This window comes from Pelomonas candidula (genome assembly GCF_043555985.1).
GTDB lineage: Bacteria > Pseudomonadota > Gammaproteobacteria > Burkholderiales > Burkholderiaceae_C > Pelomonas > Pelomonas candidula.
In genome coordinates this window covers 56,989-110,523 of sequence record NZ_JBIGIC010000002.1, presented here as the reverse complement: position 1 = coordinate 110,523, position 53,535 = coordinate 56,989, and the positions used below count along the sequence as shown (strand labels likewise).

58 protein-coding genes (2 of these 58 cut by a window edge) are annotated in these 53,535 nt (G+C 68.3%); 28 read left to right on the top strand and 30 right to left on the bottom strand.

The genetic code is table 11. The features are described 5' to 3' along the window. The 3 genes from ACG04R_RS04070 to ACG04R_RS04060 form a co-directional block, all read right to left on the bottom strand. Positions 1-548, bottom strand: partial view of a peptidyl-prolyl cis-trans isomerase gene (locus ACG04R_RS04070; protein ID WP_394406590.1) — the 5' portion only. 310 nt of this gene lie to the left of the window's left edge; only the first 548 of its 858 coding nucleotides appear in the window; its start codon is at positions 546-548; its stop codon lies beyond the left edge, outside the window. 290 nt (positions 549-838) lie between these two features. Further along, positions 839-3,103, bottom strand: coding sequence for a hypothetical protein (locus ACG04R_RS04065; protein ID WP_394407264.1), 2,265 nt, complete (start codon positions 3,101-3,103; stop codon positions 839-841). 100 nt (positions 3,104-3,203) lie between these two features. Continuing rightward, positions 3,204-3,653 (bottom strand): copper chaperone PCu(A)C domain-containing protein, encoded by a 450-nt coding sequence (locus ACG04R_RS04060; RefSeq protein ID WP_394406589.1) that lies wholly within the window; start codon positions 3,651-3,653, stop codon positions 3,204-3,206. Positions 3,654-3,839: 186 nt separating this feature from the next. Between ACG04R_RS04060 and ACG04R_RS04055 the strand changes: the two genes are divergently transcribed. Beyond that, positions 3,840-4,412, top strand: a complete 573-nt coding sequence (locus tag ACG04R_RS04055) for a PEP-CTERM sorting domain-containing protein (protein WP_394406588.1) — start codon at positions 3,840-3,842, stop codon at positions 4,410-4,412. A 67-nt stretch (positions 4,413-4,479) separates the two neighbouring features. Here the strand turns inward: ACG04R_RS04055 and argF are convergent, their stop codons facing one another. Together argF and ACG04R_RS04045 are read right to left on the bottom strand one after the other, a co-directional pair. Continuing rightward, positions 4,480-5,442: an ornithine carbamoyltransferase gene (argF, locus tag ACG04R_RS04050; protein WP_394406587.1), complete on the bottom strand. Its 963-nt coding sequence runs from the start codon at positions 5,440-5,442 to the stop codon at positions 4,480-4,482. Next, on the bottom strand, positions 5,439-6,644 hold the full coding sequence (locus ACG04R_RS04045) for an aspartate aminotransferase family protein (protein WP_394406586.1): 1,206 nt from the start codon (positions 6,642-6,644) through the stop codon (positions 5,439-5,441). Before ACG04R_RS04045 ends, argF begins: the two co-directional genes overlap by 4 nt. Before the next feature lie 152 nt (positions 6,645-6,796). Between ACG04R_RS04045 and ACG04R_RS04040 the strand changes: the two genes are divergently transcribed. Both ACG04R_RS04040 and ACG04R_RS04035 read left to right on the top strand, forming a co-directional pair. Continuing rightward, entirely contained in the window at positions 6,797-7,126 is a 330-nt protein-coding gene (locus tag ACG04R_RS04040) for a DUF3579 domain-containing protein (protein ID WP_394406585.1), read from the top strand. A gap of 88 nt (positions 7,127-7,214) precedes the next feature. After that, the gene (locus tag ACG04R_RS04035; RefSeq protein WP_394406584.1) at positions 7,215-8,078 is read left to right on the top strand and encodes an alpha/beta fold hydrolase; all 864 of its coding nucleotides are present in this window, start codon (positions 7,215-7,217) and stop codon (positions 8,076-8,078) included. 77 nt (positions 8,079-8,155) lie between these two features. Here the strand turns inward: ACG04R_RS04035 and rpsT are convergent, their stop codons facing one another. After that, positions 8,156-8,452: a 30S ribosomal protein S20 gene (gene rpsT, locus ACG04R_RS04030; protein ID WP_056877901.1), complete on the bottom strand. Its 297-nt coding sequence runs from the start codon at positions 8,450-8,452 to the stop codon at positions 8,156-8,158. Between the two features lie 120 nt (positions 8,453-8,572). Between rpsT and murJ the strand changes: the two genes are divergently transcribed. The 10 genes from murJ (at position 8,573) to ACG04R_RS03980 (ending at position 18,419) form a co-directional block, all read left to right on the top strand. Next, positions 8,573-10,135, top strand: coding sequence for a murein biosynthesis integral membrane protein MurJ (gene murJ / locus ACG04R_RS04025; RefSeq protein ID WP_394406583.1), 1,563 nt, complete (start codon positions 8,573-8,575; stop codon positions 10,133-10,135). Further along, entirely contained in the window at positions 10,135-10,992 is an 858-nt protein-coding gene (locus ACG04R_RS04020; protein WP_394406582.1) for a SirB1 family protein, read from the top strand. Before murJ ends, ACG04R_RS04020 begins: the two co-directional genes overlap by 1 nt. A 25-nt stretch (positions 10,993-11,017) precedes the next feature. Beyond that, a complete protein-coding gene (locus ACG04R_RS04015; RefSeq protein ID WP_394406581.1) occupies positions 11,018-12,082 on the top strand; it encodes an AI-2E family transporter in 1,065 nt (354 codons plus the stop codon). Beyond that, positions 12,082-12,780, top strand: a complete 699-nt coding sequence (hda, locus tag ACG04R_RS04010; protein ID WP_394406580.1) for a DnaA regulatory inactivator Hda — start codon at positions 12,082-12,084, stop codon at positions 12,778-12,780. Before ACG04R_RS04015 ends, hda begins: the two co-directional genes overlap by 1 nt. Then, the gene (locus ACG04R_RS04005; RefSeq protein ID WP_394406579.1) at positions 12,777-13,445 is read left to right on the top strand and encodes a histidinol-phosphatase; all 669 of its coding nucleotides are present in this window, start codon (positions 12,777-12,779) and stop codon (positions 13,443-13,445) included. Before hda ends, ACG04R_RS04005 begins: the two co-directional genes overlap by 4 nt. Beyond that, complete coding sequence (gene pcnB, locus ACG04R_RS04000) at positions 13,442-14,995, top strand: polynucleotide adenylyltransferase PcnB (protein ID WP_394406578.1); 1,554 nt, start codon at positions 13,442-13,444, stop codon at positions 14,993-14,995. The genes ACG04R_RS04005 and pcnB overlap by 4 nt, the downstream gene beginning before the upstream one ends. Then, positions 14,992-15,468, top strand: coding sequence for a 2-amino-4-hydroxy-6-hydroxymethyldihydropteridine diphosphokinase (folK, locus tag ACG04R_RS03995; RefSeq protein ID WP_394406577.1), 477 nt, complete (start codon positions 14,992-14,994; stop codon positions 15,466-15,468). Before pcnB ends, folK begins: the two co-directional genes overlap by 4 nt. Further along, a complete protein-coding gene (locus ACG04R_RS03990; RefSeq protein ID WP_394406576.1) occupies positions 15,440-16,651 on the top strand; it encodes an SLC13 family permease in 1,212 nt (403 codons plus the stop codon). The genes folK and ACG04R_RS03990 overlap by 29 nt, the downstream gene beginning before the upstream one ends. A gap of 97 nt (positions 16,652-16,748) precedes the next feature. Then, positions 16,749-17,396 (top strand): DUF47 domain-containing protein, encoded by a 648-nt coding sequence (locus ACG04R_RS03985; RefSeq protein WP_394406575.1) that lies wholly within the window; start codon positions 16,749-16,751, stop codon positions 17,394-17,396. 12 nt (positions 17,397-17,408) lie between these two features. Continuing rightward, positions 17,409-18,419: an inorganic phosphate transporter gene (locus ACG04R_RS03980; RefSeq protein WP_394406574.1), complete on the top strand. Its 1,011-nt coding sequence runs from the start codon at positions 17,409-17,411 to the stop codon at positions 18,417-18,419. A gap of 48 nt (positions 18,420-18,467) precedes the next feature. On the opposite strand, the gene ACG04R_RS03975 is transcribed toward ACG04R_RS03980, so the two are convergent. Further along, positions 18,468-18,899, bottom strand: coding sequence for a TM2 domain-containing protein (locus tag ACG04R_RS03975; protein ID WP_394406573.1), 432 nt, complete (start codon positions 18,897-18,899; stop codon positions 18,468-18,470). After that, a complete protein-coding gene (locus ACG04R_RS03970) occupies positions 18,896-19,441 on the bottom strand; it encodes a GNAT family N-acetyltransferase (RefSeq protein WP_394406572.1) in 546 nt (181 codons plus the stop codon). The genes ACG04R_RS03975 and ACG04R_RS03970 overlap by 4 nt, the downstream gene beginning before the upstream one ends. A gap of 178 nt (positions 19,442-19,619) precedes the next feature. Here ACG04R_RS03970 and rpsP point away from each other — a divergent pair, with 178 nt between their 5' ends. The 9 genes from rpsP to ACG04R_RS03925 all read left to right on the top strand — a co-directional run bounded on the left by rpsP (position 19,620) and on the right by ACG04R_RS03925 (position 25,827). Beyond that, positions 19,620-19,880, top strand: a complete 261-nt coding sequence (rpsP, locus tag ACG04R_RS03965; protein WP_394406571.1) for a 30S ribosomal protein S16 — start codon at positions 19,620-19,622, stop codon at positions 19,878-19,880. 106 nt (positions 19,881-19,986) lie between these two features. Continuing rightward, complete coding sequence (rimM, locus tag ACG04R_RS03960; RefSeq protein WP_394406570.1) at positions 19,987-20,508, top strand: ribosome maturation factor RimM; 522 nt, start codon at positions 19,987-19,989, stop codon at positions 20,506-20,508. Between the two features lie 11 nt (positions 20,509-20,519). Further along, complete coding sequence (gene trmD, locus ACG04R_RS03955; protein WP_394406569.1) at positions 20,520-21,260, top strand: tRNA (guanosine(37)-N1)-methyltransferase TrmD; 741 nt, start codon at positions 20,520-20,522, stop codon at positions 21,258-21,260. 132 nt (positions 21,261-21,392) lie between these two features. Then, entirely contained in the window at positions 21,393-21,746 is a 354-nt protein-coding gene (rplS, locus tag ACG04R_RS03950; protein ID WP_133604921.1) for a 50S ribosomal protein L19, read from the top strand. Between the two features lie 68 nt (positions 21,747-21,814). Beyond that, positions 21,815-22,498, top strand: coding sequence for a CoA pyrophosphatase (locus tag ACG04R_RS03945; RefSeq protein WP_394406568.1), 684 nt, complete (start codon positions 21,815-21,817; stop codon positions 22,496-22,498). 23 nt (positions 22,499-22,521) lie between these two features. Beyond that, positions 22,522-23,511: a CobD/CbiB family protein gene (locus tag ACG04R_RS03940; protein WP_394406567.1), complete on the top strand. Its 990-nt coding sequence runs from the start codon at positions 22,522-22,524 to the stop codon at positions 23,509-23,511. A 5-nt stretch (positions 23,512-23,516) separates the two neighbouring features. Next, entirely contained in the window at positions 23,517-24,542 is a 1,026-nt protein-coding gene (gene cobT, locus ACG04R_RS03935) for a nicotinate-nucleotide--dimethylbenzimidazole phosphoribosyltransferase (protein ID WP_394406566.1), read from the top strand. A gap of 2 nt (positions 24,543-24,544) precedes the next feature. Continuing rightward, positions 24,545-25,306, top strand: a complete 762-nt coding sequence (gene cobS, locus ACG04R_RS03930; protein WP_394406565.1) for an adenosylcobinamide-GDP ribazoletransferase — start codon at positions 24,545-24,547, stop codon at positions 25,304-25,306. After that, positions 25,306-25,827, top strand: coding sequence for a histidine phosphatase family protein (locus ACG04R_RS03925; RefSeq protein ID WP_394406564.1), 522 nt, complete (start codon positions 25,306-25,308; stop codon positions 25,825-25,827). The genes cobS and ACG04R_RS03925 overlap by 1 nt, the downstream gene beginning before the upstream one ends. On the opposite strand, the gene ACG04R_RS03920 is transcribed toward ACG04R_RS03925, so the two are convergent. The 6 genes from ACG04R_RS03920 to ACG04R_RS03895 form a co-directional block, all read right to left on the bottom strand. Beyond that, positions 25,802-26,002 carry an alpha/beta hydrolase family protein gene (locus ACG04R_RS03920; RefSeq protein ID WP_394406563.1) on the bottom strand — a complete coding sequence of 67 codons (201 nt, stop codon included), beginning with the start codon at positions 26,000-26,002 and terminating at the stop codon, positions 25,802-25,804. The genes ACG04R_RS03925 and ACG04R_RS03920 overlap by 26 nt on opposite strands. Before the next feature lie 794 nt (positions 26,003-26,796). After that, a complete protein-coding gene (locus ACG04R_RS03915; protein ID WP_394406562.1) occupies positions 26,797-26,982 on the bottom strand; it encodes a hypothetical protein in 186 nt (61 codons plus the stop codon). A 132-nt stretch (positions 26,983-27,114) separates the two neighbouring features. Further along, complete coding sequence (locus tag ACG04R_RS03910; protein ID WP_394407256.1) at positions 27,115-27,984, bottom strand: Tim44 domain-containing protein; 870 nt, start codon at positions 27,982-27,984, stop codon at positions 27,115-27,117. 52 nt (positions 27,985-28,036) lie between these two features. Beyond that, entirely contained in the window at positions 28,037-28,741 is a 705-nt protein-coding gene (locus ACG04R_RS03905) for an SDR family NAD(P)-dependent oxidoreductase (protein WP_394406561.1), read from the bottom strand. A 3-nt stretch (positions 28,742-28,744) separates the two neighbouring features. Beyond that, positions 28,745-29,335: an RluA family pseudouridine synthase gene (locus tag ACG04R_RS03900; RefSeq protein WP_394406560.1), complete on the bottom strand. Its 591-nt coding sequence runs from the start codon at positions 29,333-29,335 to the stop codon at positions 28,745-28,747. Beyond that, positions 29,335-30,237 carry a DMT family transporter gene (locus ACG04R_RS03895; protein ID WP_394406559.1) on the bottom strand — a complete coding sequence of 301 codons (903 nt, stop codon included), beginning with the start codon at positions 30,235-30,237 and terminating at the stop codon, positions 29,335-29,337. Before ACG04R_RS03895 ends, ACG04R_RS03900 begins: the two co-directional genes overlap by 1 nt. A 62-nt stretch (positions 30,238-30,299) precedes the next feature. Between ACG04R_RS03895 and ACG04R_RS03890 the strand changes: the two genes are divergently transcribed. After that, positions 30,300-31,289: a quinone oxidoreductase family protein gene (locus tag ACG04R_RS03890; protein ID WP_394406558.1), complete on the top strand. Its 990-nt coding sequence runs from the start codon at positions 30,300-30,302 to the stop codon at positions 31,287-31,289. A gap of 48 nt (positions 31,290-31,337) precedes the next feature. Here the strand turns inward: ACG04R_RS03890 and ACG04R_RS03885 are convergent, their stop codons facing one another. The 3 genes from ACG04R_RS03885 to lspA all read right to left on the bottom strand — a co-directional run bounded on the left by ACG04R_RS03885 (position 31,338) and on the right by lspA (position 34,027). Next, on the bottom strand, positions 31,338-31,856 hold the full coding sequence (locus ACG04R_RS03885; RefSeq protein WP_394406557.1) for an FxDxF family PEP-CTERM protein: 519 nt from the start codon (positions 31,854-31,856) through the stop codon (positions 31,338-31,340). An 89-nt stretch (positions 31,857-31,945) separates the two neighbouring features. After that, complete coding sequence (locus ACG04R_RS03880) at positions 31,946-33,454, bottom strand: hybrid sensor histidine kinase/response regulator (protein ID WP_394406556.1); 1,509 nt, start codon at positions 33,452-33,454, stop codon at positions 31,946-31,948. A 78-nt stretch (positions 33,455-33,532) separates the two neighbouring features. Then, the gene (lspA, locus tag ACG04R_RS03875; protein ID WP_394406555.1) at positions 33,533-34,027 is read right to left on the bottom strand and encodes a signal peptidase II; all 495 of its coding nucleotides are present in this window, start codon (positions 34,025-34,027) and stop codon (positions 33,533-33,535) included. A gap of 113 nt (positions 34,028-34,140) precedes the next feature. On the opposite strand from lspA, the gene ACG04R_RS03870 reads away from it, so the two are divergent. After that, a complete protein-coding gene (locus tag ACG04R_RS03870) occupies positions 34,141-34,647 on the top strand; it encodes a DUF1269 domain-containing protein (protein WP_394406554.1) in 507 nt (168 codons plus the stop codon). 148 nt (positions 34,648-34,795) lie between these two features. Here the strand turns inward: ACG04R_RS03870 and ileS are convergent, their stop codons facing one another. The 10 genes from ileS to ACG04R_RS03820 all read right to left on the bottom strand — a co-directional run bounded on the left by ileS (position 34,796) and on the right by ACG04R_RS03820 (position 47,636). Then, a complete protein-coding gene (gene ileS, locus ACG04R_RS03865) occupies positions 34,796-37,693 on the bottom strand; it encodes an isoleucine--tRNA ligase (protein WP_394406553.1) in 2,898 nt (965 codons plus the stop codon). 75 nt (positions 37,694-37,768) lie between these two features. Then, entirely contained in the window at positions 37,769-38,785 is a 1,017-nt protein-coding gene (locus tag ACG04R_RS03860; protein WP_394406552.1) for a bifunctional riboflavin kinase/FAD synthetase, read from the bottom strand. A gap of 22 nt (positions 38,786-38,807) precedes the next feature. Further along, the gene (locus ACG04R_RS03855; RefSeq protein WP_394406551.1) at positions 38,808-39,545 is read right to left on the bottom strand and encodes a pseudouridine synthase; all 738 of its coding nucleotides are present in this window, start codon (positions 39,543-39,545) and stop codon (positions 38,808-38,810) included. Further along, a complete protein-coding gene (locus ACG04R_RS03850) occupies positions 39,542-40,081 on the bottom strand; it encodes a DUF3617 domain-containing protein (protein ID WP_394406550.1) in 540 nt (179 codons plus the stop codon). Before ACG04R_RS03850 ends, ACG04R_RS03855 begins: the two co-directional genes overlap by 4 nt. A gap of 49 nt (positions 40,082-40,130) precedes the next feature. Beyond that, the gene (locus ACG04R_RS03845) at positions 40,131-41,258 is read right to left on the bottom strand and encodes an acyl-CoA dehydrogenase family protein (protein WP_394406549.1); all 1,128 of its coding nucleotides are present in this window, start codon (positions 41,256-41,258) and stop codon (positions 40,131-40,133) included. 15 nt (positions 41,259-41,273) lie between these two features. Further along, positions 41,274-42,473 (bottom strand): acyl-CoA dehydrogenase family protein, encoded by a 1,200-nt coding sequence (locus ACG04R_RS03840; protein WP_394406548.1) that lies wholly within the window; start codon positions 42,471-42,473, stop codon positions 41,274-41,276. A 154-nt stretch (positions 42,474-42,627) separates the two neighbouring features. Continuing rightward, complete coding sequence (xdp1, locus tag ACG04R_RS03835; RefSeq protein ID WP_394406547.1) at positions 42,628-43,476, bottom strand: exosortase-dependent surface protein XDP1; 849 nt, start codon at positions 43,474-43,476, stop codon at positions 42,628-42,630. A 152-nt stretch (positions 43,477-43,628) separates the two neighbouring features. Beyond that, entirely contained in the window at positions 43,629-46,433 is a 2,805-nt protein-coding gene (gene prsT / locus ACG04R_RS03830) for an XrtA/PEP-CTERM system TPR-repeat protein PrsT (protein WP_394406546.1), read from the bottom strand. A 64-nt stretch (positions 46,434-46,497) separates the two neighbouring features. After that, complete coding sequence (locus tag ACG04R_RS03825; protein ID WP_394406545.1) at positions 46,498-47,145, bottom strand: retropepsin-like aspartic protease family protein; 648 nt, start codon at positions 47,143-47,145, stop codon at positions 46,498-46,500. 2 nt (positions 47,146-47,147) lie between these two features. Then, positions 47,148-47,636, bottom strand: coding sequence for a YajQ family cyclic di-GMP-binding protein (locus tag ACG04R_RS03820; RefSeq protein ID WP_394406544.1), 489 nt, complete (start codon positions 47,634-47,636; stop codon positions 47,148-47,150). 83 nt (positions 47,637-47,719) lie between these two features. Here ACG04R_RS03820 and murB point away from each other — a divergent pair, with 83 nt between their 5' ends. Both murB and ACG04R_RS03810 read left to right on the top strand, forming a co-directional pair. Further along, on the top strand, positions 47,720-48,778 hold the full coding sequence (gene murB / locus ACG04R_RS03815) for a UDP-N-acetylmuramate dehydrogenase (RefSeq protein WP_394406543.1): 1,059 nt from the start codon (positions 47,720-47,722) through the stop codon (positions 48,776-48,778). A 69-nt stretch (positions 48,779-48,847) separates the two neighbouring features. Then, positions 48,848-49,678, top strand: a complete 831-nt coding sequence (locus ACG04R_RS03810) for a DNA ligase (RefSeq protein ID WP_394406542.1) — start codon at positions 48,848-48,850, stop codon at positions 49,676-49,678. 4 nt (positions 49,679-49,682) lie between these two features. On the opposite strand, the gene argG is transcribed toward ACG04R_RS03810, so the two are convergent. The 3 genes from argG to ACG04R_RS03795 are packed head-to-tail and all read right to left on the bottom strand — an operon-like array spanning position 49,683 to position 51,843. After that, on the bottom strand, positions 49,683-51,002 hold the full coding sequence (gene argG / locus ACG04R_RS03805) for an argininosuccinate synthase (RefSeq protein WP_394406541.1): 1,320 nt from the start codon (positions 51,000-51,002) through the stop codon (positions 49,683-49,685). A gap of 17 nt (positions 51,003-51,019) precedes the next feature. Further along, positions 51,020-51,286, bottom strand: a complete 267-nt coding sequence (locus ACG04R_RS03800; RefSeq protein ID WP_394406540.1) for a GNAT family N-acetyltransferase — start codon at positions 51,284-51,286, stop codon at positions 51,020-51,022. Further along, positions 51,283-51,843 (bottom strand): YaeQ family protein, encoded by a 561-nt coding sequence (locus ACG04R_RS03795; RefSeq protein WP_394406539.1) that lies wholly within the window; start codon positions 51,841-51,843, stop codon positions 51,283-51,285. Before ACG04R_RS03795 ends, ACG04R_RS03800 begins: the two co-directional genes overlap by 4 nt. Before the next feature lie 132 nt (positions 51,844-51,975). Here ACG04R_RS03795 and ACG04R_RS03790 point away from each other — a divergent pair, with 132 nt between their 5' ends. Together ACG04R_RS03790 and ACG04R_RS03785 are read left to right on the top strand one after the other, a co-directional pair. Then, on the top strand, positions 51,976-52,644 hold the full coding sequence (locus tag ACG04R_RS03790; RefSeq protein WP_394406538.1) for a hypothetical protein: 669 nt from the start codon (positions 51,976-51,978) through the stop codon (positions 52,642-52,644). An 83-nt stretch (positions 52,645-52,727) separates the two neighbouring features. Further along, positions 52,728-53,535, top strand: the 5' portion of a protein-coding gene (locus tag ACG04R_RS03785) for a M3 family metallopeptidase (RefSeq protein ID WP_394406537.1). It continues 1,238 nt past the right edge of the window; the window shows 808 of its 2,046 coding nt (coding positions 1-808); it begins with the start codon at positions 52,728-52,730; its stop codon lies beyond the right edge, outside the window.

Below are 53,535 nucleotides of genomic sequence, written 5' to 3'. Positions count from 1 at the left end.
CCGGGCGTGCCGTTGTTCAGCATGTCGACGAAGGCGCGCACGCTGGCTTCGGTGGGCTCGCCGCCGAGCACGGCTTCCTGGAAATCGAAGCGCGCCGGCTCGTCGTACTTGGCGCGGTGCGCCTCGAACCAGCCGCGCAGCACTTCGTCGGTGGCGGGGGGCAGCTTGGTGCTGCCATCGACGACGCTGAGAGCCTTGAAGATGACGCGCTCGCGGATGGCGGTATCGCCCTTGTCGAGTTGCAGGGCCAGGCCTTCGCGGTAGAGCACCTCGTTGTCCAGCCAGACCTTGCGCAGCGCGGTCATCTCCTCGGCGCTGGGCTCGCGGCCGCGCTGGGCCTTGAAGAGCTGGCGGGCGTCCTCGTCGACCTCGGCGCTGATGACGATTTCGTTGGCTTCCCTGGCGCCGCGGTTGACGAGGTGGTCGATGCCGAACAGCGCCGCGCCGATCAGCAGGAAATGCAACAGCGGTTCACGCGTCCAGCCCGGCAGGGGCTTGGGCGGTGGCAGGGCCTGGGTGGCGGAGGTCAGGGGGAGCTGGGCAGACATGGATCTTGGAGAACGGCGTGGCGGCGCGACAGGCGACGGATGCTAGTGACGCTGCAAGACAAAACGACGACAAGCCGGGGCTACGAGGCGAAGCACGAAAAAGGGCGCCACGTTGTCGCAGCGCCCTATGGGTGGAGGCATGGGATTCAAAGCTGTGGGCCGGCGCCGGGCCGCCCCAAGCCGGCCCACAGGCGATGTGCAAGCGGCTCAATGCCGCTTGCATCGCCGTCCCCTCGGGGGACCGACCAGGCGCGCCCGCGTTCAGCGCGGCGCGACTGGGCGAGGGGCCATCACTTGACGCCAGCGACCGTGTAGGAACCGTTGACCTCGACGTAGATCGGGTTGCTGTAGAACCAGAGGTCCGACCAGCCGGCCACGTCGTAGGACACGTACTTCTGGCCGTTGACGACCGACAGGTGGGCCGGGCAGCCGTCGATGGTGCCGTTGGCCTGCGTCCAGTTGACGCCGTTGGCCGGCACGTTGGTGCCCACGGTGTTGCACGGGATGCGCAGCATCGAGGTGTCGTTGGCGTTGGTGTAGATGTCCGACAACGGATTGCCGCTGGCGTCGGTCTCCCAGGGCGTGGCCGCCGGCAGGTTGCTGCCGCGCAGGCGCACGTACTGCGACGCCTGGACGGCCGGGATGCGGAAGCTCATCTTCAGGAAGACGGTGTTGTCCACGCCCGAATGCACCGGCGTCCATGCCGACGCGCCGTTGCCGCTGAAGGTCTTCAGGATGGCCGTGGTGGTGTTCTTGGCCGCGTCCGGCACCGAGCTCAGGCCGGTGGTCGTGCCGTCGAGCTTCAGCCAGTTGGTGTTGCGCGGCCATTCGCCCGAGTAGCCGGCGGTGCCCGGCGTGCGGTAGCCGGTGACCTTGCCGCCGATGACGTCGACGTGGTCCAGCACGGGCTTGTTCATCGGCTGGTTGATGCCGATCTGGGCCAGCGAGGGGTTCGGGAACGAGTACGGCGCGAAGTTGGCGCCGTCCGGGTCGCGCACGACGACGGCGACGACGATGTCGGCGCCCGGGCGTACGACGAGCTTCTCGCCCATGGTCGCGCAGCCGGTCGTGTCGATGTCGGTCGCCTTGGTCGCGGCGGCCACGGCCAGCGCTTCCACGGCGGCGTTGGTGCGCGCACCGATGCCGGCGTAGGACGTGCAGGCGACGAACGCCAGGCGGTCGATCAGCTGGCCGGTGGCGGACCAGGCGTTGCCGGTGCGCAGGCCGTCGACGATGGTCTGCGGACGCAGCTTGTCGGCACCGTTGCGGACCATCACGTGGGTGCGCTGGTATTCGCCGGGGTAGAAGTCCTGCGTCGAGCGGCGGTCATCCGGGCCGAAGCTGCCGCGGTTGTGCCAGTCGGAGCTGGCGAAGAACCACCAGTTGCGGCCTTCGCCCAGCAGCGCGTCCCACACGCCGCCGACCTGGCCGGCGTAGACGCCCGTGCCGCCGTAGGTCGTGCCGCCGACGGAGTCGGTCAGCACGCCGGCGAAGTTGTTGCGCTTGACCTGGTACTCGCCGCGGTTGTTGGCTGCGCCGTGGCCGGGCTGGGACTCGAAGCCGAAGGCCGTGTTGGGCGCCGCGTTGTTGAAGTCGCGCAGGTGTTCGATGTTGTAGCCGTTGTTGCCGTCCGGGTTGAACGGGCCGGCGCGCTCCAGGTGGGCCGGCACGTAGTAGCTTTGCTGGCCGTGGTAGTTGGCCATCCACTTCAGCGCTTCCAGCGTCTTCAGGTGGCCCTTGGTGCCGGTGCCGGTGCCGCTGGGTTGCACCAGCTTCTGGCCAGCGTCGGTCCATCCCAGCGCGGCTGACGTGGAGTCGGCGCTGGCAACGTTGGCGCAGTTCCAGTTGTTGCCGACGTTGGAGCCGGCAGCGTTGCCGCGGCTGGTGTCAGCGTTGCTGCCGCGGTCGAAGCAGTAGGCCCATTGGGACAGCGCGTTGGCATTGCCCAGTGCGGTGTAGCCGGGCGTGGTCGGCAGCGAGGCCGTGTCCACCGACGTGGGCATCTGGCCGGTGATGACGGACATGGAGCTGTGCTCGTGGCCGGCGACGACGGACTCCAGGCCCACGAACAGCGGCAGGTTCTTGTAGGCCGACAGGTACTCGACGACCGGGTACTGGAATTCCTGGATGGCTTGCCAGCGCCACATGTTCTGCGTGGCGCCGGAGCCGTTGGCGTTGCCCTTGATGGCGGCGTTGCCGATGGACTGCGCCCAGGTCGTCGTCGGGCCCTGGCCGGCGATGTAGGGGTAGGCGGGCGTGGCCAGCGTGGCGTCTTCCACCAGCGTGCAGTTGCGGTTGCCGGCGTCGCCGTGGCCAGCCTGGACGAACCAGTCCAGGCCCCAGGGGGTATCGAGCTTGTCGGTGACCTTCTTCACCAGTTTCTGCATCGAGATCGCGCCGTCGGAGCAGGTGGTGTGGTTATGGAAGTCGCCCGACACGTATTTGCCGGCCGTCTTGCCGGCGGCGGTCGCGAGGTTGGGGGCGATGACCGCGGCGCTGCCCAGCGCGGCGACCGCGGCCAGGGCGAGCTGGCTCTTGGTGAAGAAGTGAGTCATGGAAGCGGCTCCAGAAAAGGATGGGGAGGGCTAAAACGGGGCGCATGCTATGGACCGGCCATGACCTCGGCATGACGGCTTCACGACGGTTTCGCGCCCTTCAGCGAAGGCCTGCGTAGTCGACGTTGAGCGCCGCCTCGACCGTTCCCGCAGCCTCGAACACGAGCCGCAGCGGGAACGTGCAGCCGATCTGCAGCGGCTGCTGCAGGTCCAGCAGCTGGATGTGCAGGCCGTCCTCGGTCAGCGTCAGCTCCTGCCCCTCGCGGATCAGCAGTGACAGGTCTTGTGCGCCCTCGGGTGCCCCCGGACCAGCCAGGCGAGCCCCCCCAGCCACGGGGGTCTCGATGCCGATCAACCGGTCCGTTTGGCGGACTTCGTCGAAGCGCATGCACAGCTTGGCCGTGTCGGCGTCGATGCGTGTCGCGCGCGTCCACGGGTGCCAGATGCGCATGCTGCTGCTGAAGAAATCGCAGGCGCGCGCCCGGGGCGCGATCCCCACGGCGCCGAGGGCAATCAGCAGATGGCGGCGGGGCAGGTGAGCGAGGTTCATGGCGGTGTCCGGAGCTGGGGGCTCGGACCATGGCAGCGGGCGATGACAGCGGCGTGAAGTGCGCGCGGCGGCGAGCGCGATGTCGTCAATGCGTCACGTGGCTGTCGTCTTTGCCCACCACACTCCGCCCCCGTTTAGACGCTGCGGCCCCGGCCGCCCCAACACTTCCAAGCTCTGGAGTTCCCGATGAAGCTCGCCACCCTCGCCCTGGCCCTCGGCCTGGCCTCTCCCGCCTTCGCCGGCACCACGGTGTCCGTGGACTTTGAAAAGACCTGGTCCTATGGCGAAGAAGTCGGCAATACCTACGCTGCGCAGGGCGTGACCTTCACGAACGTGCTGGGCCTGTCCAACGACGCCGTCCAGACCTACTACAGCAACGCGCCGTCGCCGCTGGGCGTGGCTTCGGCCCAACTGGACGGCAGCGTCAACACGGCCGCCTACATGAACGTCGCCGACGGCGTGGACTACGGCCTGGGCTTCTACTACGCCGGCATCGATACCTTCACGGTCTCTGCCTACTCGGGCCTGAACGGTACGGGCGCGCTGCTGGGCACGCTCTCGCTGTCCGCGACCGGCGACTTCGACACCTGGCAGTACGCCGTGCTGAATTTCTCCGGTACCGCCCAGTCCTTCGACCTGAGCGGCACCAACGGCGTTGCCGCGCTGGACAACATCGCCTCCGTGCCGGAGCCGAGCAGCATCGCGCTGCTGCTGGCAGCTGGCGGCGGTTTCGTGCTGTCCCGCCGTCGCCGCGCCTGATCGGCAGACGCCCAAAAGAAAAGCCGGCTGGGATCAGCCGGCTTTCTGCTTTCAGGGATGGGCTCGATCAGCCGATGCGACCCAGCAGCAGGTACTCCATGAGTGCCTTCTGCACGTGCATCCGGTTCTCCGCTTCGTCCCAGACGACGGACTGCGGCCCGTCGATGACGTCCGCCGCCACCTCCTCGCCGCGGTGCGCGGGCAGGCAGTGCATGAAGAGGGCGTCAGGCTTGGCGCGGGCCATCATGTCGCGGTCCACGCACCAGTCGGCAAACGCGGCCTTGCGGGCCTCGTTCTCGGCCTCGTAGCCCATGCTGGTCCAGACGTCGGTCGTCACCAGGTCCGCGCCGATGCAGGCCTCGCGCGGGTCCTTGAAAACCTTGTAGCAGCTGGCGTCCTTGATGCCGGCCACCGCCGGGTCGATCTCGTAGCCGCTCGGCGTGCTGACGTGCACCGTGAAGCCCAGGATCTCCGCCGCCTGCAGCCAGGTGTTGGCCATGTTGTTGCCGTCACCCACCCAGGCCACGACACGGCCCTTCAGGCAGTCCATGTCGATGGCGCCGCGGCGGTCCATGCCGCGGTTCTCGATGAGCGTGAACAGGTCGGCCAGGATCTGGCAGGGGTGGTACTCGTTGGTCAGGCCGTTGATGACCGGCACGCGCGAGTGCGCCGCGAAGCGCTCGATCTTGCTCTGCTCGAAGGTGCGGATCATGACGATGTCGACCATGCGGCTGATGACGCGCGCCGAGTCTTCCACCGGCTCGGCACGGCCCAGCTGGCTGTCGCCGGTCGTCAGGTGCACGACCGAACCGCCCATCTGGTACATGCCCGCCTCGAAGCTGACGCGGGTGCGCGTGCTCGCCTTCTCGAAGATCATGGCCAGCGTGCGGTCCTGCAGCGGCTGGTATTTCTCGTAGTTCTTGAAGCGGCGCTTGATGATGGCTGCGCGGTCGAACAGATGGGCGTATTCCTCGGCCCGCAGGTCCTTGAACTGGAGATAGTGGCGCATCAGGCTGTCTCCCGGCTTCATGGCTTGGGCTCGGCCAGGAAGGCCTTGATCAGCGGCACCAGCAGCGCGGTGATCTGGCGCGCCTCGTCGTGCGTCAGGATCAGCGGCGGCAGCAGGCGGACGACGCGGTCGGCCGTCACGCTGATGAGCAGACCGGCGTCCAGCGCACGGTTCAGCAGCACGCCGCAGGGGCGGTCCAGCTCGATGCCCAGCATCAGGCCCTGTCCGCGGATCTCGACGACACCGGCCACGCCTGCCAGGCCTTCGGTCAGGCCGTTGCGCAGCGTGGCGCCGACGGCTTCGGCGTTGGCCAGCAAGCCGTCCTCCTGCATGATCGTCAGGGTCTCGACGCCGGCGCGCATGGCCAGCGGATTGCCGCCGAAGGTCGTGCCATGGTTGCCGGCCTTCAGCACATTCGCCGCGCGTGGGCCGCAGACGACGGCGCCGATGGGCACGCCCGAACCCAGGCCCTTGGCCAGCGGCATCACGTCCGGCTTGATGCCTGCCCACTGGTGGGCGAACCATTTGCCGGTGCGGCCGATGCCGCACTGCACCTCGTCCAGCATCAGCAGCAGGTCGTGCTTGTCGCAGATCCGGCGCAGCGACTGCAGGAACTCGATGCGGGCAGGCTGGATGCCGCCTTCGCCCTGGATGGTCTCCAGGAAGATGGCCGTGACGTTCGGGTGGGCCGCGATGGCGGCCTCGACGGCGGCGATGTCGTTCAGCTTCACGCGCACGAAGCCCGGCACCAGCGGGCCGAAGCCGGCCTGGATCTTGGGATTGGCCGTGGCCGACAGCGTCGCGATCGAGCGCCCGTGGAAGGCGCCTTCGAAGACGAGGATCTCCGGCGACTCGACGCCGCGGTCATGGCCGAACTTGCGCGCGATCTTCAGCGCTGCCTCATTGGCCTCAAGCCCGCTGTTGCAGAAGAAGACGTTGGCCAGTCCCGAGATCTCGACCAGTTTGTCAGCCAGCTGCTCCTGCAGCGGGATGCGGTAGTAGTTGCTGGTGTGGATCAGCTTGGCGACCTGATCCTGCAGGGCCGGTACCAGGCGGGGGTGGTTGTGGCCCAGCGTATTGACCGCGATGCCCGCGAGCCCATCCAGCAATCGTCGGCCGTTCGTGTCCCAGACCCAGACGCCCTGGCCGTGCGAGAGCGCAACAGGCAGGCGGCCGTAGGTCGGCATCACGTGGGCGTCGGACGGGAGGGAATCAGCGTTCATCGGGTCTCCGATTGGGTTGAGGAAAAGTGGACTTTTGATTCTAGAGTCGATGCGGCGACGTTTGCTGCGGCGCAACAGATCGTGTCGAGGCGAGGCACAATAGCGGCCTTTGGCGGCCGTGGTCCGCTGACCCGAAAAAGCCGACCTTTTCCATGACCGTTGCCCAGCCGCCGCGCGAAGTATTCATCCAGGGTGTGACATTGGATGGACGCACCTTCCGCCCCAGCGATTGGGCCGAGCGACTGGCCGGTGCGATGTCCTGCTTCAGGCCCGGCGGCGTGCGTGGCGGCATCGGTGCCCACATCGGCTACTCGCCGTATTGCGTCCCGACCGTCATCAACGGCGTGAAATGCGTCATCGTCAACGAAGAGCTCAAGCGCCTGGAGCCCATGGCCTGGGATTTCGTCATGAATTTCGCCCGCGACAACAACCTGCAGGTCGCCGATGCCTGTCTGTTGCCTGACGGAAAGCCGGGCGCTTGATCCCTAGTCTCGTGGCGTAAGCGACATTCCCGTGCCGCGCCGGCATGGCGCGCCGTTATCCTCGCCGGCAACGTTTAGCAACAAGCCGATGAACCTCAGCGCCACTGCCGCCTCGCTGCCTGCCGCGTCTGCCGCCTCCCCGGCTGACGGCCAGACGTCGGGCGTCTGGGTGTTGCTGCGGGGCATGTCGCGAGAGAGCGGCCACTGGGGCGTCTTCCCCGAGCATCTGCTGCGTGAACTGCGGGTGCTGCAGCCTTCGGCTCAGGTCATTTCGTTGGACCTGCCGGGCACCGGCACGCTGCGTGGACAGCCCAGCCCCACGCAGGTGTCGGCCATCGTCGATGCCTGCCGTGCGGAACTGCAGCGCCGCGGCATCGGCGGACGGGTGTCGGTCGTCGGCATGTCGCTGGGAGGGGCCGTGTTGAGCGACTGGGCCAACCGCTATCCGGCGGAAGTCCAGGCGGGCGTGCTGATCAACCCCAGCCTGCGGCCCTTCAGCGAACTCTTCCGCAAGCCGCGGCCGTTGAACTACCTGGGGCTGGCATTGCTGTCGCTGAGCCGTTTCAGCGCCCGCATGCGCGAGGAGCGCGTGCTGAGCCTGACGACGCGGCTGACGCCGCCGCAAGCCGTCATCGACCGCTGGCTGGAGTTGCAGCGCGAGCACCCGCTGGGTGTGCGCAATACGGCGCGGCAGTTGCTGGCCAGTGTGCGCTACCGTGCCAGCCGTACCCGCCCGGCTGCGCCCATGCTGCTGCTGTGCAGCAAAGGCGACAACCTTGTCGACTGGCGCTGTTCACAGGCCATCAGCCGTGCCTGGGGGGCGCCATTGCGTCTGCACACCAGGGCCGGCCATGACCTGCCGCTGGATGATCCGCAATGGGTCGCCCGATCCGTGGCGGAGTGGCTGCGCGACCGCAGCATCCAGGGCGTCAATCCAGGCGAGTGGCACTGATGCTGCTGCTCCTGGCTCGGAAATGCAAAAGGCCCGCTTGCGCGGGCCTTTTACTTGCACCAGAGCTGGATTGGTAATCAGGCGGCGAGCGCCTTGATCTTGGCGGACAGGCGGCTCTTGTGACGAGCAGCCTTGTTCTTGTGGAAGATGCCCTTGTCGGCGACGGAGTCGATGACGGCCTGGGCGGTCTTGAACAGGTCGGCAGCCTTGGACTTGTCGCCTGCGACCACGGCCTTTTGCACGTTCTTGATGACCGTGCGGAATTTGGAGCGCAGTGCCGTGTTGGCTGCGTTGAGCTTGACGTCCTGGCGGGCGCGCTTGCGGCCCGATGCCAGGCGAACCGTCTTCTTCTTGGCTTTGGAGCTGGTTGCCATGCTGTGTCTATACCCAGTTGGTGCAAAGACAGCGAGTATAGCCCGGAATCAGTGTTAAAGCCAAGTGTCAGGACAGAGTTTCAAAAGAGTTGTTATCGGCGACACAGATAATCCGCCGCCATGAATCTGCTGCGCGCTGCGTCGACCATATCCCTGCTGACCCTGACCTCGCGCATCACCGGCCTTGTCCGTGAACAGATGGTGGCCGGTCTTTTCGGTGCCTCGTTCCTCACCGACGCTTTCCTGGTTGCGTTCCGCATCCCCAACCTGCTGCGCCGCCTGCTGGCCGAGGGGGCCTTCTCGCAGGCCTTCGTGCCGCTGCTGGCGGCCACCCGGGCGACGGATGGCGATGAGGCGACGCATCGGCTCGTCGATGCCGTTGCCACCGTGCTGACCTGGGCGCTGGTGGCGACGTCCGTCGTCGGCATCGTGGCGGCGCCGGTGCTGGTGTGGCTGCTGGGCTCCGGCCTGCCGTCGCGCGAGTTCGATGCCTCGGTGGTCATGACGCGGATCATGTTCCCGTACATCGCCTGCATGTCGCTGGTGGCACTGTCGGCGGGCATCATGAACACGTGGCGGCGCTTCGTGGTGCCGGCGGCCACGCCGGTGTTGATGAACCTGAGCACCATCGCCGTCTGCTGGGCTCTTGCCGCACCCCTGCAGCGCGCCGGCTTTCCCGGTATCTACGCGATGGCTGTCGGCGTGATGCTGGGCGGCGTTTTGCAACTGGCTGTGCAATGGCCGGCGCTGCGCTCCATCGGCATGCTGCCGCGCCTGGGCTGGACGTGGCGGGCGCTGCGCGAGGCGCGCAAGCATCCGGGGGTCGGTCGGATGCTGATCAACATGGGGCCGGCACTGCTGGGCGTTGGCGTGTCCCAACTGTCGCTGATGATCAACACGCAGATTTCCAGCAACCTGGGCAGCGGGGCGACGTCCTGGCTGAACTATGCCGATCGGTTGATGGAGTTCCCCATTGGCTTGCTGGGCGTGGCGTTGGCGTCGGTACTGACGCCGCAGCTGTCGGCCGCGCAGGCATCGGGCCAGTCCGAGCGCTACAGCCGCCTGCTGGATTGGGGCCTTCGCATGGTGCTGCTGCTGGCCCTGCCTTGCGCCGTGGCGCTGCTGGTCTTCGCCGTGCCGCTGACCGCGGTGCTGTACCACCGCGGCGCCTTCACGCCGGCCGACGTGGGCCACACGGCGCAGTCGGTCATGGGCTGGGGTGTGGGCCTGCTCGGGTTGATTGCCGTCAAGGTGCTGGCGCCGGGCTTCTACGCGCGCCAGGACACCGGCACGCCGGCCAAGATTGCCATCGCCGTGCTGGTGTTGACACAGTGCTTCAACCTCGTCTTCGTGCCGTGGGTCGGTGTGGCCGGCCTGGCGTTGTCCATCGGCTTGGGTGCGTTGGTCAATGCCAGCTGGCTGCTGTGGGGGCTGAGAAAGCTCGGTAGTTACCGCCCGGAGCCGGGCTGGGTGCGCTTTGCCTTGCGCGTGGCGCTGGGCTGTGTGGCGATGGGCCTGCTGCAGTGGCAACTGGCGACGCGGCTGGACTGGATTGCCCTCGGTGCGCATGAGTTCCAGCGAGCGCTCTTCATGGCCGGCAGCCTGGCCGCCAGCGCCGCCGTCTATTTCGCGGTGCTGCTGCTGGCCGGCTTGCGGCCCAGGGCGCTGGGGCGTCCCAGCTGATGAAGTTCGCGGCGCCGACCCCGCTGGACTACTTCGCCACGCTGGTGGCGGACGACGACAGCCTCAACCTGCTCGAAGCCGCCGTCAGCCTGGCCCATGACGAACACCCGCAGCTGGACGTGCAAGCCGTGCTGGCCCAGGTGGATGGCCTGGCGCGCCGGCTGCGCGAGCGCCTCGTGCCCGAGACGCCGCCGCCTGAGCGGCTGCGGTCGCTGACGCGCTTCTTCCACGGCGAGCTGGGGTTTGCCGGCAACCTGAACAACTACTACGCGGCGGACAACAGCTTCGTCCACCGCGTGCTGGAGACGCGCCGCGGCATCCCGATCACGCTGGCCGTGCTGCTGCTGGAGCTGGGCGAGCAGGCCGGGCTGCGCATGGCGGGCGTGGCTTTTCCGGGGCATTTCCTCGTCAAATGCCGCGTGGGGCTGGGAGAGGCGGTCATCGACCCCTTCACCGGCGAGGCGCTGTCGCCCGCGCGGCTGGACGAGCTGCTGGCCGTCTACCGCCACGGCAGCGGCCTGCCGGACGACCTGGAGCTGCCGTTGGAGTTTTTCCTGCGCGCCGCGACCAAGCGCCAGATCCTGGCCCGCATGCTGCGCAATCTGAAGGAAGTGCACTTCGCCGCGCGCGACTGGGTGCGACTGCTGGCGGTGCAGCAGCGCCTGGTCGTGCTTCTGCCCGGAGACGCCGCCGAGCGGCGCGACCGCGGCTTGGTGCTGGAATCTCTGGGCGCGCATGCTGCCGCAGCCGAAGACCTGGCCTTCTACCTCGCCGAGTGCGGCGATGCGCCCGACGCCGCGGCGCTGCGTGAGCGCCTGGCCTCGCTGCTCGATCAGCGAACCCCGCCGCTTCAGTGACAATCCGCGCCCTCGCGCCCACCTCATGACGATGAAGCTCAGCAAGCACCAACGCACCGCACTGGCCTGGGGCGGCGTCGCCTTCGGGCTGGCGCTGCTGCTGTGGCTGTTGTCGCCCGTGCTGGCGCCGTTCATCGCGGCGCTGGTGCTGGCCTACGCGCTGGCCCCGGCCGTGCAGGTGCTGGTGGACCGGCGCGTGCCGCGGTCGCTGGCGGTGCTGGTGGTCGAGCTGCTGTTCGGCACCGCGCTGCTGGCGCTGCTGCTGCTGGTCCTGCCCATCCTCAGCAAGGAATTGCCGGCGTTGCGCGAGCAGATCCCGGTGCTGGCCAAGCAGGCCAACGACAAGCTCTCGCCCTGGCTGGCCGAGTACGGCGTCTACATGCAGTTGGACCCGGCCAGCATCAAGGCCTTCGTGCTGAAGTACCTGGACGCCAACCTCGAGGACTGGCTCGCCACGGCTCTCAGTTCGGCGCGCATCGGCGGCAGCTTCCTGCTCACCTTCATTGGAAACGCGGTGCTGCTGCCCGTCGTGCTGTTCTACCTGCTGGCCGACTGGCCCAGCCTCGTCGAGCGCATGCGCGCCCTCGTGCCGCTGGCGGCGCGCGACTCGGTCGGCAGCTTCCTCGACGAATGCCACCAGACGCTGGGGCAGTACCTGCGCGGCCAGTTGCTCGTTATGGGTGCGCTGGCCATCTACTACAGCGTGGGCCTGATGCTTGCCCGCTTCGACCTGGCGTTGCCCATCGGCGTCTTCACGGGGCTGGCCGTCTTCATCCCCTACCTGGGCTTCGGCGTGGGCCTGCTGCTGGCGTTGCTGGCCGGCTTGCTGCAATTCGCCAGCTTCTACGGTTTCATCGCGGTGGCCATCGTCTTCGGCATCGGCCAGTTGCTGGAGGGCTTCGTGCTGACGCCGCGCTTTGTCGGCGAGCGCATCGGCATGAGCCCGCTGATGGTCATCTTCGCGCTGCTGGCCTTCGGCCATCTGCTGGGCTTTGTCGGCGTGCTGATCGCGCTGCCGCTGTCCGCCGTGGCGGCCGTCGCAGTGCGTCGCCTGCATCGGGCCTATCTCGCAAGTTCTCTGTTCCGTTGATGAGGCAGATCCCGCTCGCATTGCTGGCGCCGCCCGCGCACAGCTTCGACAACTTCCTGCCCGGCGCCAATGCCGAGGCGCTGGCCTACCTGCTGGGCCTGATGCCGGCTGATCCGCCCGTGCTGCTGTGGGGGCCGACTGGCTCCGGCAAGACGCATCTGCTGCAGGCGCTGGCGGAACGCTGGCAGGCCGCCGGCCAGCGCGTTGCCTGGTACGACGCCGATACCGCCTTGCCGTGGGAGCTGCCCGCCCACGAGAGCCTGCTGCTGCTGGACGACTGCCAGCGCTTCGATGCCGGCCAGCAGCACGCGGCGTTCGCGCTGTTCGTGGCGTCGGCGGGGCAGGGCTACACCGTCGTCGCGACGGCCGATGCGCCCGCCGTCGACCTGAACGTCCGCGAAGACCTGCGCACCCGCCTCGGCTGGGGCCCAAGCTTCCAGCTCACGCCGCTGCGCGAAGCCGAAATGCGCGCCGTGCTACGCCGCGAGGCCGACCGCCGCGGCCTGTTGCTGGGTGACGAGGTGCTGTCCTACCTGCTGACCCGCTTCGAGCGCAACCTCAAGGGCTTGATGTCTCTGCTGGAGCGGCTGGATGAATTCGCCATGGCCAGCAAGCGATCGCTGACCCTGCCGTTGCTGAAGGCCATGCTGGCCGACGAGACCGGCGAAAAGAAAATAGACTCTGACCCCATTTTATGAATCTCACGCTGTTTGACCTGGACGGGACGTTGATCCCGGTGGATTCCGACCATTCCTTCGGCGCCTTCATGGTCGAGGTCGGTTGGGCGGATAGCGAGGCCTGGGGGCGTCGCAATGACGAGTTCTTTGCCCAGTACAACGCCGGCACACTGGACCTGCCGGCCTACGTCGAGTTCGCGACCTCCGCCTGGCGCGGCCGGCCGCTGGACGAGGCGCTGGCGATGCGCGAGCGGTTCATGGAGCAAATCGGCAAGCCGGCGCTGCATCCCGAAGCGATGGCGCTGGTCGAGAAACACCGCGCGGCCGGCGACCTGATCGCGCTGGTCACGGCCACCAACGAGTTCGTCACCGCGCCGTTTGCCGAAGCCTTCGGTATCGAGCATCTGATCGCCGTCCAGCTGGAGCGTGACGAGCAAGGGCGCTACACCGGTGCAATCCGCGGCGTGCCCAGCTTCCGCGAGGGCAAGATCGATCGCGTCGACGCCTGGCTGCAGAGCCTGGGGGCACAATCGGCCGGGTTCGATCGAGTCACCTTCTATAGCGACTCGACCAACGACCTCCCGCTGCTCGAGCGAGTCAGCCACCCGGTGGCGACCAATCCCAGCCCGTCCCTCGCCAAGATCGCCACGGAGCGCGGCTGGCCCCAGTTGCAACTCTTCGCATGATCAAGAAGTTCATCGACAAGCTGCTCGGCAAGCCCGCCGCAGCCACCGGCAAGAAGGCCAGCCCGCTGGGCAAACGCGTCGAGATTCCCGCCGACGTGCATGGCATCGACCCCGACCTGCTCGACGAGCGGGCCGTCAAGGTCGTCAAGACACTGACCGACGCCGGCTTCGAGGCTTACATCGTCGGTGGTGCCGTGCGCGATCTGCTGCTGGGCGTGCGGCCCAAGGACTTCGACGTTGCCACCAACGCGACGCCCCAGCAGGTCAAGGGCCTGTTCCGCCGCGCCTTCATCATCGGCCGGCGTTTCGAGATCGTGCACGTTGTCTACGGCCGTGGTCGCGAGCACGAAGTCATCGAGGTGTCGACCTTCCGCGCGCTGCCCACCGCCGCTACCGAGACCGTTGCCGGCAACGAGAAGACATCCAAGTCCGAGCTGCAGGGCAAGGCCCACGCCGTCGATGCCAGCGGCCGCGTGTTGCGCGACAACGTCTGGGGCCCGCAGGTCGAGGACGCGGCGCGCCGCGACTTCACCGTCAACGCGATGTACTACGACCCGCAGCGCCGACTCGTCGTGGACTACCACGGCGGCCTGGCTGACGCCAAGTCCAAGCTGCTGCGCATGATCGGCGACCCCGAGACCCGCTACCGCGAGGACCCGGTCCGCATCATCCGTGCCGTGCGCTTTGCGGCCAAGCTGGGCTTCACGCTGGAGCCCAGCACGTTGGCGCCGGTCAAGGCCTCGGCCGCGCTGCTGGCCAATGTGCCGGCCTCGCGCTTGTTCGACGAGATGATCAAGCTGCTGCAGACCGGCCACTCGCTGGCCAGCATCGCACAGCTGAAGAAGCTGGGCCTCGGCCGGGGCGTGTTTGCCGTGCTGGACGCCATGCTGACCGAGACCGGTGACCTGCCCGACGGCGTGCGCGGCAAGTTTGTCACCCAGGCGTTCGAGGACACGGACCGCCGTGTCAAGGAAGGCCGCGGCGTCAGCCCCAGCTTCATGCTGGCCTGCATGCTGTGGCACGAGGTGCTGGACCGCTGGACCAAGATCCGCAACGGCGGCGAGCCGCCCGTGCCGGCGCTGGCCCAGGCCATCGACGCCGTCTTCGATGCCCGCATCGGCGATATCTCCGGCCGCGGCAAGCTGGCGGCCGACATGCGCGAGATCTGGATGATGCAGACCCGCTTCGAGCGCCGCACCGGCTCGGGTGTCTTCAGCCTCATCGAACAGCCGCGCTACCGCGCCGGCTTCGACTTCCTGCGCCTGCGGGCCGACGCCGGTGAGATCGACCCGGCGCTGGCCGACTGGTGGGAAGACTTTGCCCTCGGCAGCGACGACGACCGCCAGGCCCTGCTGGCCGACGCCCGCGCATCGCAGCAGAAGCAGCCACGCGTGGTGCGCGCGCCGCGTCCGTCGGCCGAAGCCGAGGCGCCGGCCGACGACGAGGCCGACACGGTCGTCGATGCCCCTGCGAAGAAGCGCCGCCGCCGTCGCCGCAAGCCCGGTGGTGGCGGGGAGGGCGCTGGCGCACCGGCGCCCGCAGCCGAGTGAGCTCGCGCGCCTACGTCGGCCTCGGTGCCAACCTCGGTGCCGACCTTTCCGCGACGCTGACGCTGGCCGCGCTGCGCATGGCCGCGCTGCCGGGCACGCACGTCGCTGCGCTGTCCAGCGTCTGGCGCAGCGCGCCTGTCGATGCGGCAGGGCCAGACTTCCTGAACGCCGTCGTCGCTCTGGACACGGCGCTGTCGCCCATCGAATTGCTGGATGCGCTGCAGGCGATCGAGCAGGCGCATGGCCGCGAGCGTCCCTACCGCAACGCGCCGCGCACGCTGGACCTGGACCTGCTGCTCTACGCCGATGTCGTGCTCGACACGCCGAGGCTGACGCTGCCGCATCCGCGCCTGGGCGAGCGCGCCTTCGTGCTGCACCCGCTGCTGGAGATCGCGCCCCATCTGACCGCGCTCGCCGTGGGCGAGGTGTGGCAACAGCAGCGCATTGAGCGCCTGGGGCCGTTGTCGCTCTGACGCCCGGCTGGGCCCATTCCATGCTCTCTTGTCTCGCGAAAGCCTGCGCCCCTCGATGATCGACACGCTTCGCCGGGTGGGCCGAGGGCTGCGCGAGGACCGTTTCTTCCAGGTCCTGCTGCTGGGGCTGCTGGTGCTCAGTGCGGTGGCGCCGAGTCGCATCCCGACCTATGCCGCGCTGGTCGACTGGCCAACGATGGCCGCGCTGACCGGCCTGCTGGCGCTGACCCAGGGGCTGGAGCTCAGCGGAGCGCTGAACCGGCTGGGCCATGCCCTGGTGGCGGCGATGGCCACCGAGCGGGCCGCTGCGCTGGTGCTGGTATCGGCGGCGGCGTTGTTGTCCACGGTGTTGACGAACGACGTGGCTCTGTTCGTTGTCGTACCGCTGACACTGGGTGTGTGCCGGCTCGCCCGTCTGCAGGCGACACCGTTGATCGTTTTCGAGGCGCTGGCGGTGAACGTCGGCTCGGCGCTGACGCCGATCGGTAACCCGCAGAACCTGTTTCTCTGGCAGCTTGCCAAGGTGCCGTTCGGCGTGTTTGTCTGGCATCTGCTGCCGCTTGTGATGGCGCTGATGGCGCTGCTGCTGCTGCTGACGGCACTCGTGTTCCCTGGCCGGCCCATCCAGGTGCATGACGAGGCTGCGCCGTTGCCGCTGCATCGCGGCCTGCTGGCGGTGTCGCTGGGGCTGTACCTGCCGTTCCTGGCGGCCACCGATCTGCATCACGCCGGCTGGGCCGCCGCCGCAGTGCTGGCGGTGTTCATGGTCGTGCGGCCCGCCGTGCTGGCGCGCCTGGACTGGGGGCTGCTGCTGGTCTTCGTGCTGATGTTCATCGACCTGCGCCTGCTGGCCGGGCTCGACGCGGTGCGTCACGCCATGCTCGCGCTGCAACTGGAGCGGCCGGCGCATCTTTTCTTCGCGGCCATTGGCGCGAGTCAGCTCGTCAGCAACGTACCGGCCGCTATCGCGCTGGCCGAGTACACCGGGGATTGGCGGGTGCTGGCCTATGGCGTGAACATCGGCGGTTTCGGGCTGATGGTCGGCTCCCTGGCCAACCTGATCGCGCTGCGGCTGTCGGGCGATCGCCGGGCCTGGCTGCTGTTCCATGTCTATGCGATTCCCGCGCTGTGCGTCGCGGCCGCGCTGGGTTACGGGCTGCTGTTCGTCGCCTTGCCGGGCTGAGCGGGTGGTGGTGTTGCCGCCGGTTTGCGTCGGCCTGATGACGATTCGGTGACAAGCCCCGGTAAACTGCGCGCCTTCCAGAAATCCAAGGACGCCCATGCTGTTTGGGAAGCTGCTGCCCCGCGAGGGCAATTTTTTTGAGCTGTTCAACGAGCACGCCGCCTTCATCGCGGAGGGTGCACGCGCCTTCCTGCTGATGATCGAGAACTATGCAGATCCGGCGCAGCGCCAGCAGTACGCGGACGCCGTCGACAAGGCCGAGCACGCTGCCGACCGAGTGACGGCCGAGGTGAATCGCCTGCTGCACCGCACCTTCATCACGCCCATCGACCGCGAGCAGATCCACGGCCTCATCAATGCCATGGACGACATCGTCGACCTGCTGCAGGACTCGTCCGAGACGCTGTCGTTGTACGACGTGCGTGCCGTGCCCGAGCAGGTGCTGCAGCTGGCCACGCTGTCGGTGCGCTGCTGCGAGCGCGTGCAGCACGCCGTGACGCTGCTGCCTCACCTCAGCAAGCCGGCCACGACCGAGGCGGCGATCAAGACCTGCGAGGAGATTGACCGCCTGGAGTCCGATGCCGACCGCGTCATGCGCTCGGCCATGTCGCGCCTGTTCCGCGAGGAGGCCGATGTGCGCGAACTCATCAAGCTCAAGGCCATCTACGAGCAGCTCGAATCCATCTCCGACCGTTGCGAGGACGTCGCCAACCTGATCGAGGGCATCGTCCTCGAGAACTCCTGATCCGGCGCCCCCATGGCATCCGCTGAGATCGCCTTCTGGGTGGTGGCCCTGCTCGTCGTGCTGGCGCTGCTGTTCGACTTCATGAACGGCTTCCACGATGCCGCCAACTCGATAGCCACCGTCGTCTCGACCGGCGTGCTGAAGCCCCAGCAGGCCGTGCTGTTCGCCGCTTTCTTCAACGTCGTTGCCATCGCGATCTTCCAGCTCAAGGTGGCCGCCACTGTGGGCAAGGGCATCGTCGAGCCCGGCGTCGTCGACCACCACGTCGTCTTCGGTGCGCTGATGGGCGCCATCGCGTGGAACTTCATCACCTGGTGGCGGGGCATCCCGTCGAGTTCCTCGCATGCGCTGATCGGCGGCATCGTCGGTGCCGTGATCGCCAAGGCCGGGCCGGATGCACTGGTTGGCGCGGGCATCTGGAAGACGGTGGCCTTCATCGTCATCTCGCCGCTGCTGGGCTATGTGCTGGGCTCGCTGATGATGGTGCTGGTCGCGTGGATATGCCGCAACACGTCGCCGCTGCGCGTGGACCGGTGGTTCCGCCGCCTGCAGCTCGTGTCGGCCGGGCTTTACAGCCTGGGCCATGGTGGCAACGACGCGCAGAAGACCATCGGCCTGATCTGGATGCTGCTGATCGCCGCGGGCATGGTCTCGGTCGGCGACAAGTCGCCGCCGACCTGGGTCATCTTCGCTTGCTACATCGCCATCGGCATGGGCACGATGTTCGGTGGCTGGCGCATCGTGCAGACGATGGGCCAGCGCATCACCAAGCTCAAGCCGGTCGGCGGCTTCTGCGCCGAGACCGGCGGTGCGATCACGCTGTTCGTCGCAACGGCGCTGGGCGTGCCGGTGTCGACGACGCACACCATCACCGGTGCCATCGTCGGCGTGGGCTCGGTGCAGCGCGCTTCGGCCGTGCGCTGGGGTGTGGCGGGCACCATCGTCTGGGCGTGGATCTTCACGATCCCCGCCGCGGCGGTCGTGGCCGGCATCTGCTACTGGATCAGCTTCACGCTGTATTGATCCGTTCCGGTCCGGCGACGCGGGGCCGCGCACGGGATGCGCGGCAGCTCAGGGGCCGTCGGCCTGGGATTCGAAATATCGTTGCGCGCTGAAGGCGATGGTCGACATCAGCGTGATGCCGCCGATGAAGACGCACAGCACGACGCCGATGATCGCGGCCCAGCCGCCAGTCGATGCGGGCTGGCCGGCGTTGAAGCGCTGGTTCCAGCGCTCGTCCGGCGTCAGGCCGTAGACGATGCCGCCCAGCAGCGCCGCGACCAGGCTCGCGCCCAGCAGCGGGATCAACAACCAGGCCAGGCGGTCGTCCTGTCCCAGCGAGTCCATGCGCTGCACGCCGATCAGGCCGAGCAATGTCGGCAGCGGGAACAGCCAGCCCCAGCGGTCCTTCAGGCCGTGCAGGTAGAAGCGGTGCAGTCCGAAGACGCCTACGGTCAGGGCCAGCCAGGTGGCGACGGCCTTATGTTTGATGGCGCCGTTCATTCCGCCGCGACGCCGTCGCCCAGGCCCAGCGGGCGCCGCATCAGCACGACGTCCAGCCAGCGGCCGAACTTCCAGCCAGCACTTTTCAGCACGCCGGTGTGCTGAAAGCCCAGCGCCGTGTGCACGCCGATGGAGCCGGCGTTGTCGGCATCACCGATGACGGCCAGCATCTGGCGCGCACCGGCCGCCTCGCAGCGGGCCATCAGCTCGGCCAGCAGCAGTCGGCCCACGCCCTGGCCCTGGGCGGCAGGGGCGAGATAGATGGAGTCCTCGACACAGAAACGGTAGGCCAGGCGAGGGCGGAAGTAGTTGGCGTAGGCGTAGCCCAGGATCTCGCCGTCGCGCTCGGCGACCAGCCAGGGGAGGTGGCGGCCGAGCACCTCGGCGCGGCGGCGCCCCATTTCCTCGACGTCGGGCACTTCGGTCTCGAAGGTGCCGGTGCCTTCCAGCACGGCCTGGGCGTAGATGGCCTGGATGGCAGGCAGGTCGGCGTCGGTGCTGGGGCGCAGCGTCAGGGGCGAGGCGGAGGCAGGGTGTGACATAGTGGTCCGGATCGAATCCGATCGAGTTTATAATGCGCGGTTTTGGCGCCGGTCGCTGCTCTGCAAGGGGCTGCGGCGTATCTACGGAGGCCAGCCCCTCGCAGGGGGTTCCTGCTATCCGACTTGCTCGCCCTGAGTGTCTCCTCGTGCGGTGGTCGCCCAATTTTTAGGAAACATCATGGTTGTCATTCGTCTCGCTCGCGGCGGTTCCAAGAAGCGCCCCTTCTACAACATCGTCGTTGCCAACAGCCAGCAACGCCGTGACGGCCGCTTCATCGAGCGCGTCGGCTTCTACAACCCCATCGCCGCCGGCGCTGCAGAAAAGCTGCGCGTGGCGCAGGACCGCGTCAGCTACTGGATCGGTGTCGGCGCTCAGCTGTCGCCCACCGTGGCCCGCCTGGTTGACGACGCCAAGAAGGCCGCCGTCGCTGCCGCCTAAGTTCGGCGTGGCAGGCAACAAGCCTCAGCAAGACGGCGCCTCGGCGCCGTCTTTTGCTTCCAGGGGCGCTTCGGCGCCTTCTGGTGAATCCTGGCCTGAGGATCTCGTGCCGGTCGGCCGAATCCTGGATGCCTGGGGCATCAAGGGCGGCCTGAAGGTGCAGGCCTATTCGACCGACGCCGATGCGCTGTTCAGCGCCAAGCGCTGGTACCTCAAGTCCACCGGCCCCAAGCCGGGTCAGGCGCAGCTGGCCGTGCGTTCGGTGCGCGAGCAGGGCGAGGGCATCGTTGCGATGGTCGATGGCGTGGACGACCGCAACGCTGCCGAGGCGCTGCGCGGCCATGAGATCTACGTCCCCCGCAGTGACTTCCCGCGCACGCCCGATGGCGAGTACTACTGGGTCGACCTGATCGGCCTGGACGTCGTCAACCGCGAGAACCAGCCGCTGGGTCGTGTCATCGGCCTCATCGACACCGGCCCGCACGCCGTGCTGCGCATCCTGCCGCCCGGCGTGGAAGAACCGGCCAAGCCCGACCAGGAGCGGCTGATCCCGTTCGTCGGTGCCTTCGTTGACGACGTGAGCCTCGAAGCCAGGCGCATCACGGTCGACTGGGGTCTGGACTTCTGAGCCGGGGCTCCATGCGCTTCGACATCCTGACGATCTTCCCGGAGCTGTTCGCGCCGCACCTGACGCATGGCGTCACGCGGCGCGCCTTCGAGAGTCGCCAGGTCGACGTGCGCTTCTGGCCGCTGCGCGATTTCGCCGACGACAACTATCGCCGCGTCGACGACCGGCCCTACGGTGGTGGTCCCGGCATGGTCATGCTGGTGGAGCCGTTGGAGAAGGCGCTGGCCGCCGCCAAAGCCGACCGCGGCGAGGCTGAGCCGGTCGTCATCCACTTCACGCCCACCGGCGACCGCATCGACCAGCCACTCGTGCAGCAGCTGGCCGCCGGTCCCGGCGCCATCCTGCTGTGCGGCCGCTACGAAGGCATCGATCAGCGCGTGCTCGACCGTCACGTGACGCTGGAGCTGAGCCTGGGCGACTTCGTGCTGTCCGGCGGCGAGCTGCCGGCGCTGGCGCTGCTGGACGCGGTCGCCCGACTGCAGGACGGCGTGCTGGGCGATGCGCAGTCGCACCAGCAGGACAGTTTCTCCGACGGCCTGCTGGACTGTCCGCACTACAGCCGCCCCGAGACGCTACCCGATGGCCGCGACGTACCGGCCGTGCTGATGTCCGGCCACCATGCCGACATCAGGCGTTGGCGTCGCGAGCGCTCGCTGGCGCTGACCGCCGCGCGCCGCCCCGAGCTCATCGCCGCCGCTCGCGCCGCGGGCCGGCTCAGCAAGGCCGACGAGGCTTTCCTGGCCAAGCTCTAGGCAAAACCCGCAATTCAGGCTATATTAGCTGGCTGTCCGATCCTCTGGCGGGTCGAGTGGCTGATGAATTTTCGGATTCGCGGCTGCAAACATCCCGATAAATAGCGCTCCGCCAAGATCCCAGGAGTACAGATGAACCTGATCCAAACTCTTGAGCAAGAAGAAATTGCTCGCCTGAACAAGACCATCCCGGCCTTCGCCCCCGGCGACACCGTGATCGTCAGCGTGAACGTCGTTGAAGGCACCCGCAAGCGCGTGCAGGCCTACGAAGGCGTCGTCATCGCCAAGCGCAACCGCGGCCTGAACAGCAGCTTCATCGTCCGCAAGATCTCCAGCGGCGAAGGCGTCGAGCGTACGTTCCAGCTGTACAGCCCCCTGATCGCCTCGATCGAAGTCAAGCGCCGCGGTGACGTCCGCCGCGCCAAGCTGTACTACCTCCGCCAGCGTTCGGGCAAGTCGGCGCGTATCAAGGAGAAGCTGGCCTAATCAGCCGGTTCCCACCGCCAAAGCCGCCAGGAGCTACGCTCTCGGCGGCTTTTGTTTTTTCGCACCGCATGACCCGTCCCGTCATCACCCAGCCCCAGCTCGTGCCGGTCACGAGCATCGACGACCACCTGCCGGCGGTGCAGCCCGAGGCGCTCACCGCCGAAGCCATCCGTGCCCGGCTCGCGGCGCTGTCAAACTGGTCCCCCGAGTTCGTCGGTGACGGCGGCCTGTTCACCAACCGCGAGCCCGCCGGCGCCGCCGTCCTCGTGCCGTTGGTGCGGCGCGACGAAGGCCTGACGCTGCTGCTGACCCGCCGCACCGACCACCTGCGCGACCACGCCGGTCAGATCAGCTTCCCCGGCGGTCGTGTCGAGCCGGAGGACGACGGCCCCGTCGCCACCGCGCTGCGCGAGACCGAGGAAGAAATCGGCCTGCCGCGCGATTTCATCCGTGTCATCGGCCAGTTGCCCGTCTACTCGACGGTGACGGCCTTCCAGGTCACGCCGGTCGTCGCGCTCGTCGAGCCGGGCTTCACGTTGACGCTGGACAGCTTCGAGGTGGCCGAGGCCTTCGAGGTGCCGCTGGCCTTCCTGATGAACCCCGCCCACCATCGCCACCACCGTTTCGAGTTCGGCGGCACGGAGCGCCGCTTCCTGTCCATGCCGTGGCCGGGGCCGGAACGCGAGTACTTCATCTGGGGCGCGACGGCCGCGATGTTGCGCAACCTCTACCGACTGCTCAGCGAGGCCTGACGGCGCCACTATCATCCCGGCCCATGAATTTCTTCGCGGTGCTGCTGGCCCTGTTGTGTGAACAACTCAAGCCCCTGAGGCATGGCAACCGTGTGCACCAGTCGGTCATCAACTGGGTGCGCTGGACGGGGCGCAACTTCGATGCCGGTGGCGAGCACCACGCGGTCATCGTCTGGATCATCACGGTCATCGTGCCCGGCCTTGCGCTGACGCTGGCTTATTGGGCGCTGCGCCACTTCAGCCTGCTGCTGGCGCTGGCGCTGAACGTCCTCGTGCTCTACCTGACGCTGGGCTTCCGGCAGTTCAGCCACTACTTCACCGACATCCGCGACGCGCTGGAGCGAGGCGACGACCTGACCGCGCGCCAGCTGCTGGCCGACTGGCGCCACCTCGACGCCAGCGAGTTGCCGCGCACGGAGCTGATCCGCCACGTCATCGAGCATTCGCTGCTGGCCGCGCACCGCCACGTCTTCGGCGTGTTCTTCTGGTTCATCGTCTGCTCGACGATCGGCCTGGGCCCGGCCGGCGCGGTGGTCTATCGCATGGCCGAGTTCGCCAGCCGCTACTGGGCCTTCAAGAGCCGCACGCTGGACGCGCCCACCAACGCGCGTCTGCTGGCGCTGTCGCGTCAGGCCTTCGTCTGGATCGACCACGTGCCCGCGCGGCTGACGGCCACAGGCTTCGCCATCGTTGGCAACTTCGAGGAAGCCGTGAACGCCTGGCGTCGCGACGCCTCGCTGTGGCTGCATCCCAACGAAGGCATCATCCTCGCGTCCGCCGCCGGTGCCGTGGGCCTGCAGCTTGGTGGCGCCGCGGCGCCGGGCATCACGCCGGACCGCAGCCGCACCTTCGACGCCGGCTCCGAGCCCGAAGCCACCGGCGCCGCCGGCTCCACGGCCGGCGCGCTGCCGCAGCTGGCCCACCTGCAGAGCGTCGTGGGCCTGGTGTGGCGCTCGGTCGTGCTGTGGATGCTGCTCCTCGCCCTTTTGAGTCTGGCCAACCTCGTCGGCTGACCCCCATGAACTTTTCTGAACTGCCGGTGCTCGCCGAGCCCGGCCTTGCCGCGCGTGTGCAGCACGCCATCGATCACAAGACCAAGCCCCTGGGCGCGCTGGGCCGAGTCGAGGCGCTGGCGTTGCAGCTGGCGTTGATCCAGGGCGTCGAACGGCCCGCGCTGCGAGAGCCGCAGCTGGTCGTCTTTGCGGCCGATCACGGCCTGTCGCGGCGCGGCGTGTCGGCCTATCCGCGCGAAGTCACGCCGCAGATGGTGGCCAACATGCTGGCCGGTGGTGCTGCCGTGTCGGTGCTGGCGCGCCAGCAGGGCCTGGCGCTGACGATCGCGGACTGCGGCGTCGATGCGCCTCTGGCCGACGGCGCCGTGGACCTGCGCATCGCGCCGGGTACCGCCGACGCCAGCATCGGCCCGGCCATGACGGGCGAGCAGGCCGGGCGCGCGCTGCGCAACGGCATGGCCCTCGTCGAGCGGCTGCCGGGCAACGCGCTGTTGCTGGGCGAGATGGGCATCGGCAACACGTCTTCTGCCAGCCTGCTGATGCAGCGGCTGACAGGCCTGCCGCTGGTTGACTGCGTGGGCCGTGGCACGGGGCTGGACGACGCCGGCGTGGCGCGCAAGCTGGCCGTGCTGGGCGAGGCATTGGCCGTCAACGCCGGCGCGCAGGCGCCGCTGCAGATCGCTGCGGCGCTGGGCGGCTTCGAGATCGTCACGATGGCCGGCAGCGTCATTGCCGCGGCCGCACAGCGCCGCGTCGTCGTCGTCGACGGCTTCATCACGACTGCGGCCGTTGCACTGGCCGAGGCGCTGCGCCCGGGCGTGCTGGCGGCCTGCGTGTTCGCACATTGCTCGGCCGAAGGGCCGCATGCGCGCTGGCTGCAGCAACTGGGTGCCCGCCCGCTGCTGGATCTGGACCTGCGCCTGGGCGAAGGCAGCGGCGCGGCATTGGCCTGGCCGCTGCTGCCCGCCGCCTGCGCGCTGCTGGCCGACATGGCCAGCTTCGAGAGCGCCGGCGTCAGCAACCGCGACTGAGCATGCGGCTGTTCCTCGTCGCGCTGCAGTTCCTGACGCGGCTGCCGGTGCGGCTGCGGCGCTTCGAGCCGGCGTGGCTGAACGACTGCGTGCGGCACTTCCCGCTGGTCGGCACGCTGGTTGGCGCGGTTGGCGCGGCGGTGCTGGTGGGCGCGGCGCAGCTGTGGCCGGCCTGGGTGGCAGCCGTGCTGGCGCTGGCGGCGACGGTCGCGCTGACGGGCGGCTTCCACGAGGACGGCCTGGCCGACACCTTCGACGCGCTGGGCGGCGTCGTGCCGCGCGACAAGGCGCTGGCCATCATGAAGGACTCGCGCATCGGCAGCTACGGTGCGCTGGCGCTGGGCCTGTCGTTGCTGCTGCGCGCCGCGCTGCTGGCCGTGCTGGCGACGCGGCCGATGCTGGGCGCCGTGGCGGCGCTGCTGGCCAGCCATGCACTGGCGCGGGCGGCGGCGGTGGGCGTCATGGTCAGCCTTCCGTACGGCGGCGATGTCGAGCATGCCAAGGCCAAGCCGTTGGCGCTGGCCGTCGCGCTGCACAACTTCGTCATCGCTATCGGCTGGTGTGCGCTGCTGCTGGCCGCGTTGACGGTGGCGGGCGTCCACGTGCCCAAGCTGGCCACGGCGGTCGTGGCGGCCGCGTTTGCGGCCTTCGTGATGCGCCAGTGGCTGCAGTGCCGCCTGAGCGGCTACACGGGTGACGGCCTGGGCGCCACCGAGCAACTCGCAGAGATCGCCGTGCTGCTGGCCTTCACGGCCTCGTTCTGATGTTCACGATCTGGCGGCATCCGAAGCCGCAAGGCGCCGAGGGGCGCTGCATCGGCGGGCGCACGGACCTGCCGGTGGACCCGCGCAAGGCGAAGCGCCTGGCACACCGCATCCGCGCCCACGCTCGTCGCCACGGGCTGCCGCGCGACGTCGTCACGTCGCCGCTGGCGCGTGCGGCCGACGTAGGGCGTTGGCTGCAGGGCTGGGGCTTTCGCTGGCGCGTCGATGCCACGCTGGCCGAGATGGACTTCGGCGCCTGGGACGGGCGCTCATGGCGCGACATCTCGCAGCAGGAGTTCGACCGCTGGATGGCCGACTTCGGCGGCTTCGCGTTCGACGGCGGTGAGTCACTGTCTCAGCTGATCACCCGCGCCGCCGCGTGGCAGCCGCAGTGCGTGCTGGCGGTCGGCCACGGCGGCTGGATCAACGCCCGCCTGTGGTCCGGTGGCAAGCCGACACCGGCCGACTGGCCGATGCCGCTCGCCTACGGCCGGGCTACTTCAGCACCGTCTGCTGCATGAACAGGACCGTTGCGTAGTCCTGGTAGTCCTGGTTCTCCTTCTTCTGGAAGCCATGGCCTTCGTTCTCGGCGCGCAGGTACCAGACCGGCGTGCCGCTCTCGCGGACCTTGGCGACGATCTGCTCGGCCCCGGTGTAGGGCACACGCGGGTCGTTCCTGCCCTGCACGACGAACAACGGCCTGGCCCGGGCCCTGGGCGTTGCTGACCGTGAAGGCCAGCTCGCCGTGGGCCGTGTCGTAGTGGGCGGTGCCGACGCTGCCTGCCGGTAGCTGCGGTGTCGGCAGTTCCCTGGCCGTGGCGGCGTCGAAGAAATGCAGCTCCTCCCGGCCGTCGACGTTGAACCGGGCAGCCGGCTTGCTGCTGTCCGCGGTCAGTGTGACGCCGTTGACGTCCCAGGGGATGTGGCTGCTGACGAGGTCGATGCGGCCTGGATTCGGGCCTGCCAGGTCCAGTCGCGCCAGCTCGCGGAACTCGCCGGCGCGGTTGGTGGTGATCCACAGCGTGCGGTCGTCCGGCGCCCAGCCGGCGGGCGCGTAGGTCGCCTTGGACTCCGGGCTGCCTGCGGCCGGCGCAACCTGCCTGGGCACGCCGCTGCTCAGGTCCAGCATCCAGACCTGCGACTCGTTGGCTGACAGGTAGCGCGTCAGCGCGACGAGGCGCTCGTCGGGCGACACCCGGCTGGCGCTCCAGCCGCCGCCGTCCAGTTCGGCCAGCTTGCGTTGGGCTTCGGGCTTCTCGGGGTCCATCAGTCACAGCGTCGTCGTGATCCTGCTGCGCGTGCCGCCCTGGGCCGTGCGGTCGATGGGTACGGCGGCGTAGATCAGCTGGCCGCTCTTGCGCAACCAGGCATTCGTCGCATGGCGCTCGTTGGGGGGGCGTCAGCAGCACGGGCTGGGCGCCGGTCTCGTCCAGCGGCAGGCGGTAGAGCTGGGTCACCTCGTTGCCGCCGATGGCGTGCTCGAAGACGGCCTAGCGGCCGGTGCGCGGCTCGTAGGTTGCCCGGGGCACGGGGTCGATGCCGTCGGTCAGCTGCCGGCCCTCCGCCAGCGGTGAGGTCGCGCGGAACAACTGGGCCGCCAGGCTCTGCGACATGGGCGGGATGCCTTGCACGAAGAGACGGGCGTGGCTTCCGGCGCGGGTGGCGCGGAGGCGCACGCCGCCAGCAGGGTGATGCCGAGGGCGCTGAGGCGGAGACGGATCACGAGGCGGTCTCGGAAAGAGGAATGGGCGCTCGAAGCGCCCATTTCCGTGGGAGTGTGGGTCGGGGCTAACCCGCCGTGACGTGGGTCATGCGGTCTGCTGGATGCCGGCGATCAGCCAGCCGTCGCCGGCCTTGGCCAGGTGCCAGACTTCATCGAAGTCCACGGCCACCTGCTGGCTGTCTTCGCGCACGAGGCCCGAGAAGCGCACGGAGACGATCTGCTCGCCGTTCTCGGTCGCCACGTCGACGACGCTGGCGTCCAGCCGCAGCACCTCGGTACGCTGGGTGCCGTTGCCACGTTCCAGCAGGTCGTGCTGGATGCCGGCGTACATCTGCGGCGTCGTGAAGCGGCGCAGGTCGGCCTGGTCGCCGGCGTCGTTGGCCGCTTGCAGGCGGATGAACACCTGCTTGGCGAGCTTCTCGAAGCCGGCGGTGTCGAAATCAGCGGGCAGGGCAGGCGCGGCAGGTGCTGCAGCCGCGGCGGTGGGCTGCGCGTTCCAGACCGGCTGCTGCGGCTGGGCTTCGAAGTTCATGCCGTGAGCGCCGGCCAGTTGCGGCGACGCCGGTTTGGCGAAGCGGCGCATCAGGAAGCGGATGACGAACACCGCCACAAGGCCCAGCAGCACCATCGTCATGATGTTGGCCAGGCCCTCGCCGAAGCCGAAATGGCTGGCCAGTGCGGCGATGCCGAGGCCGGCAGCCAGGCCGGCGAGCGGACCCATCCATGAGCGCTTGGGTGCGGCGGCGGGAGCTGCCGGCGTGGCAGTCGCCTGCTTGGTCGGCGCGGCTTGCTGAGGCGCAGCGGGCTGCTGGGCAGGCGGGGTGTTGGGCGTGGTCTGCGTGGGCACGCTGCGCTTCATGCCGCCGCTGCCCAGGCGCTTGGCTTCGGCGTCGTGGGCGGGCAGGGTGACGGCCAGCGAGGCGGCCAGGGTCACGGCGAGGATGCGGTTCACGATGGATCTCCTGATGAAGCGACGAGCAGGAAGCTGCCGGCGCGACTCAGAATTTTCAAGCGTCACGGATGTCCGATATGACGGTTTTTCCGAAGTCTGGCCGCCGCAAAAACTGAATGATGGACGCCGCGGTCGCCTCGGCGGTCTGCAGCTGGCCGCCGTCCTTCAGGCCCTGGAAGCGCGTCCGCTCGGGGAAGCGGGCCAGGTCCGCACCGCGCAACTGCACCTGCATGTCGGTATCGATGACACCCGGTGCCAGCGATACGACGCCGACTTCGGGCGCCTCCAGCGCCAGTGCGCGGCTGAGGTGGTCCAGCCCGGCCTTGACGGCGCAGTAGCTCGCGCTGCCAGCCATCGCACGGCGGCCGAGGCCGGAGGAGATGTTGAGGATGCGGCGCGCCGGCACGCCGGCCGTCTCGGCGAGGAAGACGCGGCTCAGCAGCATGGGCGCCTCCAGCCCGACGCGTAGCGCAACGGACAGCTCGCCGAGGTCGGTGGCGGCCAGCGGGCCGGGCGCGCTCAGCAGGGCGGCGTTGTTGATCAGCGTGGCGCTGTGCCAGCCGGTGTTGGCCCGCAGCCAGGCCTGCAGCCGCTCGGCGGCGGGCATCGGGTCGGCGAGGTCCAGCGTCCACTGTTCGGCCTGCAAGGCGGGATTGCTTTTGCGGGCGATGCCGATGACGGTGTGGCCCGGCTGGGTCAGCTGTTCGACAAGGGCCGCGCCGAGGCCGCGGGAACTGCCGGTGACGATGTAGAGATGCATGGTTCAGAACTCCGGTGGGCAGACGAAGTGATGGCCGGCGACGCGCAGTTCGCTGGCGTGCAGCAGCAGGCGTGGGCTGGCGGCGGCGATGTCCGGTGCGGCGTACAGCGCGTCGCCGAGGATGGCATGGCCGAGCTGTGCCAGGTGCACGCGCAGCTGGTGGCTGCGGCCGGTCAGTGGCTCCAGCCGCACGCGGGTGTGTGGGCCTTCACGGCCCAGCACGCGCCAGCGCGTCTGCGACGGCTTGCCGTGTTCATGGTCGACCTGCTGGCGCGGCCGGTTGGGCCAGTCGGCGGACAGTGGCAGGTCGATGAGTCCTTCGCCTAAGAGGTGCCCGGCGACGACGGCGATGTAGACCTTGTCGACGCGCCGCTCGGCGAAGTCCGCGCTCAGCTCGCGTTGCGCCTGCGCGCCACGCGCGAACAGCAACAGGCCGGATGTGGCCTGGTCGAGTCGGTGGACGATCAACGCGTCGGCATAGAGCGCCTGCACGCGGGCGCTGGCGCAGTCGGGCTCGGTGCGGCCCGGCACGCTGAGCAGGCCGGCCGGTTTGTCGATGACAACCAGGCGGTCGTCGGCGTGCAGGACGCGCATCAGCTTGAGGAGACGACGATGCCTGCCGCGATCAGCACGAAGGCAGCGCCGTGGTACCAGGCCGGCACCTGGCCCAGCAGCGCGGCCGAGATGATGGCGGCGAACACCGGCGTCAGGTTGACGAAGAAGCCCGCCAGCGCGGGCCCGGCCTCGGCTACGCCGACACCCCAGCAGCGGTAGGCGATCAGCGACGGCGCGACGGCGACGTAGGCCAGCACGGCAATCAGCGTCGGGCTCCAGTGGATGGGCGCGGGTGCGACGACCTGTTCCACGCCGGCCGCGACACCGGAGAACATGACACCGAACACCAGTTGCGACATCAGCGACTCGGCCCAGTTCCAGTCGGGCTTCTCGCCCGGCCGCAGCCCGGGCGCAGCCCGGGCCAGCATCCACGAGTAGATGGCCCAGGTGAAGATTGCCACCAGCATCAGCAGGTCGCCCGGCACGAAATGCACGGCCAGCAGCGCCGCCGGGTTGCCGCGTGCGATGACCAGCGCCACGCCGACGAGCGACAGCACCGCGCCGGCGAGTTGCTTGCGTTTTGGCCTCACGCCGTAGAACACGGCGCCGACGCCCAGCATCCAGACCGGCATGCTGGCTGTGATGAGCGTGACGTTCAGCGGCGACGACGTGTGCAGCGCCAGGTACTGCAGCGAGTTGTAGCAACCCATGCCAAGGAAGCCCAGCCAGGCCAGGCTGCGCCAGCGCTTGAGCAGGTCGCCGGGATGGCGCAACATCGGCCAGGCAAGCGGTACCAGCAGCAGCCAGGCCAGCCCCCAGCGCACGGCGTTCAGCGTCATCGGCGGGATGGCGTCGCGCACCAGCCGCCCGACGACCGCGTTGCCGGCCCACAGCAGTGGCGGCAGGGTCAGCAGCAAGGCGAGACGTGGGGTCAGCTTCATCAGCGAAGGCACGGTGTGCAAAGGGCTGGCACGATACAAGACCTTGCAACTGGAGACGCGCGATGAGTGAAAAGGCTGCGGTCATCGAGGCCCCTGGCGGGCCGGAACAACTGAAATTGGTGGACGTGGACGTGGGGGCACCGGGGCCTGGCGAGATCCGCATCCGCCATGAGGCCTGCGGGCTGAACTACATCGATGTCTACCACCGCAACGGCACCTACCCGCTGCCGCTGCCGGCGCGGCTGGGCATGGAGGGGGCGGGCGTCGTCGAGGCGGTGGGCGAGGGCGTCACGCACCTGAAGGCCGGCGACCGCGCAGCCTATGCGAGCAACCCGCCAGGCGCCTACTCGACGGCGCGCGTGATGCCGGCCAAGGCCGTGCTGAAGCTGCCCGACGGCATCGCCTTCGAGACAGCCGCAGCCATGATGCTCAAGGGCCTGACGGTGCAGTACCTGCTGCGCAAGACGCTGCCGCAGGGCGGTCTGCAGGCGGGAGATCACGTGCTGTTCCACGCGGCGGCCGGCGGCGTCGGGCTGATCGCCTGCCAGTGGGCCAAGGCATTGGGCCTGCAGTTGATCGGCACGGCGGGCAGCGACGAGAAATGCGCCCTTGCCCTGGAGAACGGTGCCTCGCACGCGATCAACTACCGCCGCGACAAGGACTTCGCCGCCAAGGTGCGCGAGATCACCGGTGGCCGTGGCGTGAAGGTGGTCTACGACTCGGTGGGGGCAGACACCTGGGAGGGCTCGCTCAACAGCCTCGCGCCGTTCGGCCTGCTGGCCAGCTTCGGCGGCGCGTCGGGGCCGGTGCCGCCCGTCAATATCGGCACGCTGGCGGCCAAGGGCTCGCTGTACGTGACACGGCCCACGCTGTTCACGCACATCGCCACGCTGGAAAGCGCGCAGGCCATGGGCGACGAGCTGTTCGCCGTCGTCGGCAGCGGGCAGGTCAAGATCCGCATCGACAAGCGCTACGCGCTGGGCGACGTGACACAGGCGCATCGCGACCTGGAGGCGCGCCTGCTGACGGGCAGTGCCGTGCTGCTGCCCTGACACGAGCAAGGCCGGCGCAGGGCCGGCCTCGTCGAGAGGGCTGCTGCTTCAGCGGCCGAGGCGGCGGCGGGCGGCGAGGGCGATGCAGCCCAGGCCGGCCAGCATCAGCGCGTAGCTCTCGGGTTCCGGCACGGGCTGGGCCGTGATGCTCAGCGAGCCGGTGAAGCCCACGTTGCCTCCGACCAGGTCGCCGGACACGGCCAGCGTGTGCAGGCCGGCCGAGAGGCTTTGCTGGCCCTGGGTCCAGACGTCGGCGCCGAAGAGGCCCGGGTAGCTGACGTTGACGGTGGGTGTGAGGGTGTGGCCGTCGAGGGTGACGGCCGTCACGTCATAGCCGCGGTTGCCGGAGAAGTTGGCCGTGACGATCAGCGAGGACAGCGAGAAGTTGCTCCAGCCGGCGCCCAGGCTGGATAGATCCAGCGTGAAGCTGTTGTTGCCCGACGCGGTGGCGGAGAAACTGGCCGACCACTGCCCGCTGCCGTCCTTGCTCAGCTCGAGCGACGTGGTGGTGGCGGAGGCGGCACCGCAAAGCAGCGCAGCCGCGAGTGCAATGACGTTCTTGAACATGGAGCATCCTGCGAGTTAGGGATGCCTCAGTGTGGCGGGGGGCGGTGACGGCGCTACGTCATGACCGCCTGCGGACTCTGCCGAAAGGACTATGCGGCAACGGCCTGCGGCAGGGGCTGCTCGGTCAGCTCGGCCACGCGCCGCAGTGCGATCTCGAAGCTGAAGCTGGAGCCCACGCCAGGCTCGCTCTCCACGCCCACCTCGCCGCCCATCAGGCCCACGAGGCGCTGCACGATGGTCAGCCCCAGGCCGGTGCCGCCATAGCGGCGCGTGATGCTGCCGTCGGCCTGCGTGAAGGGGTCGAAGATCTGGCCGATCTGGTCGCGCGTCATGCCGATGCCGGTGTCGGTCACGGCGATGCGCAGGCGCTGGGCATCTGGCGTGTCGCCATCGCGGCGGTCGGCCAGTGCGATCTCCAGCCGCACCTCGCCGCGTTCCGTGAACTTCAATGCGTTGCCGATCAGGTTGATCAGCACCTGGCGCAGCCGCACCGCATCGCCCACCAGTTCGGCCGGGACGCCGGGCTGCACAAGAGCGTGCAGCTGGATGCCCTTGTCGTGGGCCTGCTGCAGCAGCGGCTGCAGCGACTCGCCCAGGCAGTCGTGCAGCCGGAAGGGTTGCTCGTCCATGACGATGCGGCCGGCCTCGATCTTGGCGACGTCCAGCAGGTCGTTGATGATGGTCATCAAGCCCTTGGCGGACTGGTGAGCCATGCCGATGAAGCGGCGCTGGCGCTCGGTCAGGTCGTCGTTCTGCAGCACCAGTTCGGTCAGGCCCAGCACGCCGTTCATGGGCGTGCGGATCTCGTGGCTCATGTTGGCCAGGAAGGAACTCTTGGCCTGGCTGGCAGCCTCGGCGGCCTCGCGTGCGGCGACGAGTGCGGCCTGGCTGGCCTTGAGGTCAGCGATGTCGCGCGCGTTGAGCAGCATGACCGTGTCGCCCGTGACCGGGTCGCGCATCGGCCGCGCGTCCAGCGCGTGCCAGCAGGGGCCGGCCAGCGTCTGCAGTTCGACATCCTGGCGGCAGGCCTCGCCGCGCTGCACGCGCGCGAGGATGCTGGCGGCGTCGTGCCAGTGGGTGAACAGCCGGCTGAACTCGCTGCCTCCCACGGGCGGCGGGACGTCCCCGAACGTCAAGGCCGCCGCAGGGTTGCGCATCAGCAAATCGCCGCGCTCCAGCGTGAAGACGCCGATGCGCGCCGAGGTGTGCTGAAGAGCCTCCAGGCCGCGCAGCATGGACAGATCGGCACCACCGCCTAGTGAATCGGCCGCGAACAGCATGACCTGCCGCCGGTCAGGCGTGCGCATGCCGCGCGAGACGAGCATGACCGTCGTCGGTTCGCCTTTGGGATAGACGGTCCACAGCTCCCGAACGATCTTGCCCTGGGCGTGATCGGCCGCCGTGACGGCCAGGCGCTCCTGCACGGCATCGCCATGTTCGGAGAAGTCGCGCGAGAGGAACTCCTCGGCGCTGTCGGCGTGCCAGAAGCGCAACGCGGCGGCGTTGGCCCACAGGTTGCGTCGTTGCTGCGGGTCGAAGACCCACAGGGGAACATCGAGCCAGTCGTAGTGGCTCAGGCTGGCGAAATCGAGAAGCATGGGGGGTGTCGAGAGGCGCGCGATTGTCACCTTTTGTCACACCCCGGCGCGTGAACTATTGCACGCGCTGCTGCGCCGTCATGTGCGCCGCACGCGTCGCAGTTCGTCCAGCACCAGCAGCACGGCACCCACGGTGATGGCGCTGTCGGCCACGTTGAAGGCCGGGAAGTACCAGCCGCCGGCGTGGACCTGGATGAAGTCGACGACGTAGCCGTGGATGGTGCGGTCGATCACGTTGCCGAGGGCGCCGCCGAGGATCAGCGTCAGCGCCCAGCAGAACAACTTCTGGTGACCGTGGCGGCGCAGTATCCACACGATGAAGGCGGCGGCGGCCAGGCCCAGGCCAAGGAAGAACCAGCGCTGCAAGCCAGGGCCGTGGTTCAGGAAGCTGAATGCGGCACCGAAGTTGTGGGCGCGCACGAGGTCGAAGAAGCTGGTGACGGGATGCACGTCGCCAAGCTCGAAGCTGCCGATGATGAGGACCTTGGTGAACTGGTCCGCCAGGATGATGACGGCGGCGATGAGGAGCCAGGCGGTCAGGCCGGTGGAAGAGGACGAGGAGCGAGAGGGCATGGGTCAGGGCACGGGGCGGGGACCGTCAATGTAACTTGCCGCCGGGATCGGGCTTGTAGGCGGGCAGGAAGCGGCGTAGAAGAGGAACCCTCCCACTCTGCTGGAGGAACGCCATGCGCAAGCGCATCTACTGGCTGCTGCCCGACCTGGGCAGCGCGCGGCGGACGATGGACGAGTTGCTGCTCGCCCGCATCGCCGAGCATCACGTCCATTTCGTCGCGCGCGATGGCGCGCCGATGGAGGGCTTGCATGCGGCCAACGTGCTGCAGACCTCGGACCTTGTCGAAGCGGCCCAAAGCGGCGCGCTGATCGGCTCGGGTCTTGGCGCAGCGGGCGGCGTGGCGGCGGCCTTCGCTTTCGACCCGGCCTCACCGGCGGCGCTGGTCATCGGTGTTGCTGCCGTTGGCGCGATGCTGGGTACGTGGTCGTCCAGCATGATCGGCAGTTCGACGCCGAGCCGGCGGCTGAAACGCTTCGAGGAGGCGATTGCCGAGGGGCAGTACCTGCTCATCGTCGATGTGCCGCGCACCCGGATAGGTGAGATCGAGCGGCTGCTCGAGCGCACCCATCCCGAGGCGCATTTCGAAGGCGTGGAACCGAACGTGCCTGCATTTCCGTGAGCCCCTCGCCCAGACCGCCGCGCTGAACGCGGGCGGATCTGGTCGGTCCCCCGCGGGGACGGCGATGCTTGCGGCATTGAGCCGCAAGCATCGCCAGACGGGCCGGCTTGGGAGCGGCCCGGCGCTCGGCCCGCAGAGCAGCTTCGCGTTATGCCACGGTGCGGGTCTCGCCCGCGCCGTGCAGGTTGCTGTCGCAGCGGCCGCACAGCGTCGGGTGGGCGGCGATGCTGCCGACGTCGGCACGGTAGTGCCAGCAGCGCTCGCACTTGGCGTGCGCGCTGGGCGTGACCGTGACACCCAGCCCGGCCGCGGACACCAGCTTGACCGCGGACGTGATGAAGACGAAGCGCAGGTCCTCGCCCAGGCTGTCCAGCAGCGCGAGATCCTGCTCGTCGACCTTGAGCACCAGCTCGGCCTGCAGCGACGCGCCGACGGCGCCGGTCGTCCGCACGGCCTCGATGGCCTTGTTGACCTCGTTGCGGATCTCGTGGATGCGGGCCCACTTGGTCAGTAGGCTGGCGTCGGTCGCGCCGAAGTCCCAGAAAGTCTCAATGAAGATGCTTTCACGTCGCGCATAGCCGATTAACCCGGAAACACGAAGAGCCCCATCAACCTCCGTGTACTGTGTCTCGTACTTGCCGAACACCTGCCATGCTTCCTCGGCCGTGAAGCTGAGGAAGGGCGCCATCCAGCGCAGCATGGCGTGCGTGATTTGCCACAGCGCGGTCTGCGCCGAGCGGCGGGCCAGCGACTTCGGCGCGGTCGTGTAGAGGCGGTCCTTCAGCACATCCAGATAGAACGCGCCGAGGTCCTCGGAGCAGTAGACCTGCAGCTTGGCGACGACCGGGTGGAACTCGTAGCGCTCGAAGTGACCGAGGATCTCGGCCTGCAGCTCGGCCGCACGGGCAAGCGCGTAGCGATCGACTTCGAGCAACTGGTCGGCCGGCACGGCATCGGTCGCCGCGTCGAAGTCGCTGACGTTGGCGAGCAGGAAGCGCAGCGTGTTGCGGATGCGGCGGTAGCTGTCGACGACGCGGGCGAGGATCTTGTCGTCCAGGCCGAGGTCGCCGGAGTAGTCGGTCGCGGCCGTCCACAGGCGCAGGATCTCGGCGCCGTACTTGTCCGACACGGCCTGCGGCGCGACGACGTTGCCGACCGACTTGCTCATCTTGCGGCCCTGGCCGTCGACAACGAAGCCGTGGGTCAGCAGGCCGCGGTAGGGCGCGCGGCCGTACAGCGCACAGGCGATCAGCAGCGACGAGTGGAACCAGCCGCGGTGCTGGTCGTGGCCTTCGAGGTAGAGGTCTGCCTCCGGACCGGTCTCGTGCGCAGCGCCCTTGTGACTGCCCTTGAGCACATGCTCGAACGTGGAGCCGGAGTCGAACCAGACGTCCAGGATGTCGTTGCCCTTGGTGTACTGCTCGGCCTCGGCGCCCAGCCACTCGGCGGCGTCCAGCTTGGACCACGCCTCGATGCCGTTGGCCTCCACCAGCTGCGCGGCGCGCTCGATGAATTCCAGCGTGTTCGGGTGCGCCTCGCCCGTGTCCTTGTGCAGGAAGATGGGCAGCGGCACGCCCCAGCTGCGCTGGCGTGAGATGCACCAGTCAGGCCGGCCGGCGATCATGTCGTGCAGGCGGGCGCGGCCGTTCTCGGGGTAGAAGCTGGTGGCCTCGATGGCTGCCAGCGCGGTCTTGCGCAGCGACTGCGGCGCCTTGTCCGTCGTGAACAGGCCGTCGCCCTCGTCCATGCGCACGAACCACTGCGCCGCGGCGCGGTAGATGACGGGCGTCTTGTGGCGCCAGCAGTGCGGGTAGCTGTGGGTGATCTTGCTTTGTGCCAGCAGGCGGCCGTTGTCCAGCAGCGTCTGGGCGACGACGGCGTTGGCTTTCCAGATATGCTGGCCGCCGAACAGCGGCAGGTCGGCGGCGTAGGTGCCGTTGCCCTGCACGGGGTTCAGGATGTCGTCGAACTTGAGGCCGTGGGCCACGCAGCTCTGGAAGTCGTCCAGGCCGTAGGCCGGCGCGGAGTGGACGACACCGGTGCCGTCCTCGGCCGTCGCGTAGTCGGCCAGGTAGACCGGACTTTCGCGGTCATAGCCGGGGTGCACGTGCGCCAGTGGGTGCTTGAACTTCAGCAGCTCCAGCTTGCGACCCGGCACGGTGGCAACGACGCTGCCCTCCAGCTGCCAGCGCGCCAGGCACTTCTCCACCAGCGCCTCGGCGACGACGAAGTAACCCTTGGGCGTGTCGACCAGCGCGTAGGGAAGCTCGGGGTTCAGGTTCAGCGCCTGGTTGGCGGGAATAGTCCAGGGCGTGGTCGTCCAGATGACGGTGAAGGCTTCCTTGGCCAGCGGCGCGACGCCGAACGCAGCGGCCAGCTTCTCGGGCTCGGCACTGAGGAAGGCCACATCGACGGCGGGCGACTGCTTGTCGGCGTACTCGATCTCGAACTCGGCCAGCGACGAGCCGCAGTCGAAGCACCAGTAGACGGGCTTGAGGCCGCGGTAGACGAAGCCGCGCTCGAACATGCGCTTCAAGACGCGGATCTCGCCGGCCTCGTTGGCGAAGTTCATCGTCTTGTACGGGTTGTCCCACTCGCCCAGCACGCCCAGGCGCTTGAAGTCCGTGCGCTGTCCGTCAATCTGCTCGGTGGCGTAGGCGCGGCTCTTGGCCTGCACCTCGTCGCGCGGCAGGCCGCGGCCGAAGGTCTTCTCGATTTGGTTCTCGATGGGCAGGCCGTGGCAGTCCCAGCCGGGGATGTAGGCGGCGTCGAAGCCCGCCAGCTGGCGCGCCTTGACGATCATGTCCTTCAGGATCTTGTTCGCGGCGTGGCCGATGTGGATCTGGCCATTGGCGTAGGGCGGGCCGTCGTGCAGCACGAACTTCGGCGCGCCGCAGCGGGCGTCGCGCAGCCGCTTGTACAGGCCTTGCTCGTCCCAGGCCTTCACCCAGCCCGGTTCGCGCTTGGGCAGGTCGCCGCGCATCGGGAAGGGCGTGTCGGGCAGGTTGAGCGTGGAGCGGTAGTCAGGTGCTTCCGGGGTGGTCATGGCGTGCGGCCAGGCGGCAGAGCCTGGCGGTCAGAAGGCGGGGAGGGCGACAGCGAAGAGCGGCGGGGAGCCGCTTCAAATTCGGTCGCGCGTGGTCTGGCGACGTTGGGCCGCGTGGGTGGCCAGGAAGGCGCGAGCTGCCTCGGTGTCGGCGGCAATCGCGGCTGTGAGCGCGTCCAGCCCGTCGTACTTGGCCTCGTCGCGGAGTTTGTGCAGCAGTTCCACGCGGGCGAGTTTACCGTAGCCCCCGTCTGCAGCCAGGGGCCATTCCAGGCAGTGGACCTCCAGCAGCACGCGGCCGGCGTCTTCCACGGTCGGCCGGTTGCCGAGGCTGGCGACACCCGGCAGCGGCTGCGGCGACAGACCGTGGACGAGTACGGCGAAGATGCCGTGCGCGGCGGGTTTGTCGTGCGGGAAGCGCAGGTTCAGCGTGCGGAAGCCGTCGGCGGCGCCGGGGGTGGACTCGCCCAACTGCCGACCCAGCTTGCGGCCGTGCGTGACATGACCCGAGATGCCGTAGGGCCGGCCCAGCAGCGCAGCCGCCCTGGCCATGTCGCCGGCGGCGAGCGCCTCGCGCACGGCCGAACTGCTGACGCGCAGGCCGTGCACCTCGTAGCTCATCATGCGGGCGACGTCGAAGCCCCGGGCCTGGCCAGCGGCGTCCAGCGTCGCGTAGTCACCCTGGCGCTTGGCGCCGAAACGGAAGTCGTCGCCGACGAGTACGTACTTTGCGCCCAAGCCGTTGACGAGCACCTGGCGAATGAAGTCCTGGGCCGGCAGCGAGGCCAGTGCGTCGTCGAACGGCAGGATGACGACCTGATCGATGCCGCAGCGCTCCAGCTCGACGAGCTTGTCGCGCAGCGCCGCGATGCGGGCCGGCGCCAGCTCGGGCTTGCCGGCCTTGGTGGCGAAGAAGTCGCGCGGATGCGGCTCGAAGGTCAGCACGCAGGTGGGCAGGCCACGGTGGCGGGCCTCGGACTGCAGCAGCGCGAGCATGGCCTGGTGGCCACGGTGCACGCCGTCGAAGTTGCCGATGGTCAGCGCGCAGGCGGGCGCGATGCCGGGGTGGTGGAAGCCTCTGAAAACTCGCATCGGGCGCATTGTCCCCGCAGTGTCAGTCGCCCCAGACCTCGGACGGGCTCGCGATCCAGCGCCAGTCACCGGGCTTGAGTTCGGCCGACAAGGTCAACGCGCCGAACTGGGGGCGGTGCAACGCCTCCACCCGGTTGCCCACGGCCGCGACCATGCGCTTGACCTGGTGGTACTTGCCTTCGATCAGCGTGAGGCGCAACAGCGTCTCGTCGACGATCTCGGCGCCATCGGCCTGGGTGATCTCCGGCGGGCGCTGGAACTTGCCCGGCACCTTGCTTTCGGGCTCCTTCAGCTCGACGCCCGCGAGCAGTTGCTCGACCATCGCCGCCGTCAGCGGATGTTTGCAGCGCGCCTCGTACACCTTGGGCACATGGTGCTTGGGCGAGGTCAGCTTGTGGATGAGCGTGCCGTCGTCGGTCAGCAGCAGCAGGCCGGTCGTGTCTTCATCCAGCCGGCCGATGGGCTGCACGCCGCGCTCGCGCAGCGGCGCGGGCAGCAGGCTCATGACGCTGGGATGGTGCTTGGGCTTTTGCGAGCACTCGTAGCCGGCTGGCTTGTTCAGCAGCACCAGCGCCTTGTCGTACACCGGCCACTCCCGGCCATCGATCGTGAAGCGCAGGCCTTCGGTCTCGAACTCGGTGTCGGGTTCCTCGACCACCTGGCCGTTGATCGTGACCTCGCCGTTCCACACCAGCCCGGCGCACAGGCGCCGCGTTCCGAATCCCTGACTGAAGAGGATGTGAGAGAGGCGCTGCTTCACTTGGCCGGGGTCTTCATCGGCTGCACATCGCCACAGTCGGCGGCCAGCCAGCGGCCTTCGCCGCTGACCTTGGTCGTCTCAGTCTTGCCCTGGCGTTCGCGGCGGATCGTCACGTCGTTCGTGAAACCCTCGCTGCCGCGCAGCGTGACCGTCGCGTCGCCTTCGGATGCCGGGTCGGTACAGACGAAATGGGTCTGGATGGTGCTGCCGCTGCGCTTGACGTCCTGCGTACAGTTGCCGTGGTGTGTGACCGGGGCCATGTTGCGTTCGGCCTGCTCCTTGGTGACGCAGGTCTTGATGGTGATGGTGCCACCGGCCATGTTCATGCTGACGCCGCGCTGGGCCATCATGTCTTCCATCATCTTGCGCCGCTCTGGAGGCATGCTCTCCATGGCTTTTTGCGCCTGTTCCATCTGCGCCTTGCGCGCCGGGTCGAGCTGGGGCGTCTGTTTGAACTCCCACAGCCCTGGTTTCATCGTCTGAGCATGGGCAAAGCCGGCAAGGCCGGCCATCAGCAGGGCAATCGGGTACTTCATCGGGTGACCTCCGGCGAGGGAAAAGAGGCAGCACCGATGACGGCGCCGCTCAGGCAAACACCCCTGCAGTGTCCTGCATCCGAGCGCTGACTTCACCCACGTGATGCAGCGTGTCGCCCCATTGCATCTCCATGACGGTAAGCCGCTTGAAGTAGTGGCTGCCGGCGTACTCGTCGGTGACGCCGATGCCGCCGTGCATCTGCGTGCACTGCTGGCCGACGAAGCGCATCGCGTTGCCGAGCTGCACCTTGGCCTGCGACAGTGCGCGGCGGCGCACGGCAGGCGTGTCGCCCAGGCGTAGGGTCGCGTAGTAGCTCATCGAGCGGGCCAGCTCCAACTGCATCTTCACGTCGGCCGTGCGGTGGCGCAGCGCCTGGAAGCTGGCGATGGCGACGCCGAATTGCTTGCGCGTGTTCAGGTAGTCGACGGTCAGCGCGAGGTATTTCTCCATGACGCCGACGGCTTCGGCGGCCTGTGCGGCGATGCCGATGTCGGCTGCCAGTTCCAGCAGTGCCAGGCCGTCTTCGGGGCCGGCGATGAGTTGGGCGGGCGTGTTGTCGAAGTGGACCTCGGCGGCACGCGAGCCGTCGTACAAAGAGTAGGGCCGCGTATGCACGCCAGCCGCGGAGCGCTCGACGAGGTAGAGCGCGATGCCTTCGGTCGCGTCGTCGGCGCCAGACACGCGGGCAGGCACGATGAAGGCGTCTGCGACATCGCCCGCCGGCACCAGGCTCTTCACGCCGGTCAGCTTGCCGTCGACGGCACGTGTCGTGACGCGGTTCAGCCGGTAGCGTGACTTGGCTTCCTGGTGGGCCAGCACCACCAGCGCCTCGCCGCCCGCAATGCGCGGCAGCCAGGCAGCCTGCAGATCGTCCGGCGCGCGGCTCAGCAGAGCCGGTGCGATCAGCGCGCCCTGGGTGATGGGCTCCAGCACGAGGCCGCGGCCCAGTTCTTCCATGACGACCATCGCCTCGACGGCGCCGAAGCCGAGGCCACCATGAGCCTCGGGCACAGCCAATGCGGTCAGGCCCAGGCCGGCGAGGCCGTCCCACACCGCGCGGTCGAAGCCGCCTGCGCGCTCGATCTGCATGCGGCGCTCGAACGCGTAGTCCTTGTCGACGAAACGCTGCACCGCATCGCGCAGGGCCTGCTGGTCTTCAGTGAAATCGAAATCCATGTCTTGTCCCTCCGCTCAGCCGAGCACCGTCTGCGCGACGATGTTGCGTTGCACCTCGTTCGAGCCGCCGTAGATCGTCGTCTTGCGGACGTTCAGGTAGTTGCCGGTCAGCGGGATGGCATGGTCGGCGCCACCGATCCACGCACCACCCAGCCACTGGTCGCCCTGCCAGCCGGCCTCCATGGCCTCGTGGACGTAGGGCAGGGCCAGCGGGCCGCCGGCCAGCATCATCAGCTCGGTGTAGCGCTGCTGCAGCTCGCTGCCGCGGATCTTCAGCAGACCGGCGACGTCCAGCGGCTGCTTGCCGGTGCGCTCGCCGGACAGCACGCGCAGCACCATCATTTCCAGCGCGACGACGTCAACCTCGCATAGCGCGATCTGGTCGCGGAAGCGGGCGTCGTCCATCAGGCCCTCGGCCTTGGCGATGCGCTTGAGTCGCTCCAGTTCGCGTTTGGCGCGGTTCACGTCGGCGATGTTCGTGCGCTCGTGGGAGAGCAGGTGCTTGGCGTAGGTCCAGCCTTTGTTCTCTTCGCCGATCAGGTTTTCGGCCGGAACCTCGACGTTGTCGAACCAGACCTCGTTCACCTCGTGCTCGCCGTCGAGCATGATGATGGGCTTCACGCTGACGCCGGGTGTCTTCATGTCGATCAGCAGGAAGCTGATGCCGGTCTGCGGCTTGCCCTCGGTGGACGTGCGCACCAGGCAGAAGATCCAGTCGCCGTACTGGCCCAGCGTCGTCCAGGTCTTCTGGCCGTTGACGATGTACTTGTCGCCCTGGCGCTCCGCGCGGCACTTCAGTGAGGCCAGGTCCGAACCCGAGCCGGGTTCGCTGTAGCCCTGGCTCCACCAGACTTCGCCGCTCATGATGCCGGGCAGGAAGCGCTGTTGCTGTTCCGGCGAGCCGAACGCCATGATGACCGGCGCCACCATCACCGGGCCGAACGGCACGATGCGCGGCGCGCAGGCGAGAGCGCATTCCTCCTCGAACAGGTGGCGCTGCACCGCATTCCAACCCGGCCCGCCGAACTGCTTCGGCCATGCCCAGCCGTGCCAGCCTTTCGCGCCGAGGATCTTGGCCCAGCGCTGCAGGTCGTCCTTGTTCAGGCGCAGCGCATGGCGCACCTTGTGGGCGATGTCTGCCGGCAGGTTGGCGCGCACCCATTCGCGCACCTCGGCGCGGAAGGCGAGTTCCGCATCGGTGAAGTTGAGGTCCATTTGTCTCCCGCGTCGCTGCGTTGTCGTGATGGGAATGCCGGGCGTTTTAGCACGGTCGTTCGCATCGCGTCTGTCCGGACTGGGACAGTGGCTATTGCACGCGGCAATGAAAAAAGGCGCTCCGGAGAGCGCCTTTTCGAAGGGGTGTCGCAGTTCAGGCTGCGGCCTTGGTGCGACGGCGGCGAATGCCGGCGACGCCCACCAGTGCGATGCTGGCAAGGGCGAGCGAAGCCGGTTCAGGCACCTTCTTCGTCGTCGTACTGCCGCAATCGGTCGCTGCGCTGCCCGAGCAGACCGACGTCGTGACGCCGAACAGCTTGAAGTAGTCGTCGCTATCGCTCAGCGTGCCGCTCTTGGCCGTCGTGCCGGCGAGCGTGCTGTTGTAAGCCATGATCAACCACCAGCTGGAGCCGACGCTGGACGACGTCACGGTCGGGGTGGAGCCGGTCACGCCCGTCGAGGTCGCCCCGTTGATGGCGGTGTAAGGCGACGTGGTGTCGGTCTGCAGGTCGCCGTAGTTGCCGACCAGCGTCCAGCCCGCGGCAGTCAGACCGGCGGCGGTCGCGGTGGTGCCCGACAGGGTCGGGGCGGTGGTGGAGTTCAGGCGGAACACCGAGACGTCGGCATCACCGCTCCAGTAGCCGATGCCGACACTGGTCAGCACCACGCTCTGCGAGAAGCTCAGCAGCACCATCTCCTTGTTGCCGACGTTGTCGATGGCGTGGTTCGGGGCGGTTGTGCCGTCGGAACCCATGCCCAGACCGCCACTGTAGTGCAGCAGCGTGGAATTGGCATTGCCCGCTGTAATGCTGGAGGCGCCTGAGGCGATGTAGCCGCCGCTGATGTTCAGCGTGCCGTCGGTGGCGGAATAGGACGTCGTCGCATTGGCGCCGTCCGTGGTCGTCACGCCGGTGAATGCCCAGGTGGAGGAGGCCTGCGCCGTGGCGCCAGCGCCTGCGAATGCCAGTGCCAGCAGAACCCTGGAAATTTGTTTTTTATTCATACGCCGCCTCGAAGGAGTTGCTTTGAGGGGAGCTAAGCAAGCTGCGTGCCATCGGAGAAATCCGTTGGAAAACAAGCGCTTGGCGGAGCTTCCGGCTCAAGTGTGTGGAAAGTGTAAAGAGTCCTGACGCGCTTGGCGTGCCGTTGAGCCCCTCAATTGAGGGTGGCCAGTGTGCGCTTTGCGTCATCGAGAGCGTCGAAGTTGCCCGCCTTGATGGCCGCCTGCAATTCCTCCCTGGCTTCCGGTGCGCGCGAGGCCTGGGCCAGCGCAGCGCCGAGGTGGTAGCGGATTTCCGCCAACTCGGGCGAGCGCAGCCGGGCGTCACGGAGCAACTGGATGGCCCGGTCCAGCTTGCCCGCCTTGAGGTTGGCCCAGCCGGCCGTATCCAGGACGAGCGCATCCTTGGGCCTCAGGGCCAGCGCCTGTTCGGCGACCTGGACGGCCGTCGGGTCTTTCAGGCGGATCAGCACATTTGCGAGGTTGTTGAGCGCCTCGGCGTCTTGCGGGTTGATCTTGGCGACCGCCTCGTACCGTTGCCGGGCCGGCGCGAAGGAGCCGGCGCGTGCCTCCGCGTCGCCGATCGCCTTCATGACGGCGGTGTCGCGCGAGTTGCGCGCCAGCCATTGGTCGGCGGTGTCGCGGGCCTCCTTCGTCCGCCCCTGCCGCGACAGCGCCGTGACGAGGCGGGCGACGTTCGTGCTGCGGGGCGCCAGTTCCTGCAGCTTGCGTAGTGCCTCGATCTCCTTCTGCGGCTCGTTCCTGACCCGTGCGACCTCGGCCAGCAGCACATAGGCGGCTTCCGACCTGGGATCGAGCTTCAGCAACTGGCGCGCCTTGGCTTCGGCGCTGCCGGTGTCGTTGCGGCGCAGGTCGACCTGCGCCATCAGGCTCAGCGCCGTCGGGTTGTCGGGAGAGCCGCTGAGCGCCTTGTCCAGGCTGTAGCCGGCACCCTGCGCATCCTGCGCCTGCAGCTGCTGCGCGGCGATGTTGACCAGTTGCTGGGTGTTGAAGGATGCCTTGCGGGCCGCGTTTGTGAGCGTGAGCTTGGCTGCAGCCGCATCGCCGTTCGAGAGCTGGGCGGCGGCGAGGGCGCGCAGTACGTCGATGTCGTCAGGCTGCTTGGCCGACAAGGTCTTGGCGGCCTGCAGTGCGAGGGCTGGCTTGTTCTTGCGCCGGTACCACTCGACGAGCGCGAAGTCGGCACGCAGCTCCCGCGGGCCGCTCGCCTCAGCGGCGCTGCGCAGCCACTTCTCGGCCTCGTCGTCCTGGCCGCGCAACTCGTTCAGTAGCGCGAACTCGAATTGGACGTCGGCTCGGCGCTCGTTTGACTTCAGCAGTTCGCGCAGCCGCTTGTCGGCCGCGTCGAAGGACTTCGTCATCGCATCGATGCGGGCCATGCCGAGCTGGGCGTCGATGAGCTTGGGGTCGAGCCGCAGCGCGCGATCGAAGCCCTGCCGGGCGCCGCCCAGGTCGCCGCTGCTCTGCCTGAGAGTGGCATCCAGCAGCGCCAGCGAGGCCTCGTTGGGCATGCGCTTGACGGCTTCGCCGGAGACGCGCAGCGCGTCCGCCAACCGGCCTCCGCGTGCATACGCCTTGATCAGCGCCAGCGTGGCGTAGATCTGCCTGGGGTTGGACTTGTAGACCTTCTCGAGCTGTTCCAGCGCCATCCGGTCCTGGCCGATCTGGAGCAGGCCGATGCCCAGCGCGGTCCGCATGTCCGGGGATTCCTGCTGCTTGAGCGCGTCCTGCATCAGGGCCGCGGCCCGGGCACCGCGCCCCTGGTTGATGTGCAGGCTGGCGAGCATCAGCAACGCCTGGCTGTCGGTCGGGCGGCTGCGGGTGTATTCCTCCAGCAGCTCCTGGGCGCGCCCGGGATTGGGCTCGTTCAGCGCGATTTGAGCCAGCAGTTTCAGCAGCGGGCTGCCGGGCTGCTGCCGCGCGGCCAGCTCGAGATAAGGCTTGGCCTTCTCGAACTCCGCCAGGCCATAGTGCGCCAGGCCGTTGAGCATCAGGAACTGGGTGCGGAAGCGGATGAACTCGATGGGCACCGGGTCCAGCAGGTCGGTGACCTGCTTCAGCGCCGCCTTGGTGCCAGGTGCGTCGCCCCGGCGCTCGCTGATCAGCGCGCGCAGGTAGGCGGAGCGGGGGTCCTTGGGGTGCAGCTTGGCGGCGACCGTGAGGTCGGCGAGCGCGTCGTTGTCCCGGTTCAGGTCGGCGAGCAGGCCGGCACGGGCGATGCGGGCTTCAAAGTGCTTCTCGTCCAGGCTGATGACGCGGTCGTACGTGGCCAGCGCTTCGCGCAGGTCGCCCGCCGCGTGCATGACCGAGGCCCGCTGGTACAGCGCGTCCGTGCTGTCGGGCTGCATCTTGAGGGCCTGGTTGGCCGCCGTCACCGCCTCCGTCCATTGCCGGGCGCGGATTCTCAGCGGCACCTCGGCCACCCAGGACTGGATGGCGTTCGGGTCGAGCTTGCGCGCCTCCTGCACAGTGGCCAGCGCGTTGCGTGGGTCGCCGAGGTCCGAATAGGCGGCAGCCCGCTCCAGCAGCAGGTCACGTCGCGTCGTGGTGCCCAGGCCGTCGACCGACAGCCTGGGGTCCGAGAGCACCTGTTGCTGCTTGCCCTGGGCGCTCAGCGCCCGCGCCAGCGGCACGCAGATCTCGGCCCGGTCGACGCCGAGCCGGATCGCCTCGGTGAAGGCAACCTCGGCGGCCGCGGGCTGGCTGTCCGCCAACAAGGCCTTGCCCAGCAGGACCTGGACGGACAACTGGTTCTTGTCAGCCTGCAGCGCGTTCTTCAGCTGGATGATCGCGCCCGCGATGTCCTTGGCCTCGTAGCGCTTCAGTGCGTTCTCGTAGTACTGGGCGGCCTTGGCGGCGTCCTGGGCCTCGGTGGCGGGCGACGCGGCGATCAGCAGCGCGGCCAGCAGGCCGGAGAGCGGGGCGGTGTGACGGGTCATCGGGGCGGCCGGCGATTGGAGGCGCCGGATTCTTGCAGAAGCCCGTCGGGTCGAGCGGGCGGGGTCAGTAGCGCAGCTCCAACGTCATGACATCGTTCTCGCGGCGCATCTGGAAGCGGTTCAGGAAGCTGTTGCCCAGCAGCACGTGTGGCATCCGGGCGGGGATGACGATGGCGCTGACGTTGCGCACCTCCACGTCGCCGATCCGGATGCTGGCCAGGTCGATCACGTAGGCCGGCACGATGCCGTTGGCTGTCTGGGTGACGACACGCTTGCCGTTGACGAAGCGTAGGCCCAGCCTCTCGGCCTCTGCCTGGCTGAGGGCCACGCTGGTGGCGCCGGTGTCGATCAGGAAGCTGGTCGCCTGGCCGTTGATGGTGCCGGGGGTCGTGTAGTGCCCATCCGGGCCCGATGCCATGACGATGTAGCGTTGCTGCTCGGTCGACGACACGATGCGCGCCGGTGCCGCGCCCAGTTGCAGGGTCTGGCGGCGCCCGGCGGTCTCGACGACGGCCCGGCCGTCCTCCAGCGCGACGAGCCTGACGCCTTTGGCCGTGGCGCCCACCTCCAGCGTGCGCGGCTCACCGTCGATGATGAGCAGCGCCGCCCTCGAGCCCAGCATGCCATTGAGCTGGACCTGGGGCGATGCGGGCTGCGCCGGCGTGGCCATGGCGAGGCCGAGCAGCGCGAGCGCAAGCCAGCAGCGGCGCATGCTCAGTCGCGGAAGTTGTTGTAGGTCAGCGGCGTGTCGCTGAAACTCTTCTTCAGGTGGGCGATGCCCGCCTGCAGGTCGTCACGGTTCTTGCCCGTCACGCGCACGGCGTCGCCCTGGATGCTGGCCTGGACCTTGAGCTTGCTTTCCTTCAGCGAGTTCACGATCTTCTTGGCCAGCGTGGCCTCGATGCCTTCCTTGATCTTGTAAACCTGACGCACCTTGTCGCCACCGAGCTTCTCGATCTTTTCCTGCTTGTCGAGGAAGCTGATGACGACGTCCTGCTTGGTCAGCTTGGCGTAGAGCACGGCTTCGATCTGCTCGAGCTGGAATTCGCTGTCGCCGGTCGAGTGGATTTCCTTGTCCTTCAGCTCGACCTTGGCGCCCGTCCCCTTGAAGTCGAAACGGGTACCGATTTCCTTGATTGCGTTGTCCACGCCATTGCGGATCTTGACGTGGTCGGGTTCGAGAACGGTGTCGAAGCTGGGCATTTGCAGTCGGGGGGTAAAGGGTCTGCGAAAATTTTCCCATGCCCACGCCCTCACCGACCCCCTCCAAAGCAGTGCCCAACGGCGTGCCGATTCCCCTTGCGGCCAATCCGGCCCTTCTCGTCGAGACCGACGTCAACCTGAAGCCCTACAACACTTTTGGCCTGCCGGCCGTCGCCAGGCGGCTCGTGCGCATCCGCGAGGCGGCGGACGTGCGCCGCGTCGTCGACCACCCCGAACTGGGCCGTGCGCCGAAGTTCGTGCTGGGTGGCGGCAGCAACCTGGTGCTGACCAAGGATGTCGACGCCGTCGTGCTGAAGGTGGAGATCCCCGGCATCCGCCTGCTGGAGGAGCGCGATGACGCTTGGATCGTCGAGGCCGGCGCCGGTGTCGTTTGGCACGACTTCGTCACGTGGACGCTGGATCACGGCTACCCCGGCCTCGAGAACATGGCGCTGATTCCCGGTACCTGCGGCGCCGCGCCGGTGCAGAACGTCGGTGCCTACGGCATCGAGGTGAAGGACCGGCTGGAGGCGGTGGAGGTCATGGACCTCGTCACGGGCCGGCCGGCGCTGCTGCCCGCGGATGTCTGCCGCTTCGGCTACCGGGACAGCGTGTTCAAGCACAGCGACTTCGGCGGGCTGGCGGGCAAGAGCGTCATCACGCGCGTGCGCTTTCGCCTGCCCAAGCCGTGGCAGCCGGTGCTGGGCTATCTGGAGATCGAGCGCAAGATGGCCGAGACCGGCATCAGCTCGCCGACGCCGCGGCAGATCTACGACTGGATCGTCGCCGTGCGCCGCGCCAAGCTGCCGGACCCGGCGGTCATCGGCAACGCCGGCAGCTTCTTCAAGAACCCGGTCGTCACGGCCGAGCAGTGCAAGGACATCATCGGCCGCGACCCTGGCATCGTTCACTACCCCATGCCGGATGGCAGCGTGAAGCTTGCGGCCGGCTGGATGATCGACGCCTGTGGATGGAAGGGCAAGACGGTGGGGGGCGCGGCCGTCTACGAGAAGCAGGCGCTGGTGCTCGTCAACAAGGCCGATGCACGCGGCGCCGAGGTCGTCACGCTGGCGCGCGCCATCCAGGAGAGCGTCTACGGGCGCTTCGGCATCCGGCTGGAGCCGGAGCCGGTCGTCGTCTGATGTGAATCCTGCCGCCCGCTGTCGGCGGGCTGGTTCGATGATGGCCGCCTTCTGTTGTGGGAGGCGGCGATGAGCGACAACAAGACACTGAACCGGCGCGTGCTGCTGGCCTGGCTGGGAAGCCTGGGCGCCCCGGCGTTCGCGCTGGAGCCGCTGCTGGCGAAGAACGCGCCGATGGGCATCGACCCCAGGGCGTATCTCGTCAGCGAGAAGCTGGACGGTGTGCGGGCGCTGTGGGATGGCACGACGCTGCGCTTTCGCAGCGGCCGCACGGTCTCTGCGCCGGCCTGGTTTCTGGCCGGGCTGCTCAAGACGCCCCTGGACGGCGAGTTGTGGATGGGGCGGCGCAGCTTCGATGTACTGTCGGGCATCGTGAGGCGGGCCGAGCCGGTGGATGCCGAGTGGCGGCGTGTCCGCTACCGCGTCTTCGAGCTGCCGGCTGGTGAGGGCACGTTCGAGCAGCGGGCCGACAGGCTGAAAGCGCTGGCTGGCGAGGTCGTCCAGCCGGTCGAGCAGCAGCGTGTCGCATCGAACGCCGAACTGCGCGCCAAGCTGAAGCAGATCGTCGACGCCGGCGGCGAAGGGCTGATGCTGCATCGCGCCGATGCGCCACTGGCGTCGGGCCGCAGTGACCTGTTGTTGAAGCTCAAGCTGCTGGCGGACGCCGAAGCCGTCGTCGTCGGGCACGAGCCGGGCAAGGGCCGCTTTGCCGGCCAGCTCGGTGCGTTGGAACTGCAGACGCCCGAAGGCGTGCGTTTCAAGCTCGGCACGGGCTTCACCGAAGCCCAACGCCGTGACCCGCCACCCGTCGGCGCGATGGTCACCTACCGCTACCGAGACCTGACGCCGGCTGGCAAGCCTCGGTTCGCGAGCTTCGTCCGCGTGGCGGACGATTTCTGAGCGATCAGCCTTCCAGCTTGGGCAGGCCGCCACCGGCCAGCAGGCCCGTGCCGGTGTAGATGCCCAGCTTGCCGCGGGTGTCGGTGATGTCGAGGTTGCGCATCGTCAGCTGACCGATGCGGTCGGCGGGGCTGAAGGGCGCGTCTTCCACCTTTTCCATCGACAGCCGCTCGGGCGCGTAGGTCAGGTTGGGGCTCTTCGTGTCCAGCAGCGAGTAGTCGTTGCCGCGGCGCAGTTCGATGGCGACTTCGCCGGTCACGGCGCGGGCAATCCAGCGCTGGGCGGCTTCGCGCAGCATGATGGCCTGCGGGTCGAACCAGCGGCCCTGGTACAGCAGGCGGCCCAGCTTGCGGCCGTTATCGCGGTACTGCTCGATGGTGTCCTCGTTGTGGATGCCGGTGACGAGGCGCTCGTAGGCGATGTGCAGCAGCGCCAGGCCCGGGGCCTCGTAGATGCCGCGGCTCTTGGCCTCGATGATGCGGTTCTCGATCTGGTCGCTCATGCCCAGGCCGTGGCGGCCGCCGATCTTGTTGGCCTCGGCCAGCAGCGCCACCGGGTCGCGGTACTCGACGCCGTTCAGTGCGACGGGCACGCCTTCCTCGAAGCGCACGGACACCTCTTCGGCCTTGACGACCACGTCATCACGCCAGAAGGCCACGCCCATGATGGGGTTGACGATGCGGATGCCGCTGTTCAGGTGCTCCAGGTCCTTGGCCTCGTGCGTGGCGCCCAGCATGTTGGAGTCGGTCGAGTAGGCCTTCTCGGCGCTCATCTTGTAGGCGAAGCCCTTCTCCGTCATGAAGGCCGACATCTCGGCGCGGCCGCCCAGTTCGTCGATGAAGGTCTGGTCCAGCCAGGGCTTGTAGATCTTCAGCGCCGGGTTGGTCAGCAGGCCGTAGCGGTAGAAGCGCTCGATGTCATTGCCCTTGAAGGTCGAGCCATCGCCCCAGATGTTGACGCCGTCGGCCTGCATGGCGGCCACCAGCATCGTGCCGGTCACGGCGCGGCCGATGGGCGTGGTGTTGAAGTAGGTCACGCCCGCGGTGCTGATGTGGAAGGCGCCGGCCTGCAGCGCGGCGATGCCCTCATGAACCAGCTGTGCGCGGCAGTCCACCAGCACGGCCTTCTCGGCGCCATACAGCATGGCCTTGCGCGGGATCTCGTCGTAGTCGGGCTCGTCGGGCTGGCCCAGGTTGGCCGTGTAGGCGTAGGGCAGGGCGCCCTTGAGCTTCATCCAGTGCAGGGCCGCCGAGGTGTCGAGGCCGCCGGAGAAGGCGATGCCGACCTTCTGGCCGACGGGAACGGATTGCAGGATCGTGGACATGGGTGAAGGTCTCTTCTTCAGGCGACGAGGGGTTGCCACCGGGGGTGGCGCTGGATGTAGACGTGGACGTAGCTGCAGGCGGGCACGACCTTGAGGCCCTCCGCCTGGGCCCATTGCAGGCCGGCCTCGACGAGCTGGGCCGCCAGGCCCTGGCCGCGGTAGGCCGGTGGCACGCCGGTGTGGGTGAAGGTGACGCGACCGCCGCCCAGGCTGTAGTCGAGCACGCTGGTCGGCGTGCTCGGCAGCGTGAATCGTTGGCGGTCGGGTTCGTGCTGGGGTGTCATTCCGTGGGCGTCTTCAGCGCGACGGGATGGATCTCGACCGACGCGTTCGCGGTGGACACGTAGACGCTGCCGTCCTGGATGCTGATCTGCAGCTGCATGCTGCGCTCGGCCAGGGCCGCGAGGGCCTGCGACTGCTCGGCGGGGATCTGCCAGACGGCCAGCTTGGGCGCGCGCGTCAGCTTGCCCTCGATGCCGCGCCACCAGACCTCGGTGCTGGACGCGTAGCTGTAGACGCTGACGCGCTCGCTGCGGCCGTGGGCCTTCATCAGCCGGCGATCGTCGGGCTGGCCGAGGTCGATCCAGTGCACGACGTCGCCGGTCAGGTCCAGTTGCCAGAGTTCGGGTTCGTCGACGTCGGACAGTCCCTTGGTGAACTCCAGCTTGCCGCGCAGGTCGTCGGCCGCCACGTTCAGCGCGTAGGCCAGCACGCGGATCATCATGCGCTCGTCCGTCTCGCTCGGGTGGCGGGCGATGGTGAGGCTGTGGTCGCCATAGACATGGCGGTCCATGTCGGCGATCTGCAGCTGGGCTTTGTGGATGGTGGCTTTAAGCGCCATGCGGTGCGTTGGCGGCGGGCGCCATGTACAAGGTGGTAACGAAAGGGCAGCCGGTGATTATCGCGGCGAAGCCTCGTGGCATCATTCCGCCCTTCAGTTTTGAACCTTCGCAACCCGCGTTGCGCCCTCGACATGAAACGCATCCTTCTCCCGCTGGTCCTGGTCCTCGCCGTCTCCGCACAGGCGCAAATCACCAACAATCCCAAGGCCAAGGTCGACCCGAAGAACAACAAGGTCAGCAACCCGGTCGTCGAGAAGCCGAAGCCCAAGCTGATGACGCGCGACGAGCTGCGTGCCTGCATCGACCAGCAGGAAGCCAATAGCAAGGAAGCCGAGGCGATCAAGGCCGACCAGGCCTCCTACAAGGCCAACGCCGAGAAGATCAAGGCCGACAAGGCTGCCGTCGAGGCCGGCGAAGCCGCGCTGGGCAAGCAGGTCGCCGACGTGAAGGCGGAGAAGGAAGCCATCCTGGCCGCGCACGCCGCGCTGACGGCCGAGGCGCCCAAGCTCTCCAAGGAAGACCTGAAGGCCCGCAACGACGCCTACACGGCGCGCGTCGATGGTTTCAACAAGATGTTTGACGCCGTGAAGGCCGCCGATGCTGAGCAGAGCGCCAAGCGCAAGGCCTTCGGTGACCGGGTTGACGCGCTGGACGCACAGTTCAAGGCGGTCGAGGACCGTCAGGAGAAGTACTTCGACGCCAACGACAAGTGGAAGGCCGAGTGCCAGAACAAGGCCTACGACGAGAACGACGAAAAGGCCATCCGCAAGGAAAAGGCTGCTGCCGCCGCGGGCAAGTGACCCGGCACAGCGCCTGAACCGACGACGGGCCGCCTCCGGCAGGAAGCGGCCCGTTTTCTTTGGATCACCTGAGAGCCCCCCGCATGAGCAACCCGCTGCTGCAGGACTGGGCCGGCCCACACGGCCTGCCGCCCTTCGCCGACATCCACCCGGCGCATTTCCAACCCGCTTTCGAGGCCGCGCTGGCCGCGCATCGCGCCGAGATCGACGCCATCGCCAACGAGGCAGAGGCACCGAGCTTCGCCAACACACTGGCTGCCTTCGACGCCAGCGGCCGTTTGCTGACGCGGCTGGAGCATCTGTTCTACACACTGGCTGCGTCGGCCACGTCACCCGACTTGCAGGCCGTGCAGCGCGCGCTGGCAGCGCCGCTGGCGGCACACAACAGCGCCGTCTATATGCACGCAGGCCTGTTTGCGCGCGTCGACGCGTTGTTCGAGCAACGCGAGCGCCTGGGCCTGATGGGCGAACCCCTTCGCCTGCTGGAGCGCGTGCACCTGGACTTCCTGCGTGCCGGCGCCCGCCTCGAGCCCGAGGCCAAGACCCGCTACGCCGCCGTCATGGCGCGGCTGGCTGAACTGAATACCCGCTTCGCGCAGAACGTGCTGGCGGCGGAGAACGGGTACCAGCTGCGGCTGACGACCGAGGCCGAACTCGCCGGCCTGCCCGGCTTCGTGCGCGCCGCGGCCCGTCAGGCCGCCGTTGATCGTGGGATGGAGGAGGGCGTCCACGTTGTGACGCTGTCGCGCTCGCTGATCGTGCCCTTCCTGAGCTTCAGTGCGCGGCGCGACCTGCGCGAGCAGGCCTGGCGTGCATGGGTGGGCCGCGGTGACGACACCGGTGACACTGACAACCGCGCCATCTGCCAGGAGATCCTCGAACTGCGTGCCG

Bases quoted from the DNA above. Each gene is read 5' to 3' on its own strand.
- ACG04R_RS04065 (WP_394407264.1), bottom strand. From the start codon at position 3,103: ATGACTCACTTCTTCACCAAGAGCCAGCTCGCCCTGGCCGCGGTCGCC.
- ACG04R_RS04060 (WP_394406589.1), bottom strand. From the start codon at position 3,653: ATGAACCTCGCTCACCTGCCCCGCCGCCATCTGCTGATTGCCCTCGGC.
- ACG04R_RS04055 (WP_394406588.1), top strand. From the start codon at position 3,840: ATGAAGCTCGCCACCCTCGCCCTGGCCCTCGGCCTGGCCTCTCCCGCC.
- argF (WP_394406587.1), bottom strand. From the start codon at position 5,442: ATGAAGCCGGGAGACAGCCTGATGCGCCACTATCTCCAGTTCAAGGAC.
- ACG04R_RS04045 (WP_394406586.1), bottom strand. From the start codon at position 6,644: ATGAACGCTGATTCCCTCCCGTCCGACGCCCACGTGATGCCGACCTAC.
- ACG04R_RS04040 (WP_394406585.1), top strand. From the start codon at position 6,797: ATGACCGTTGCCCAGCCGCCGCGCGAAGTATTCATCCAGGGTGTGACA.
- ACG04R_RS04035 (WP_394406584.1), top strand. From the start codon at position 7,215: ATGAACCTCAGCGCCACTGCCGCCTCGCTGCCTGCCGCGTCTGCCGCC.
- rpsT (WP_056877901.1), bottom strand. From the start codon at position 8,452: ATGGCAACCAGCTCCAAAGCCAAGAAGAAGACGGTTCGCCTGGCATCG.
- murJ (WP_394406583.1), top strand. From the start codon at position 8,573: ATGAATCTGCTGCGCGCTGCGTCGACCATATCCCTGCTGACCCTGACC.
- ACG04R_RS04020 (WP_394406582.1), top strand. From the start codon at position 10,135: ATGAAGTTCGCGGCGCCGACCCCGCTGGACTACTTCGCCACGCTGGTG.
- ACG04R_RS04015 (WP_394406581.1), top strand. From the start codon at position 11,018: ATGACGATGAAGCTCAGCAAGCACCAACGCACCGCACTGGCCTGGGGC.
- hda (WP_394406580.1), top strand. From the start codon at position 12,082: ATGAGGCAGATCCCGCTCGCATTGCTGGCGCCGCCCGCGCACAGCTTC.
- ACG04R_RS04005 (WP_394406579.1), top strand. From the start codon at position 12,777: ATGAATCTCACGCTGTTTGACCTGGACGGGACGTTGATCCCGGTGGAT.
- pcnB (WP_394406578.1), top strand. From the start codon at position 13,442: ATGATCAAGAAGTTCATCGACAAGCTGCTCGGCAAGCCCGCCGCAGCC.
- ACG04R_RS03985 (WP_394406575.1), top strand. From the start codon at position 16,749: ATGCTGTTTGGGAAGCTGCTGCCCCGCGAGGGCAATTTTTTTGAGCTG.
- ACG04R_RS03980 (WP_394406574.1), top strand. From the start codon at position 17,409: ATGGCATCCGCTGAGATCGCCTTCTGGGTGGTGGCCCTGCTCGTCGTG.
- ACG04R_RS03975 (WP_394406573.1), bottom strand. From the start codon at position 18,899: ATGAACGGCGCCATCAAACATAAGGCCGTCGCCACCTGGCTGGCCCTG.
- ACG04R_RS03970 (WP_394406572.1), bottom strand. From the start codon at position 19,441: ATGTCACACCCTGCCTCCGCCTCGCCCCTGACGCTGCGCCCCAGCACC.
- rpsP (WP_394406571.1), top strand. From the start codon at position 19,620: ATGGTTGTCATTCGTCTCGCTCGCGGCGGTTCCAAGAAGCGCCCCTTC.
- trmD (WP_394406569.1), top strand. From the start codon at position 20,520: ATGCGCTTCGACATCCTGACGATCTTCCCGGAGCTGTTCGCGCCGCAC.
- rplS (WP_133604921.1), top strand. From the start codon at position 21,393: ATGAACCTGATCCAAACTCTTGAGCAAGAAGAAATTGCTCGCCTGAAC.
- ACG04R_RS03945 (WP_394406568.1), top strand. From the start codon at position 21,815: ATGACCCGTCCCGTCATCACCCAGCCCCAGCTCGTGCCGGTCACGAGC.
- ACG04R_RS03940 (WP_394406567.1), top strand. From the start codon at position 22,522: ATGAATTTCTTCGCGGTGCTGCTGGCCCTGTTGTGTGAACAACTCAAG.
- cobT (WP_394406566.1), top strand. From the start codon at position 23,517: ATGAACTTTTCTGAACTGCCGGTGCTCGCCGAGCCCGGCCTTGCCGCG.
- cobS (WP_394406565.1), top strand. From the start codon at position 24,545: ATGCGGCTGTTCCTCGTCGCGCTGCAGTTCCTGACGCGGCTGCCGGTG.
- ACG04R_RS03925 (WP_394406564.1), top strand. From the start codon at position 25,306: ATGTTCACGATCTGGCGGCATCCGAAGCCGCAAGGCGCCGAGGGGCGC.
- ACG04R_RS03905 (WP_394406561.1), bottom strand. From the start codon at position 28,741: ATGCATCTCTACATCGTCACCGGCAGTTCCCGCGGCCTCGGCGCGGCC.
- ACG04R_RS03900 (WP_394406560.1), bottom strand. From the start codon at position 29,335: ATGCGCGTCCTGCACGCCGACGACCGCCTGGTTGTCATCGACAAACCG.
- ACG04R_RS03895 (WP_394406559.1), bottom strand. From the start codon at position 30,237: ATGAAGCTGACCCCACGTCTCGCCTTGCTGCTGACCCTGCCGCCACTG.
- ACG04R_RS03890 (WP_394406558.1), top strand. From the start codon at position 30,300: ATGAGTGAAAAGGCTGCGGTCATCGAGGCCCCTGGCGGGCCGGAACAA.
- ACG04R_RS03885 (WP_394406557.1), bottom strand. From the start codon at position 31,856: ATGTTCAAGAACGTCATTGCACTCGCGGCTGCGCTGCTTTGCGGTGCC.
- ACG04R_RS03880 (WP_394406556.1), bottom strand. From the start codon at position 33,454: ATGCTTCTCGATTTCGCCAGCCTGAGCCACTACGACTGGCTCGATGTT.
- lspA (WP_394406555.1), bottom strand. From the start codon at position 34,027: ATGCCCTCTCGCTCCTCGTCCTCTTCCACCGGCCTGACCGCCTGGCTC.
- ACG04R_RS03870 (WP_394406554.1), top strand. From the start codon at position 34,141: ATGCGCAAGCGCATCTACTGGCTGCTGCCCGACCTGGGCAGCGCGCGG.
- ileS (WP_394406553.1), bottom strand. From the start codon at position 37,693: ATGACCACCCCGGAAGCACCTGACTACCGCTCCACGCTCAACCTGCCC.
- ACG04R_RS03860 (WP_394406552.1), bottom strand. From the start codon at position 38,785: ATGCGAGTTTTCAGAGGCTTCCACCACCCCGGCATCGCGCCCGCCTGC.
- ACG04R_RS03850 (WP_394406550.1), bottom strand. From the start codon at position 40,081: ATGAAGTACCCGATTGCCCTGCTGATGGCCGGCCTTGCCGGCTTTGCC.
- ACG04R_RS03845 (WP_394406549.1), bottom strand. From the start codon at position 41,258: ATGGATTTCGATTTCACTGAAGACCAGCAGGCCCTGCGCGATGCGGTG.
- ACG04R_RS03840 (WP_394406548.1), bottom strand. From the start codon at position 42,473: ATGGACCTCAACTTCACCGATGCGGAACTCGCCTTCCGCGCCGAGGTG.
- xdp1 (WP_394406547.1), bottom strand. From the start codon at position 43,476: ATGAATAAAAAACAAATTTCCAGGGTTCTGCTGGCACTGGCATTCGCA.
- prsT (WP_394406546.1), bottom strand. From the start codon at position 46,433: ATGACCCGTCACACCGCCCCGCTCTCCGGCCTGCTGGCCGCGCTGCTG.
- ACG04R_RS03825 (WP_394406545.1), bottom strand. From the start codon at position 47,145: ATGCGCCGCTGCTGGCTTGCGCTCGCGCTGCTCGGCCTCGCCATGGCC.
- ACG04R_RS03820 (WP_394406544.1), bottom strand. From the start codon at position 47,636: ATGCCCAGCTTCGACACCGTTCTCGAACCCGACCACGTCAAGATCCGC.
- ACG04R_RS03810 (WP_394406542.1), top strand. From the start codon at position 48,848: ATGAGCGACAACAAGACACTGAACCGGCGCGTGCTGCTGGCCTGGCTG.
- argG (WP_394406541.1), bottom strand. From the start codon at position 51,002: ATGTCCACGATCCTGCAATCCGTTCCCGTCGGCCAGAAGGTCGGCATC.
- ACG04R_RS03800 (WP_394406540.1), bottom strand. From the start codon at position 51,286: ATGACACCCCAGCACGAACCCGACCGCCAACGATTCACGCTGCCGAGC.
- ACG04R_RS03795 (WP_394406539.1), bottom strand. From the start codon at position 51,843: ATGGCGCTTAAAGCCACCATCCACAAAGCCCAGCTGCAGATCGCCGAC.
- ACG04R_RS03790 (WP_394406538.1), top strand. From the start codon at position 51,976: ATGAAACGCATCCTTCTCCCGCTGGTCCTGGTCCTCGCCGTCTCCGCA.